This window comes from Intestinimonas sp. HCP28S3_D6, from assembly GCF_052065695.1.
In the GTDB taxonomy this organism is placed as follows: domain Bacteria; phylum Bacillota; class Clostridia; order Oscillospirales; family Oscillospiraceae; genus Intestinimonas.
Genome location: NZ_JBQHTM010000005.1, coordinates 1 through 56163 on the forward strand (window position 1 = coordinate 1; position 56163 = coordinate 56163).

The window sequence follows — 56163 nt, forward strand, 5'->3', positions numbered from 1 at the left end:
AAGCAGATAAATAATGGCTATTTTGCACTGAAATCACCTTAACCAAGCGCAAATGGCGGCTAATACATTGAGTAGAAACAGGATAAAGGCTTTTATTCAGAGGTTCCCTAGGAAACGGCGGCTGAGAGAGCGCCGTGAGCACGGAGCACCACGGAAAGGGGACAGGCACAATGGACGAGTCTGTGTTTCTGGGCCGGAATATTTCCATCGCCTATCGGATGGCCAATCGCTTTTATGACCGGGTCCTGGCGCCCTGGGGAATTGGCTACGGACAGCAGTTTTTCCTTCTGCGCATCCATGAGCATCAGGGGATCAGTATGTACGACCTGGCGCGGATGGGCCTCTACGACAAGGGGACGGTGACCCGGGCGGTACAGAAGCTGGAGGAGCTGGGCTATGTCCGCTCTGAGGCGGATGGACACGACCGGCGTGTCCGGAGGCTGTATGCTACGGAGGCGGCCGAGCCTGTGGTCCGGGAAGCCTCTGCCGCCCGCGTCCGTTGGAACGAGATGCTCACCCGGGGGATGACACCGGAAGAGGCGGAGACGGCTAAGGACCTGGTGTCCCGCATCGCCGACAACGCCCTTCTGGCACTGGAACAGGAGGAGAAAGAGAACAATGGCATCTGAACAGTTGGAACAGGAGAGACGACCGGGGGAAAACCCTCTGGGCTATGAGCCCGTCGGCAAACTGCTGTTGGCATTTTCCGTGCCTTCGGTGATCTCCATGCTGGTCAACTCGGTCTATAACATCGTAGACCAGATTTTTATCGGACAGGGCGTGGGTGTGCTGGGCAATGCTGCCACTACCATCGCCTTCCCGGTGGTCACCATCATGCTGGCCGTATCCACCATGATCGGCTCCGGCGGCTGCGCCTACGCCTCCATCAAGATGGGCGAGGGCGACGAGGAGGCCGCGGGGCGCACCCTCAACAACCTGTTTATCCTGTCTATTCTGGCTGGCATCGCCATGATGGCCCTTGGGCTGGTTTTCCTGGAGCCCATGCTCCGGGCCTTCGGCGCCAAGGATACCGTGATGCCCTACGCCAAGGATTATACCTCTATCATTCTGATCGGCGCGCCATTCAGCGTATTGTCGGTGACCCTCTCCAACATGGTCCGGGCCGACGGCAGCCCTAAAATGTCCATGTACGGCGTCATCATCGGCGCCGTCCTCAACACCATCCTGGACCCCATCTACATTTTTATCTTCCACTGGGGCGTCCGGGGCGCCGCCATCGCCACCATCACCTCCCAGCTCATCTCCGCAGTGGTCCTGGCCCTCTACTTTTGGAAAAAAGGTATCCACATGCGCTTTGACCGGCGTCTCATGGGGCTGCGGGGGGAACTGTGCAGCCGCATCTGCGCCCTGGGCATCTCCTCCGGTATCACCCAGGGGGTGGCCTGCATCATGCAGATCGTCATGAACAACTCCCTAAAATACTACGGCGACCTGAACCCCGTGGGCGGTGAGACCGCCCAGGCGGCCATGGGCATCGTCATAAAGATCGCCATGATCCTGGGCTCTATCTGCGTGGGCATCGGTATGGGCGCTCAGGCTATCCTGGGCTTCAACCGGGGCGCCCGGAAGTTCCACCGTGTGAAAAAGACCTATCTTATCGCCGTCATCACCGCCACCGTGGCCATCACCGCCGGCTGGGTGGTCTGCCAGACGGTGCCCGAGCTCATCCTCTCCCTCTTTGGTAGCGGCGACCAGAATTTTGCCGATTTTGGTGTCCGGTGCATGCGGACCTACATGTTTGGGATCTTCTGCGCCGGTTTCCAGATTATTTCCACCAGCTACTTCCAGGCTACCGGCCAGCCGCTGAAGGCGTCACTGCTCTCCATGCTGCGTCAGCTGCTGCTGCTCATCCCCCTGCTGCTCATCCTGCCCATCTTCTTCGGCCTGGACGGCATCCTCTACGCCGGCCCCATCGCCGATATCTCCTCGGGAGTAATCGTGGCCCTCTTCATCGTCCCCGAGATGCTGAAGCTGGGCCGTCTGATGGCCCAGGAGGACGCCGAACGGCTCCCCGTCCGATAATGGAAAAGGTCCCGGTACATCCGTGATGTACCGGGACCTTTTTGCGTGCTCAGTGGTGCTCGCCGGAGCAGTGGCAGCTGCCGCCGCAGCTCCCTCCACAGCCGGAGCAGCCGCCCTCCTTGTGGCCTTTGATCACGCTGCGGGCGGCCAGGCCCAGAATGGCCAGAACGATGGCGCCGACGATGATGGTTTCCATAGAGAAAAGCCTCCTTTCAGAGATGGGATGGTTCAGGTCCGGACGGCGTCCACAGCCCGGAGACGGACGGTGTCGCCCTGGTAGCCCTTGCGGAAGAGCAGGTAGATCAGGGCGGCCAGGCAGAGGATGGCGGCCATGGTGCCCGCACCGAAGCTCACCTGACCGGTGATAAGACCGCCAAACTGATAGACCATCAGGGAGATAACATAGGCAAAGCCGCACATATAGCCGATGGCGCCCAGGGTCCACTTGGGGCTGTTCATCTCCCGTTTGATGGCGCCCATGGCGGCGAAGCAGGGGGCGCACAGCAGGTTGAAGATCATGAAGCTGTACGCAGTAATACCGGTGAAGTCACGGGCGATGTTGCCCCAGATCTCGTCGCCGTTGTCGGAGAGCTCACCGGCGAACTGGTAGAGGACGCCGAAGGTGCCCACCACGTTCTCTTTGGCCACGAGGCCGGTGAAGACGGCCACGGTGGCCTTCCAGGAGCCGAAGCCCAGGGGGGCGAAGAGGAAGGCGATGCCCGAGCCGATGGTGGCCAGCAGGGAGGTGTTGTTGTCCTCCACGGCCTGGAGGGCGCCGTCCACCACGCCGTAGCCCTGGAGGAACCACAGCAGCACGGAAGAGAGGAGGATCACGGTGCCAGCCCGCTTGATGAAGGACCATCCCCGCTCCCAGGTGCCCCGGAGGATGTTGACGGGCTTGGGGATGTGGTAGGCGGGCAGTTCCATGACGAAGGGGGCGGGGTCGCCGGCAAAGATGCGGGTCTTCTTCAGGATGATGCCGGAGATGACCACGGCGGCCACGCCGATGAAGTAGGCGGAGGTAGCCACCCAGGCCGAGCCGCCGAAGAGGGCGCCGGCGAAGAGCGCGATGATGGGCATCTTGGCGCTGCAGGGGATGAAGCCGGTGGTCATGACGGTGAGCTTGCGGTCACGGTCCTGTTCGATGGTGCGGGAGGACATGATGCCGGGGACGCCGCAGCCGGTGGCCACCAGCATGGGGATGAAGCTCTTGCCGGAGAGACCGAAGCGGCGGAAGATCCGGTCCATGATGAAGGCGATGCGGGCCATGTAGCCGATGTCCTCCAGGATGCACAGCAGGAGGAAGAGGACCAGCATCTGGGGCACGAAGCCCAGCACCGCGCCCACGCCGGCCACGATGCCGTCCATGATGAGACCATAGAGCCACTGGGCGATGACGGGGGTGCCGTCGGGACTGAGGAGGAAACCGTTGAGGAAGCTGGGCACGATCTCGGCAAAGAGGACGTCGTTGGCCCAGTCGGTGGCCCGCTTGCCGATGGAGATGTCCCAGTTGCCCATGGAGACGGCGTAGACGCAGAACATGATGACGGCGAAGATGGGCAGAGCCAGGATTCGGTGCGTGACGATCCGGTCGATCTTGTCCGAGGTGGAGAGGCCGGTGCGCACCTTCTTCACGCAGTGGTCCATGACCTTGGAAATATAGGTATATCGCTCGTTGGTGATGATGGACTCGCTGTCGTCGTCCATAGCGTCCTCGCAGTCCTTGATGAGGCCCTCCAGGCGGGCCGAGACGTCGGCAGAGAGGGTGAAGCCGGCCATGACCTTTTCGTCCCGCTCGAAAAGCTTGATGGCGTACCAGCGCAGGGAGGGGGCGGGCACCACGTCCTTCACCAGGTCGGAGATGGCGGAGAGGGCCTCCTCCACCGGTCGGGCGAAGGCATGTCGGGAGAGGAGGGGCTCCTTGACCAAGGCCAGAGCGGCGGCCTTCTGGGCGGCAGCCATGCAGCCCTCTCCTCTGACGGCGGCGGTTTCTACCACCGGACAACCCAGGGTGGCCGAGAGCTTGGCGGTGTCGATCTTGTCTCCCCGCCTCTTGACCACGTCCATCATGTTGAGGGCCACCACCACCGGAATGCCCAGCTCCAGCAGCTGGGTGGTGAGGTAGAGGTTGCGCTCAATGTTGGAGGCGTCTACCAGGTTGAGGATGACGTCGGGGCGCTCCCGGGTCAGGTAGTTCCGGGCCACTACCTCCTCCAGGGTGTAGGGGGACAGGGAGTAGATACCGGGCAGGTCCATGATGGTAACATCCTTGCGGCCCTTGAGCCGGCCCTCTTTCTTCTCCACGGTGACGCCCGGCCAGTTGCCCACGAACTGGGCGGCGCCGGTGAGAGCGTTGAACATGGTGGTCTTGCCGCAGTTGGGATTGCCGGCAAGGGCGATGGTGATAGACATGTTGATCGATTCCTCCTCTGCGGGGACATCCCGCTGACAAATTCAGTCTTTGAAGGCTGGTTATCTTTTGCTAACTCATACACAAAATGGATGGGCGGTCTCCCGCCCGTTCTGTGCGTTCACTGCACCTCAATACACTCGGCGTCGCCCTTGCGGATGGACAGCTCGTATCCACGGACGGTGATCTCCACGGGGTCGCCCAGGGGGGCGACCTTGCGGACATAGACGGTGGCGCCCTTGGTGATGCCCATGTCCATGATGCGCCGGCGCAGGGCGCCCTCGCCGTTGAGCCGGGTCACCTGCACGGTCTGTCCCACTTTGACGTTTCTCAGAGTCACAATGGTTTCCTCCTCTCCTTGCTCTTACACCAGGATGCGCCCCGCCATGCTCTTGCTCAGGGCGATGCGGGTGTCCTTGACATTGACGATGAGGTTCCCGCCCATTTCGGAGATTACGGTTACCTCACCGCCCTCCACAAAGCCAAGGCTCCCCAGAAAACGGCGTGTGTCGTCTCGTCCATTGATCTTTTTTACCCGGTTAGCAGAACCGGAAGGGGCCATAGTCAGGGGCATGATAACAATCACCTCTTCTTATGATACTGCTGTGCGCAGAGGCACACAACAACTGGTTAGCTATTACTAACTATCTGACGACGGTTAGTTTACCATTGCTAACCGCTCCTGTCAATACCCCGGCAGGAAAAATTCTCCGTGGGGGGACCAAAGGACTGCCCCTCTTGTGCCCAGGACGGGAATGTGCTAAAATATAACAATACCATCTGCCTGCGGTCCTGCCGCGGGGACAGTCTGACCGGGAGGGAAACCCATTGAAGATCCAAGAATCGGCGGAGGACTATCTGGAGGCCATTTTGGCCATCCGGGAGGCGAAGGGGACGGCACGCTCCATCGATGTGGCCCACCGCTTGAACTATTCCAAGCCCAGTGTGAGCCGGGCCATGAGTCTGCTGCGGGAAAACGGCTATGTGACTATGGACAAGGATGGCCTGCTGGACCTTACCGATGCGGGGATGGCCATCGCCTCCCGAATCTACGAGCGGCACCGATTCCTCACCGAATGGCTTACCGCCCTGGGCGTGAGCCCGGAGGTGGCGGCGGAGGACGCCTGCCGCATCGAGCACGACATCAGCGAGGAGACTTTTTCCCGCCTGAAGGCCCATATTGCCCCCAAGGAATCACAGTAATTTTCTGCCCGCCGGAATCCGGCGGGCAGAATTTTTTTGTCTGAACCCCTTGACAGGGACGAGAGGGGTGTGGTATTCTCCAGATGGTTAGCAAAAGCTAACTGGAGAGAAACAGAGGGGACATTCCCCCCCTTTCTTTTTCAAAAGAGGTTAGCTAAAACTAACTACAAGAAAAGGAGAAGACCGATTATGGAACGGACCCTGGATCAGATCCTGGCCTATCACTGCGCGCCTGCGCTGGCGGGCCTGAAGCCCTCCAACCTCGTCTCCCTCTCCCGGGAGGAGTTTCCCGACCTGGAGGAACGGCTGGAGGAGTACCGGCGGCTCTTTGCCCCCAGAGGGGTGGCCTTCCGCACCATGTGCGGCTGCGGCCGGAACGTGCTGCTGCTGGTCTACCGTCCGGCGGAGCTGGAGCGGACCCTGAGGGCGCCCCTGTCGGCGGCCCTGCTGAAGAAGGACGGCTACGGCGCCGGGGACGACCTGGGGGCCATGCTGGACCGGCTGGGCCGGAGGCTCCGGGCAGAGGGGGATTTTCCCCATGAGATCGGCCTTTTCCTGGGCTACCCGCCGGAGGATGTGGCGGGCTTCCAGCGCCACCGGGGCCGCAACTGCAAGCTGTGCGGCCACTGGAAGGTCTATTCCGACGTGGAGCGGGCCAAGGCCCTGTTCCGGCGGTACGACCGGTGCCGGGAGCACCTGTGCGCCCGGCTGGCCATGGGCATGACCCTGGGCCAGGTCTTCCGGGCGGCATAAGTTTTTTCCGAGTACGACAACCTTTTTCAATAACACAGGAGGGAAATTACCATGAGCAAGATGACTGTGATCTACTGGTCCCAGACCGGCAATACCGAGGCCATGGCCAAGGCCATCACCCAGGGGGCGGAGGCCGCCGGCGCCGAGGTGAAGCTGCTGACGGTGTCCGAAGCCTCCGAGGCCGACGTCACCGGCAGCGACCTGGTGGCCTTCGGCTGCCCTGCCATGGGTGCCGAGGTGCTGGAGGAGGACGAGTTCGAGCCCTTCTTCACCTCCGTCGAGGGCAAGCTCTCCGGCAAGAAGGTGGCCCTCTTCGGCTCCTACGGCTGGGGCGACGGCCAGTGGATGCGGGACTGGTGGGACCGCGCGGAGCGGGACGGCGCCGTTCTCTACGGCGGCGAAGGCCTGATGATCAATGAGACGCCGGATGACGAGGGCCTGGAGCGCTGCCGGGCCTTCGGCGACGGCTTCGCCGGCGCGTAAGGAAAGGAGGCGGCAGGAATGGGCATGTCTGCGGCGGCCACACGGTATCTGCTCACCATCTATCAGCTCAGCGGCGAGGGCGCACCTGTGCGCTCGGTGGATATCTCCCGGGCACTGGGGGTCTCTCCCGCCAGTGTGGTCCACATGATGGGCGTGCTGAGTCAGGAGGGACTGGTCAGCAAACGGCACTACGGCCGGGTGCAGCTCACCGGGGAGGGCATCTGGGCGGCCAATCAGCTCTATACCAAGTGTATGCTCCTGGAGTCCTTTCTGGCTGAGGAGCTGGAGGTGGACGAGCGGGTGGCCCGCCGGGACGCCATCGCCTGCCTGTGCAGCCTTTCGGAGGAGAGTATCGAACGGATCGTCCGACGGGTTCTGCCGGGCGACGCCGTCATCCTGAGGGCCGTGGGAGAATAACGGCCCATTTTACAAAAGCAGCGCGCCGGTGAACAGAGGTTTTCTGTTCGCCGGCGCGCTTGTTGATTTCAGAAAAAAGGAGAATAGATATTATGTCACCGATCTTATGGGCGGCGGGGGGCACAGGCTTTACCTTCCTGATGACCACCCTGGGCGCCGCCCTGGTATTTTTCTTCCGTAAAAGCGCCACGCCGGCGCTCCAGCGGATCTTTCTGGGCTTTGCCGCCGGCGTTATGACGGCGGCCGCCGTATGGTCCCTGCTCATCCCCGCCATCCGGGAGGCCGAGGCGGCGGGAGGACCGGGCTGGGTGCCGGCGGCGGGGGGCTTTCTCCTGGGCGTGGGTTTCCTGCTGGGGCTGGACGTGCTCCTGCCCCATCTCCACCCCGGCAGCCGGGACCCGGAGGGCATGCCCACCGGGCTGAGACGCACCACTCTCATGGTGCTGGCGGTCACCCTTCACAACATCCCGGAGGGGATGGCGGTGGGCCTCAGCTTTGCCCTGGCGGCCCAGCACGGCGGGGATGAGGGCCTCTACGCCGCGGCCATGGCCCTGGCCCTGGGTATCGGCGTCCAGAACTTCCCCGAGGGGGCGGCGGTGGCGCTGCCCCTGCGGCAGGAGGGGATGGGCCGTTGGAAGGCCTTCCTGTACGGGAGCGCCTCCGGAGTAGTGGAGCCCATCTTCGGCGTCCTCACGGTGCTGGCCGCGGGGAGTATCGGCCCCCTCATGCCCTGGCTGCTCTCCTTTGCAGCCGGCGCCATGCTGTACGTGGTGGTGGAAGAGCTCATCCCGGAGGCCCATCTGGGGGAGCACTCCAACGCGGGGACCCTGGCGGTGATGGCCGGCTTCCTCCTCATGATGGTCCTGGACGTGGCCCTGGGATGAGGCCGGTCAGTCCCGGTGGTCCTCCAGCACCTCGCCCATCCTGTAGGCCCGGAGCAGGGCCTTCAGGTCGTCCACCTGCTGCTGGAGCTCGCTGCCGATGTCGGTGCCGGAGATCTTGACCCGGGTCTCCATGCGCTCAAAGACCTCGGAGGTGGAGGCGATGTCCCGGTTTTCCCGGATGGCCTCCTGTTTGCCGGAGAAGGGCTTGTGGGAGACGATGCGGTAGCAGTTGGAGTTGTAGATGAGAGTGTAGCCGGCGATGCCGGTGGTGGGCTGGTAGGCCCGGCAGAAGCCGCCGTCAATAACGATGAGCTTGCCACCGCCCTTGAAGGGGCTCTCACCCTTTTTGGACTTCACCGGCACGTGGCCGTTGATGATGTGGCAGTGGGGGCCGCTGAGGCCGAACTCGGCCAGGAGCATGTCGCACACGGCGGGGTCATTATAATAGGTATAGTAGGCGTTCTTGGGCTCGGCCCAGGAGGACTCGTCCTTGATGAGCCGGCGCTCGAAGGTGGTCATCTGGTGCCGGCCGAAGAGGGGGGAGTTGCGGCCGCACCAGAGGAACCAGAGGAAATCCTGACCGGCGATGCGCTCCGGGGTGCCGGGTTTGGCGTAGTAGCCCTGGCGGGCCACCGCCTCGGCGTGGTCCAGGAAGGCCCGGCCGCCCAGGTCCTTGCAGCCCACCATGCTGAACTTCAGGATCTGGCCGTCCTCGGTGAGGGGGACGCAGCCGTGGAGGAGGAGGTTGCCGTTGAAGACCTTATAGAGCCCGCCCTTGGAGTAGAGGAAGCGGACGTGCTTCTGGAGCTTCTCGCTGCGCTGGAAGGAGTCGGTGAGCTGGTCGATGAGGTCACTCTCCTCGGGGGAGAGGTCGTAGGGGTGCTCACGGTCCACGGTGGGGAAGTCGGTGTCGGCCAGGTCGTACTTGACGCCGTTGATGGTGATGCACTTGTGCTCGTAGTCGATCTTGTCCAGCAACAGCCGGTCCTCCATGCCGAAGCCGGGGTTGCGCATGATCTTCTGCCCCTCCAGCTTGAAGAGGATGATGGTGATGGCCTTGTGCATCCGGGCGGCCAGGGTCTTGTCCTTTTCGGTGTAGTGGTCGGCGTCGTCCCCGGCGAACTTGGCCTCGAAGCAGGAGCAGTCGCAGTCCCGGTAGACTTCGTTGGCGAAGAGGGCCAGCGGGCGCAGGGAGATGCCGTAGCCGGTCTCGATGACCTCCAGGTTGTTGTAATGGATGGAGTTGGAGAGCACCGTGGCCACCAGGGTGCGGCTACCGGTGGCGGCGCCCATCCACAGCACATCGTGGTTGCCCCACTGGATGTCCACATTGTGGTGGGCCATGAGGGCGTCCATGATGATGTCTGCCCGGGGACCCCGGTCGAACATGTCGCCCACCATGTGGAGCCGGTCCACCACCATGCGTTTGATAAGGTTGCACACGGCGATGATGAAGCCCTCGGCTCGGTCGATGTCGATGATGGTGGAGATGATGTTCTCATAATAGTCCCGCTTGTTGTGGAACTCGTAATTGGTGTTGAGCAGCTCGTCGATGATGTAGGCGTACTCCTTGGGCAGAGCCTTCCGGACCTTGGAGCGGGTGTACTTGGAGGTGACCAGGCGGCAGATGTCGATGAGCCGGTGGAGGGTGATGCGGTACCACTCCTCCAGCTCTTCCTGGCTCTCGGTCTGGGCGGCGATCACGCTGAGCTTCTCCTCGGGGTAGTAGATGAGGGTGGCCAGTTGGTCCCGCTCCGCCTTGGAGACGCTGGTGGCAAAGAGGGCGTCCACCTTCTCCCGGACCACACCCGATGCCGAGTTGAGGATGTGGAGGAAGGCCTCGTATTCGCCGTGGACGTCGGAGATGAAGTGTTCGGTCCCCTTGGGCAGGTTCAGAATGGTTTGGAGATTGATGATCTCGCTGCTGGCCGCCTGGACGGTGGGATACTGGCGGGAGAGCATCTGCAAATAGCGCAGGTCTGGGGTCGTTTTTTTCATCCGGCTCACTCCTTCTGTATGACTGTGTTGTCACCCCTGATTGTACCACCGCGGCAGCAGAAAAGGTACTACTTTTTACACTAAAATTATAGTAAAAAACGAGGGAAAATCGGAAAAATTGAAACGAAAGAAGGAACTTTCCTATGAAAAAACGTAACGGCACGATGGGACCCTAAGATTCTTTTGAACGACCAGATATTTCCTTTCAATAGAAAAAGCGCGTACGGCTATGGACGTTTTTCACGGGAAACATGCAAAAATGTATAAACCGGCAGGCGGGGTGGTGGTTTTTCCTGTCAAAATATCGCTTGACTTCCCTTGCGGCCCATGGTATAATCCCAAATTGCGCAGGTGTATTCTGCGCTCGGTGGAAAAGTGGGTGGAAAACCCCGCTTTCCATTGGGACATCTGAACTCAAGGGGGATGACGGTTTGCTCACCGAGCTCAAGACCGGACCCCGGGTGGTGGGCGCCAAGCAGACCCGCCGCGCTCTCAGCGATGGAAAGGCCGTTCGGGTCTATCTGGCAGAGGACGCCGACCCGGGTGTGACCGGACCCATCGAGATCCTGTGCGCCGAGCAGGGCACAGAGGTCATCCGCGTTCCCGCCATGCGGGAACTGGGCCAGGCCTGCGGCATCGCCGTGGGAGCCGCCGTGGCAGCACTGGTCCGCTGAAAGCGATTTTAACGGAATAATTTTCTGTTGTTCCGTTAAAATATATTTTTGATTGAAAATGCGAGAAAGGAGGAAACATCCATGCCTACGTTCAACCAGCTCGTCCGCAAGGGCCGCGAGAAGGTGACCTACAAGTCCACTTCCCCCGCCATGCAGCACGGCCTGAACACCCTGAAGAACCGCGAGACCGACCTGCCTTCTCCCCAGAAGCGCGGCGTGTGCACCGCTGTTCGTACCTCTACCCCCAAGAAGCCTAACTCCGCGCTCCGTAAGATCGCCCGTGTGAAGCTCACCAACGGTTACGAGGTCACCGCCTATATCCCCGGTGTCGGCCACAACCTGCAGGAGCACTCCGTGGTCATGATCCGCGGCGGCCGTGTCAAGGACCTCCCCGGCGTGCGTTACCACATCATCCGTGGTACCCTCGATACCCAGGGCGTCAACGGCCGTATGCAGGCCCGTTCTAAGTACGGCGCCAAGCGGCCCAAGGCCGGCAAGAAGTAAGAGATTACTTCTCCATGGAACGCCAACGGTGTTCCGCACAACCATGAATGACTTTCGCGCTCGTAGCGCAAGGCAGTTGTCCTTGCAGAAGCGCTTACCTATATAATAGGGGCGTTTTCCTGTGAGGCACTGGACAAGCAGGCACTTGTCTTACACGGGGGCTTTTTGAAAGCCTTCGAGTACCTATGAAATCATACTGTGAAGGAGGGAAGCAAAGTGCCCAGAAGAGGAAACGTACCCAAGCGGGAGGTTCTGCCCGATCCCCTGTATAACTCCGTCCTGGTGACCAAGCTGGTCAACAGCATCATGCTGGACGGCAAGAAGGGTGTCTCCCAGAAAGTGGTCTACGGTGCTTTCGACATTATCAAGGAAAAGACCGGTAAGGAGCCCCTGGAGGTCTTCACCACCGCTCTGGAGAACATCATGCCGTCCCTGGAGGTCAAGGCCCGCCGTGTGGGCGGCGCCACCTACCAGGTGCCCATCGAGGTCCGCCCCGAGCGTCGTCAGACCCTCGGTCTGCGCTGGCTCACCACTTACGCCCGCAACCGCAGCGAGAAGACCATGAAGGAGCGTCTCGCCGGCGAGATCATGGATGCCGCCAATAACCTCGGTTCCGCGGTCAAGAAGCGCGAGGATACTCACAAGATGGCCGAGTCCAACAAGGCCTTCGCGCATTACCGCTGGTAATAAGGAGTTATTAGAGTATGCCTAGAAAAGTCAGCCTAGAGAATACGCGTAATATCGGCATCATGGCTCATATCGATGCTGGTAAGACCACGACGACCGAGCGCATCCTGTTCTACACCGGCGTCAACTACAAGATCGGCGAGACCCACGACGGTACCGCCACCATGGACTGGATGGCTCAGGAGCAGGAGCGCGGCATCACCATTACCTCCGCCGCCACTACCTGCTACTGGAAGGGCTCCAAGAACCAGTTCCCCCAGACCCGTATCAACATCATCGACACCCCGGGCCACGTGGACTTCACCGTTGAGGTGGAGCGCTCCCTGCGCGTGCTGGACGGTTCCGTGACCGTCATGTGTGCCAAGGGCGGCGTGGAGCCCCAGTCCGAGACTGTGTGGCGCCAGGCCGACCACTATAAGGTCCCCCGTATGATCTACGTCAACAAGATGGACATCATGGGTGCCGATTTCTACAACGTGCTGCGGATGATCCACGACCGCCTCAAGTGCAACGCCGTGCCCATCCAGCTCCCCATCGGTAAGGAAGAGACCTTCAAGGGCATCATCGACCTCATCGAGATGGACGCTGACATCTACTATGATGAGATGGGTAAGGACATGCGCGTGGAGGAGATCCCCGCCGACATGATGGAGATGGCTCAGGAGTACCGGACCAAGCTCATCGACGCCTGCGCCGATCTCTCCGATGAGATCATGGAGCTGGCCCTGGAGGAGAAGCCCATTCCCCAGGACCTGATCCGGAAGGTCATCCGTCAGGGCACCATCGACAACAAGTTTGTCCCCGTGACCTGCGGCACTTCCTACAAGAACAAGGGCGTGCAGAAGTTGCTGGACGCCATCGTGGACTTCATGCCCTCCCCTGTGGACATCCCCGACATCGACGGTGTGAACCCAGAGACCGACGAAGAGGACCATCGTCCCGCCGACGACAACGCCCCCTTCTCCGCTCTGGCCTTCAAGATCATGACCGATCCCTATGTGGGCCGTCTGTCCTTCATCCGCGTGTACTCCGGCGTGCTCAACACCGGTACCTCCGTGCTCAACTCCACCAAGAACCAGAAGGAGCGCATCGGTCGTATTCTGCAGATGCACGCCAATCACCGTGAGGACATCGAGACCGTCTACTCCGGCGACATTGCCGCCGTGGTGGGCCTGAAGAACACCACCACTGGCGACACCCTGTGTGATGAGAAGCATCCCATCATCCTGGAGTCCATGGAGTTCCCCGAGCCCGTTATCCGCGTGGCCATCGAGCCCAAGACCAAGGCCGGTCAGGAGAAGATGGGCCTGGCTCTGGTGAAGCTGGCCGAAGAGGACCCCACCTTCAAGACCTACACCGACGAGGAGACTGGTCAGACCATCATCGCCGGCATGGGCGAGCTCCACCTGGAGATCATCGTGGACCGTCTGCTCCGCGAGTTCAAGGTGGAGGCCAATGTGGGTGCTCCCCAGGTCGCCTACAAGGAGACCATCAAGAAGAGCGTGGAGCAGGACACCAAGTATGCACGTCAGTCCGGCGGTAAGGGTCAGTACGGCCACGTCCGCATCACCGTTGAGCCCAACGAGCCCGGCAAGGGTTACGAGTTCCTCAACGAGATCACCGGCGGCGTCATCCCCAAGGAGTATATCCCTGCTGTCGACGCCGGTATCCAGGGCGCCATGCAGGCCGGTGTTCTGGCCGGCTATCCCGTGGTCGATGTGAAGGTCCACCTGACCTTCGGCTCCTACCACGAGGTGGACTCCTCCGAGATGGCCTTTAAGATCGCCGGCTCCATGGCCTTTAAGGAGGCCTGCCGGAAGGCCAATCCCATCCTGCTGGAGCCTGTGATGAAGGTCTCTGTCATCGTTCCCGACGAGTACCTGGGCAACGTCATCGGCGACCTGAACGGCCGCCGCGGCATGATCCAGGGTCAGGAGAGCCGCCCTGGCGCCACCCAGATCGACGCTCTGGTGCCTCTGGCCAACATGTTTGGCTACGCCACCGATCTGCGTTCCAGCACTCAGGGCCGCGGCCAGTACTCCATGGAGCCCCACAGCTATGTGGAGATTCCCAAGAGCATTGCCGACAAGATCATCGCCGAGCGCGGCCGCAACAACGCGGAATAAATTCTACGCTTTCCCTGGGGCCATTGCCCCAGGGCAGGGCGAGAAAGGGTATTGCAATTCTGGCGGCTATGCGTTAGAATGTTACCCGTAATTATACAGTCGTAAAACCTGTAATATAAGGAGGACAACTTAAAATGGCTAAGGCTAAATTTGAGCGTACCAAGCCCCATGTCAACATCGGCACCATTGGCCACGTTGACCACGGCAAGACCACTCTGACCGCCGCTATCACCAAGTATCTGGCTCTGAAGGGCCAGGCTCAGTACGAGGACTACTCCAGCATTGATAAGGCTCCCGAGGAGCGTGAGCGTGGTATCACCATCAACACCGCCCACGTGGAGTACGAGACCGACGCTCGTCACTATGCCCACGTTGACTGCCCGGGCCACGCCGACTATATCAAGAACATGATCACCGGTGCTGCTCAGATGGACGGCGCTATCCTGGTCATCGCCGCCACCGACGGCCCCATGGCTCAGACCAAGGAGCACATCCTGCTGGCCCGTCAGGTGGGCGTGCCCGCCATCGTGGTCTTCCTGAACAAGTGCGATCAGGTCGACGACGAGGAGCTGCTGGAGCTGGTCGAGATGGAGGTCCGTGAGACCCTCGACAAGTACGAGTTCCCTGGCGATGACACCCCCATCATCAAGGGTTCCGCTCTGAACGCTCTGACCTGCGAGTCCGGCGACCCCAACGATCCCGCTTTCGCCTGCATCAAGGAGCTGATGGACGCTGTCGACTCCTATATCCCCACTCCCGCCCGTAACGATGACCTGCCCTTCCTGATGCCCGTCGAGGACGTGTTCACCATCTCCGGCCGTGGCACCGTGGCCACCGGCCGTGTGGAGCGTGGCGTGCTGAAGGCTGGCGAGACCGTCGACATCGTGGGCCTGAGCGACGAGAAGAAGTCCACCGTCGTCACCTCCATGGAGATGTTCCGCAAGACCCTCGACTATATCGAGGCTGGTGATAACGCTGGCTGCCTGCTGCGTGGTATTGCCAAGACCGACATCGAGCGTGGCCAGGTGCTGTGCAAGCCCGGCTCCATTCACCCCCACACTAAGTTCGTGGGTCAGGTGTACGTCCTGAGCAAGGACGAGGGCGGCCGTCACACCCCCTTCTTCAACAACTATCGTCCTCAGTTCTACTTCCGTACCACCGACGTTACCGGCGTCATCACCCTGCCCGAGGGCACCGAGATGTGCATGCCTGGCGATAACGTCGACATGAAGGTCGAGCTGATCACCCCCATCGCCATTGAGAAGGGCCTGCGTTTCGCTATCCGTGAGGGTGGCCGTACCGTGGGTTCCGGCGTGGTTATCGAGATCGAGGAGTAATTTTACGCCTGAAACACCCCACCGCAGATGCGGTGGGGTGTTTTTTTGTTTCATCCATGCTAAAATAGCAATGAAATCGGTAGATATTACATAGGAAGGATAGACCTTTTTTAGATGGGCGGGTTCTCTTTTCACAGATACCATGGTATACTGATACCACCATACAGATGGTGAAAAGGGGAGAGGAGGAGAATAGAATGTCGACAGAGCTACCCACTGCCACCACGACGCCGGAGGAGACGGTGGAGGTGTTCGAACAGGTCGCGCGGGGGATGACCCTGACAAAGGCGTTGTACTGCATACTTCTGTTTCTGGCCTGTATGGCGGTGATGAAGGTGGTCCTAACCCTGATCGACCGCACCATGACCCGCCTGAATGTGGAGCCTACCGTACACAAATTCACTCACTCCTGTCTCAAAGTCCTGTTGTGGATCATTACGGGCCTGATCGTAGCTGCCTATCTGGACTTCCCAGTCAACTCTCTGGTGACAGTACTGGGCGTTATCGGTGTGGCGCTGTCCCTCTCTCTTCAGGGGAGCCTGTCCAATCTGGCTGGGGGTATTACGGTGATGGCCTCCCGTCCCTTTGCGGTGGGCGATTACGTGGAGGCTGGGGGCGTGTCCGGTACAGTCAACGAGATTGGCCTGGTCTACACGAAGCTGAAGACCATTGACAACAAAATCATCTTCATCCCCAACGGGGAGATTTCCGGGGAGAAGATCATCAATTATAACAAGCAGGAGCAGCGCCGGGTGGATCTCACCTTTACCGTCTCCTACGACGCCGACCCAGAGCAGGTCAAGGAGATCATGCGCCAGGTCATCGGCGCCCATCCGAAGGCGCTCTTCACGCCGGAGCCCTTTGTCCGCACCACCGCTCTGGGGGAGAGCAGCGTCAGTTATACGCTGCGGGCGTGGTGTGCCACGGAGGACTACTGGGACCTCTATTACGATCTGCTGGAGCAGGTTCGGGCTGCCTTTGACCGGGAGGGCGTGGAGCTCACCTACAACCACCTCAACGTACACATTATGAAAGAGTGAGGGGGGAACTGCGCATGTACGACGACAACCTGCTGGCCGGCAGAGGCCTGAGGCTCATGTTCGTCTCCCAGTTACTCGCCCTAATCGGGGGACTGATGAGGGAGGGTATCCTGGTCGGGATTCTGAATCTGGTGGCCATTATCATGGGCATTGGGGCGCTGAATGTGGCTGCGCCCAGCCACCCCTATTTCAGCCGGGCGTTTTGGCTCAATGTTGTCCGGCTGCTACTTACCGGCTTGACAATTTTTAGCGGAGCATACGAGCTGACGGGACGGGTGATCGTGTTCTATATAGCCAGTCTGGCCCTGGATGCATATATTATCTATCTCGTCTGTACGGCGGCGGGACAGATCCTCATCATCAACGGTTATGCTACCCTAGCTGACAAGGGGGCCACCGTGTGGAAGGTCAATCTGTTCTGCACCATTGCCCTTGCCTGCTTTATGGTGATGGCCCTGGCTCCCATTTTGCTGATATTGGCCGGCGTGCTGGTGATCGGCACAGCAGTAGCCGCGCTGATAGGCAGTATCTTGTATCTGAAGTTCCTTAGCAATGCCTACCATATTCTACTGGGCGCGGAGAATTTCTGAATCATAAAAGTGTGAGGGGGAGAAAAAAGTATGTACGAGGACAATCTGGTAGTAGGAAAGAGCCTAAAACTACTCTTCATTGGTGAGATCCTGGCAGCGGTTTCAGCGGTGCTGGGAGATAGCGGGCTGGCTGGCCTGGCAAGTCTTGCCTCTCTCATCCTGAACCTGATCGCTTTGAGTATGGCTGCGCCTACGCATCCCTATTTCCGCACGGCCTTTCAGGTCAACATTGCCCTCATTGTTTTAGGAGTCGCACAGGTGATCCTGACACTGACAGGGATGGTGGCCCTGGCAATTCTGGCGGTCGTTGCAGAAGCGGTGCTGGGGGTGCTGAACGTCTACCTGATCTGCACCGCGGCGGGACAGTTCCTCACAGTGAACGGATACGCTGCCTTGGCCGCGAAAGGTGTCGTCGTGTGGAAACTCTATCTGATCTGCTCGGTGGCCATGGTGGTATTCATGATACTGCTCCTGGTCCCCTTTGTGCAGATCATCGCAGTGTTCCTGGTGATCGGCACGGCGGTGGCTATGCTGGTGGGCGCCATTTTGTACATGGTATTCCTCTACAACGCCTATCATGCCCTGCTGTACGGGCAGTAAACGGACAAAGGCTGCCGGAAAAGCCGCAGGGACTTTTTCGGCAGCCTGTCTTTGTTGTGCGATGGAGGGCTCAGCTGGGCATGGCCAGGCCCTGGATAAAGCCGCCCAGCTTGGTGGAGAGGACCTCGCCGGCCACTACGGTATTTTTGTAGATGAGGAGGCCGGCCTCCACGCCCTGCTCCCCAGAGGGGTAGTTGGTCACCTCATAGGTGTACCGCTTCACCCGCTTGCCTTTGTACTGGGTGAGGTCAAAGCCCTGCTGGGCCTGGAGGGCCAGGTACTGATCGTAGGTTTCGTCGAACTCCTCGGGGATGAGGAGCTCCTCCACTGACACCGCCTCGGGGGAGACGGTCCAGCCGTAGCTCTCCAGATAGGCCACCCGGTCCTCATTGGTCTTGATGCCCTTGGGGCTGGCAGGGGCGGGGGAGACGGCATCCACCTCACCGGGGGAGAGGCCGCCGGCAAGGACGGCCGCTCCGCACAGCGCCAACAACAGCGCCGCCGCACCGGCAGCCAGCCTCCCCCGGCGCAGTTTGGCAGTCCAGATAAACACAGCGCAACGCTCCTTCCATGCTGGTCTCAAGGGATTGATATGCAGGAAGGAGCGCTGCTATGACCACGGAAAAGGAGCGAAAGCGATATGGCATTGGAACGGCTGGATAAGATCCTCTCCGGCACCGGGCGCTGGTCCCGGCGGGAGGTGAAGGACCTGGTGAAGGCCGGGCGGGTGACAGCGGACGGCGCCGTGGTCCGGCGGCCGGAGGAGAAGTTTGACCGGGCGGCCACGGTGCTGGCGGTGGATGGGGAGGCGGTGGACGGTGAGAAGTATGTCTATCTCATGCTCCACAAGCCTGGCGGCGTGCTGTCGGCCACCGAGGACCCGAAGCAGCCCACGGTGTTGGATCTGCTGCCGCCCTACCTGCGGCGGATTGGCCTCTTTCCAGTGGGCCGATTGGATAAGGACACCGAGGGTCTCCTGCTCCTCACCAACGACGGCCCTCTGGGGCACCGCCTCCTGGCGCCCAAAAAGCACGTGGACAAGGTCTACTTCGTCCGGGTGGATGGCGAACTGGACAAAGTGGACAGCGCCGCCTTCCGGGCGGGGATGACGCTGGGGGATGGGCTCCAGTGCCTACCGGCGGAGCTGGAGGTGCTGGAGCCGTCGGATACCGGTCTGGTCACCCTTCGGGAGGGGAAGTACCACCAGGTCAAGCGGATGCTGGCCGCACGGGGCAAGCCGGTGGTCTATCTCAAGCGGTTGTCCATGGGTCCCATCACTCTGGATCCGGACCTGGTGCCCGGTGCCTGGCGGCCGCTGACGGAGGCGGAGCGAGAAGCTTTGGAAGGGCTGAGATGACCCGCCAGACCCCCATGAAAGACCTCACTTGAGGTTCTTCGGCATTTTTCACAAAAAAATGCGGATTCCCTATTGAAAAGGGAGAAAAAAACCAGTATAATAGAAAGGCCGGATTTGACGTTGTTCAGTGAACCGGCTGTTTGAGATTTTTGCGCAATGATGCGCTGAGAAGGGGGCAACGCACGATGTCCAGCCGGATTTTCCAAAGCGTGGTTTTGCAGATGAAGGACAGCACCGACCGCGCCATCGGCGTCATCGATTCCGAAGGAACGGTGGTAGCCTGCAATGAGCTTACCTGCATTGGAGAAAAGTGGGGCGGTGCGGTGGAAGCGGTGAACGCCGCGGAGACCGAGCTGGTAGCCTTTGGAGGAAACACTTTCAAGCCACTGGCGGGGTGGAGCTCCCAGTTTGACTATGCCGCCTTTGCCCGGGGCGAGGATGAGACCGCCCGCACGGTGTGCGCCATGGCTGTGGTGGCGCTGAATGGGGCCAAGGCCTATTATGAGGAGAAGCACGACAAGGCCACCTTTGTCAAGAGCATCATCTCCGACAACATCCTTCTGGGGGACATCTATGTCCGGGCCAAGGAGCTCCATTTTGTCTCCGAGGTGCCCCGTGCCGTCTTTCTGATCCGTCAGGTGGGCACCACCGACATGGCCGCCATCGACGTGGTTCAGTCCCTCTTCCCGGACAAGCAGTCGGACTTTGTCCTCTCCATCAATGAGACCGATCTCACGCTCATCAAGCAGCTGGGGGACGGGGTGGAGGCCAAGGACCTCTACCGCATCGCTGAGCAGGTGGAGAACGCCCTGAAGAACGAACTGGGGCTGAAGGTGGTCATCGGCGTGGGTACTGTGGTGGGTCACATCCGGGAGCTGGCCCGGGCCTATAAGGAGGCACAGGTGGCCATCGATGTGGGCAAGGTCTTCGATACCGAGAAGTCCATCATCAACTATGAGAATCTGGGCATCGGTCGTCTCATCTACCAGCTGCCCACCACCCTCTGTGAGATGTTCCTCCAGGAGGTCTTCAAGAAAAACCCCATCGACTCCCTGGACCAGGAGACGCTGTTCACCATCAACAAGTTCTTTGAGAACAACTTGAACGTCTCCGAGACCGCCCGGAAGCTCTTTGTCCACCGGAATACCCTGGTATACCGTCTGGAGAAAATCAAGAAGCTCACCGGCCTGGACCTGCGGGAGTTTGACGACGCCATCACCTTCAAGGTGGCACTGATGGTCAAGAAGTATCTGGTGTCCAGAGGTATCGAATCTTAATTACACATGATCTGCGGCGGGGGCGGTGCCCCCGTCCTACCGAGTCTCAGTCTTGCGTTTTTTGGTAGGGCGGGGGGATCTGCCCCCGCCGCCGTCGCTGTGCCTTAATTGTGAGGATTGCATATGATACGTCTTATCGATGTACAAAAGACCTATGACAACGGTACCCGGGCGCTCAAGGGCATCTCCATGAAGATTGAGGATGGGGAATTTGTCTTTTTGGTGGGGCCTTCCGGATCTGGAAAGTCCACCATTCTAAAGATCATTACCGGCGAGGTGACCTGCTCCGGGGGACGCATCATGGTCAACGGGTATAACATGAACAACATCCGCCCCCGGCAGATCCCATATATGCGCCGGACCCTGGGGGTCATCTTCCAGGACTTCCGTCTCATCGAGAAAAAGACGGTAGAGGAGAATCTGACCTTCGTCATGCGGGTGGTGGGGGCCTCCCCCCGGGAGATCCGGAAGCGGGTGCCCTACGTCCTGCAGCTGGTGGGCCTGGACCACAAAGGGGATAGGCTCCCCACCGAGCTTTCCGGCGGTGAACAGCAGCGTGTGGCCATCGCCCGGGCTCTGGTGAACAACCCACAGGTCATTGTGGCCGATGAGCCCACCGGCAATCTGGACCCCCAGCGCTCCCTGGAGATCATGATGCTGTTGGAGAAGATCAATGAGCTGGGCACCACAGTCATGGTGGTGACCCACGAGAAGGAACTGGTCAACCGCTTCTCCAAACGAGTGGTGGCCATTGAGAGCGGCCGGATCATCAGCGACGGAATGGGTGGGTATTACAACAATGAGTCAGTATAATATGGGTTATCACATGAAAGAGGGCTTCCACAGCATTTTTACCCACGGCCTGATGTCCTTTGCCGCTGTGTGTATGATCGTGGCTTGCCTCATCATCATGGGCTCCTTTTCCCTTGTGGCAGTCAACCTGGATAACACCCTGGGAGATCTGGAGGCCCAGAACGAATTTACCGCCTATGTGGACGACAGCCTAACCGAGGCCCAGGCCCGGGCCCTCCAGTCTAAACTGGAGGCGGTCCCCAATGTGGACTCTGTGACCTTTGTAACAGCGCAGCAGGCGCTGGAGAATTACAAGCAGCGCTACGTGGACAGCGAGTACGCCGAGCTCTTCGACCTGCCGTCGGAGGTCCTGCGCCACCGCTATCAGATCCATGTGGTGGACATCGAAAAGCTGGCCCAGACGGTCAAGGAAGTGGAGCAGGTGGACGGCATCGCCAAGACCCAGGCCGCCCTGGATGTGGCCCAAGGCTTCGTCACCGTCCGGAATGTGGCGGGCGCGGTGGCGTGGATTCTGATCCTGATGCTGCTTATCATTTCCCTCTTTATCATCGCCAATACCATCAAGCTGGCTACCTTCCACCGCCGGGAGGAGATCGCCATCATGAAGATGTGCGGCGCCACCAACTGGTTCGTCCGATGGCCGTTCATCTTTGAAGGTATGATCCTGGGCCTCATCGGCGCGTTGCTGGCCTTCCTCCTCCAGTGGGGAATTTACAGCCTGATTGTCACCGCCATCATGGAGTACGGCGGGCTGCAGCTTATTGCCATCGTACCCTTTAAGACCCTAGCCCTTCGGGTGCTGGGGGCCTTTGCGGCGGCTGGCCTGGCCATCGGTGCCGGCGGCAGTCTGTTGGCCATCCGCAAGTTCCTGCAGGTGTGACCTGCACCGTCCCGGGAAAGGAGAAACGAACGTGTCTGAAGCAAAGCGTGTCCCCAAGAAAGCGGCGGCCAAACGCCCCAAGCGGGACTGGCATAAAACTGTGGTGGCGCTGCTGGCCCTGCTGATGGCGCTGCTGATGATCCTGCCCATGGTGACCATGGTGTTCCAGACGGCGGGTGCCGCTACCCAGGAGGAGCTCCAGGCCCAGATCGACGCGGGAAAGTCCCAGGTGGCCGACCTGAATGACCAGATCGACGCCCTGGGGGAACAGCTGGACAGCATCCAGGATGACAAGAATCAGGCGCTGCAGCAAAAGAGCCTGCTGGAGCAGCAGATCAACGCCCTCACCGAGAGCATCAACGGCGTCAGTGCCACCATCGCCCAGTATGACCAGCTCATCGCCGAGAAGGAGACCCAGGTGGCCGAGACCCAGGCCAAGGAGGAGGAGCAGTATACCCTCTTTTGTAAGCGGGTGCGGGTGATGGAGGAGATGGGCACTGTCTCCTACTGGGATATCCTGTTCGGAGCCTCCAGCTTCTCCGATCTGTTGGACCGGGCTACTATGGTCAGCGAGATCATGGACTATGACAATCAGATCATGGATGAGCTGGCGGCTACTCGTCAGGAGCTCCAGACCCAGCAGGAGAGCCTGGAGGCCTCCCGGGCCGACCAGCAGGCCCAGAAGGACGAGCTGGAGGGCCAGAAGAGCGAGCTGAACGCCAAGAAGACAGAGGTGGACCAGCTCATTGAGAGCATCAAGGCGGACGAGTCCAAGCTGGAGCAGGCGGAGGCTGAGCTGAAGGCAGAGGCCGACCGGATCGATGCCCAGATCGTCCAGAAGCAGAAGGAACTTCAGTCCCTCATTGCCGCTGGACAGATCAGCTTCGATCCCGGTTCCGGCTGGCAGTGGCCGGTCCCCGGGTATTACACTATTACCTCCACGTTCGGCCCCCGAATCCACCCCATCACCGGACGGCCAGGTAACCATACTGGTACCGATATCGCCGCCCCCGGCGGCACCAAGATCCTGTCGGCCCGGGGTGGTGTGGTGACTATCTCTACTTATAACAGTTCCTATGGCAACTACGTGGTGGTCCAGCACGACAACGGCATCTCCACACTCTACGCCCATATGAATTCCCGGGCGGTCTCCGAGGGTGATGTGGTGACCCAGGGCCAGGTGCTGGGCTATGTGGGCACCACCGGTTCCTCTACAGGCAATCATCTGCACCTGGAATTTCGGGTCAATGGTACCCGGACCGACGCTCTGAACTATTACCCGTCGCTGGCCGGTCAGTTCCGTTACAGCTGATCTGAGCGACCCACAGATTTTCTTGTAATTACAATATGGCAGGAAGGGAGGAGACGGGGCAAGAGCCCCGTCTCTGCTCTTTTGTAAGGAGGCCTCTGCGTTGACAAAGAAGCGTTTTTCCCCGCTGGCGCTGGTGGTCACCGCCCTGCTGGCGGCGGCGGTGACAGCAGCCGTCCTGGCCGGGGCGGCCTGGGTGCTGTTGGGGCGGGCCGGACTGGGCATGGCACAGGCCATGGTCCTCATCAACACACAGTTTGTGGGGGAGCACGACATCGATAAGGCGGTGGACCAGGCTATGGATGCCCTCATCAAGGGCCTTGGGGATCGCTGGTCCTACTACATGGATGCCGACAGCTACGCCGCCCAGCAGGAGAGCCGCAGCAACTCCTACGTGGGCATCGGCGTCACCGTCACCTATCCAGAGGGGGGCGGCATGCTCATCCAGTCGGTGACCGAGGGGGGACCGGCAGCGGAGGCCGGCCTGACCGCCGGGGAGCGGATCGTGGCGGTGGACGGCACCGAGCTGACAGGGGAAAACCAGAAGGAGGGTGCCACCCTCATCAAGGGGGAGGAGGGGACCCAGGTGGTGCTCACCGTGGAGTCCTCCGATGGAGCCTGCCGGGAGGTGACGGTGACCCGGAACCGAGTGGTGGTGCACCCGGCCGAAGGAAAGCTCCTGAGCGACGGCACGGGACTGGTGACCATCAAGAACTTCAACAGCTACTGCGCCGAGGAGACCATCGCCGCCGTGGAGGACCTGGTGGACCAGGGAGCAGAGCGCCTGGTTTTTGACGTGCGCAACAACGGCGGCGGCTATGTGGATGAGCTCACCCGGTTGCTGGACTACCTGCTGCCCGAAGGGGACATCTTCCGCAGCGAGACCAAGGCGGGGGCCAAGCAGGTGGTCACCTCGGACGCCAGTTGTGTGGATCTCCCCATGGCGGTGCTGGTCAACGGCAACACCTATTCGGCGGCGGAGCTCTTTGCCGCCGAGCTCCAGGAGATGGACTGGGGGGTGATCGTGGGGGAGCCCACCTTCGGCAAGGGCTTTTCCCAGCAGACCTTCCCCCTGCTGAACGGCGGCGCCATCAACATCTCCACCGCCCGGTACTACACCGGCAAGGGCGTCTGCCTCATCGGCACCGGCCTCACCCTGGACCGGGAGGTCACCCTGACCCAGGAGCAGAGCGAGGCCCTGGCCGCCGGCACCCTGGCGCCGGAGGACGACCCCCAGCTCCAGGCCGCCCTGGCCCTGCTGGCGGAAAACTGAAACGACGGCCCCGGAAGACCTGTGCTTCCGGGGCTGTTTTGTCCCTTGGATAAAGGAGGGGAGCGGCGCATATCCTTTCCCGAGGTGAGTGAGATGACAGGCCATATCGTGCCGGGGGCGGGGAATCGCTTCCTGGTCCGCCTCTCCCGGGAGCGAATTTTGGGACTGCCCCTGCTGCGGGGGGAGGTGCCGGGGAGGGAACTGACGCCCCGGGGAGTTCGCCGGACCGCCAGAGCTCTCCGGAAGGCGGGGATCGTCCGGGTGCTGGCCCCGGAAGGATTTCCTCTCTGGGAGGTGGTGTTGGCCCAGGGGCTCCGACCGGTGGAGACGGGGGAACTGTGCCGGACCCTGGCCGTCCCCATTGCCCTGGCGGCGCTGGCAGGAGACGGGGTGCCCCGCCGACAGGCCAGTGTGGCCCTGCAAGGGGACCGGGTCACCCGTGCCCTGCGGGTGGCGGCCATAGAACTGTGTCCCCAGGTGCGTCAGTTACTGGTGGAGGTCCCCGCCGGCGGCGAGGAGCTTCAGCGGGAGCTGAACCGGGAGTTCGGGCTGCCGGTGGTGGAGGGCGGGCCGGAGAGATGGACCCACCTGACCCTATGTTTTTCCCCGCCTGGGGAGGAGAGAAGAGGGCGGATTGTGGATCTCTCAGGGGAGACGCCCGGGCTGGCGGAGTACCGCTTCAACCTGCGGGAGGGTGCTCTTCCGGGTGATGCCGCCGCCCTGCCGTTGCTCGCCGCCCTGTGGGCCTCCGGCCGGCTGGAACGGGGCGATATTACCGTGCAGGCCCATTTTCACACTTGACAGACTGGAGGAAAGTACATATAATACAGAATAATGTAAAGGTATCACTATTTGCATAGCAGATTATGACCGATAACGGTCTTTCCAGGGGAATTTACCCCCATTTCCGCCGGAAAAGGCGCAGAAAGGAAGCAGAAACAGCATGGCGAAAGAGTATAAACTGAGCCCTGAGCGGTTCAAGGCGCTCCAGGATGAGCTGGTCTATCTGAAGACCGTCCGTGAGAAGGAAGTGGCCGACCAGATCAAGGAGGCCCGGTCCTTTGGCGATCTGAGCGAGAACAGCGAATACGACGAGGCCAAGAACGAGCAGGGCAAGCTCTACTCCCGGATCGCGGAGGTGGAGGGCATCCTCCAGAACTGCGTGGTCATCGAGGAGGCCCACGACGCCAACCACAACGCAGTGCGTCTGGGCAGCAAGATCACGGTTCTGGACAAGGAGTTCAACGAGCAGGAGGTCTACCAGGTGGTGGGCTCCCAGGAGGCTGACCCCATGAACGGCCTCATTTCTGAGGAATCTCCCTTCGGCAAGGCCCTGCTGGGCAAGGTCGTCGGAGATGACGTGGTGGTGGAGGCGCCCGCTGGCGTCCTGCGCTACCAGGTCTTAGATATTCAAAAGGCCTGAGAAAGGCAAGACAGGAGGAACCCGAAATGACAGAAGAGAAGAACACAGGCGCTCCCGAGGAGCTGGACCTGTCCGAGCAGAGACGCATCCGCCGCGCCAAGCTCAAAGAGCTCCAGGACGCGGGTCAGGACCCCTTCCAGATCACCAAATACATCGTCACTGCTCACAGCGCCGATGTGAAGGAGAAATTTGATGAGATGGAGGGCAAACAGGTCTCCGTGGCGGGCCGGATCATGTCCAAACGTGGCATGGGCAAGGCCGTGTTCTGCGATCTTCAGGACGGGAAGGGCCGCATCCAGCTCTATGTTCGCATCGACGAGTTGGGCGAGGAGCCCTTTGCCAAGTTCAAGAAGACCGACATCGGCGACATTGTGGGCGTCGAGGGCGAGGTCTTCAAGACCAAGCGGGGCGAGATCTCCATCAAGGCCCATAAGGTCACCCTCCTGTCCAAGTCCCTCATCCCCCTGCCTGAGAAGTTCCACGGTCTGAAGGACACCGAAACTCGGTTCCGTCAGCGCTACGTGGACCTCATCATGAACGAGGATGTGCGCCGGACCTTCGAGATCCGCACCAAGTTCATCAAGCACGTCCGCGCCTACCTGGATGCCCGGGACTATATGGAGGTGGAGACCCCCGTCCTCAATACCATCTCCGGCGGCGCCACCGCCCGACCCTTCATCACCCATCACAACACCCTGGACATCGATATGTATATGCGTATCGCCACCGAGCTCCATCTGAAGCGCCTCATCGTGGGCGGCTTCGAGCGGGTGTACGAGATCGGCCGCATCTTCCGCAACGAGGGCATGGACCCCAAGCACAACCCCGAGTTCACCTCCATTGAGCTCTATGAGTCCTATGCCGACTTCCACGACATGATGGACATCACCGAGGGCATCCTGTCCTCCGCCGCCAAGGAGATCCTGGGCGATTACCACGTCCAGTGGCTGGGCACCGACATCGACCTGACCCCCGGCTGGCAGCGGCTGACCATGATCGACGCCGTGAAGCAGTATGTGGGTGTGGACTTCGACGCCATCAGCGACGACGAGACCGCCTGCAAGGCTGCTGAGGCTGTGGGTATTGACCTGGAGGGCTGCGAGCGCACCTGGGGCACCGCCCTCTACGAGTGCTTCGACCAGCGGGTGGAGGAGAAGCTGATCCAGCCCACCTTCATCACCATGTACCCGGTGGAGGTCTCCCCCCTCACCAAGCGCTCTCCCAAGGACCCCCGCCTCACCGAGCGGTTCGAGCTCTTCATCAACCACGCCGAGTTTGCCAACGCTTTCTCCGAGCTCAATGACCCCATCGACCAGCGGGGCCGCTTCGAGCATGAGATCGCCCTCCGTGAGGCCGGCGACGACGAGGCCGGCATGATGGATGAGGACTTCATCAACGCTCTGGAGTACGGCATGCCCCCCACGGGCGGCCTGGGCATTGGCATCGACCGCTGTGTCATGCTGCTGACCAACTCCGATACCATCCGTGAGGTCATCCTGTTCCCCACCATGAAACCTCTTGGAGAGTAATTCCTAAAAAATGTTCTGAAATGCGCTGATTAGCTGAAAATACAGGTAATTTTCAGGAAAAAAGTTTAGATGTTTGAACGGGACTTTATGTTTTACCCCAGCTTTACCCCATTTGCCGAAAATGCCCCAGCTCAAGCATGACATAATCATGTTGACTGAGAGGCTGAAATAAGGCGAGCGGGAGATATCTCTAAATAAAAACAGGGTACAGATTTCTTTGATAGATTTCTGTACCCTATTTTTTTGCCCACAGGAGCACTGGATGGCGCAGGAGCGACGATTGAGTTTTTCAAGGGTAAGTTTGCCCCTGAAATTAAGAGCGCTTAGAAAGGCTGTTAGCGGCTTTACAACGGCTTGTTAAATCTGGTGCATTTACAGTGCCCATAAGGATCGCTGTGCCTGAGCCAATAGCTGCTAACTTCAACTGTGCGTCCGCAATTCTGACAGAGGCACTTCCATCTGGTTTCATTGCTTCTGATTCTTGTGTTCTTTACCGGCTCAATCACTTTGAGAAAACCAAAGGTCTGGCCTGTAAGGTCATGCTTGATTTGGAACTGGGAGCAACCGCAAGATTTAGTTTTGCCGCTGCGGAGGCTGTCAGAAAGCACAGATACGATATTTCCGCACTCGCATTCGCAGATCCACTTCGCTTTGCCTGGTTCTGCTTCTGGGTCTTTCTGTATCACTGTCAACTTTCCGAATGACCTGCCTTTCAGATCAATGAGGGTAGGTGATTGCTGGTGCCGAAGACATCCACATGATTTTGTTCCGTTTTTCTTCAACAAATTGGATGAAGAGATAATGGCGGTATTGCCACACTCACATTGGCATAGCCACATAGGACGACCTGGCTTCCTATCGTCTACCCTTTTTACAACGGTCAACATATCAAATGTTCGCCCGGTGAGGTCGATTAACTTTCCCATTTGAAGCCCTCCATCAAGAGATTTTTATTTTCCCTTCGAGATTGGAGAACGACTCTTGCTTTTTCTCCTTGGTAGCTTCCGCGTAAATGTTCATCGTGGTTTCAATGTCAGCGTGCCCCATGATTTCTTGGATGACCTTGATATTCCTTTCGTTCTCGCAGAAGCGAGTGCAGAAAGTATGGCGTAGGTTATGTGCGGAAAAATGCCGGATCAATACAGGATCTCGCCCTTCCTGATCGGCCCGCACTGTTTCGTCTTCGATATAGGCGGCGCAAATACGGTCTATGGCTCGGTTGACGCTATGAGGGGACAGAGGATCACCATATCGGTTCTGGAAAATAAAGCCAGTATATCCATCAATGACACATTCGTTGAACCCGATTATCTCTTGCGTTTGCCACTCTGTTTCAAGAGCAGCTTTGACCTCTGACAACATAGGAACAATGCGGGTGCCGGCACTCGTTTTTGGTGTCACGATATGGAAGCGTGCTTTTTCGTCGTCTTCATATTTCCGATAGACCATGTTATGATTGATACTGATAATTCCTTCGTCGAAGTCACAGTCTTCCCAGCGCAGGCCAATAGCTTCACCGATGCGGCACCCTGTACCGAGGAGAACCGTAAAAAGAGGGAGCCAATGATTATAGACTTTGTGGTTTTTCATATAGTCAATAAACGCTGCTTGCTCTGCAATAGTCAAGGCGTGTCGTTTAGGCTTTTCCCAGTTGTGGCTCTTTTTGATTTCGGCCATTGCCCCGGTAGCGGGATTGATACGAATATAGTTGTCTCGGACAGCCAGGGTAAATACGGGGTGGATGATGGTGTGAATGATCTCCATAGAGTTGGGTTTGAACCCTTTTTCTCTGATGAGCTTATTATAGAAAGCCTTGACATCTGAGTATTTGATACTGGCGATTTTCTTTTTGCCAATATCGTCTTTTACATATTTGTTGTACATATAGAGGTAGTTGCTGCGGGTGGTGTCCTTCAGCTCAGGCTTGTTTGCCATATACAGCTTAAACAGGTCATTGAGTGTGGCTTTGTTCTCGACGGCGGCTTTAATTCCGTCTTCCAGATCACGGTTGATTTTGCGCTCCTTTTCTCTTAGACTAAGATCATCTTTACAGCCCGGAGGAAGACGATCGGTGGGAACGAGTCGCTTGCTGTACACATCACGCCGAACCCCATCTGCATCTGTATAGCGGTATCGGTACGATCCATCCTTGCGCTGGGATTCACCGTCTTTCAGGATACGGCCTTTGTTGTCTGTTCGTTTTAATCCAGCCATACTATTTCCTCCTTGTCTCGGTATGGATGGTAAGTTATCAGTTACATAATACCTTAGATAATTACTTACGTCAAGAAAAAATTCACTATTTAGTTACTCTTGAAATTTATTGTTGATTTTCGTAGCCATTCAATTTATAATGAAAATCAAAGTGGGGGAGGTGTTGGTATGTCAATGGCTGAGAAAATCAAAATTGCACTCATCAAGCGCAATATGACTTTGAAGGAATTGGCGACACGGGTTGGATGTACCTCCCAGAATCTCAGCGGAAAATTCAAACGGGACAATTTTAGCGAAAAGGAGTTGCAGGAGATAGCGTCGGCGCTGGATTGTTCGTTTGAAGGACGGTTTATCAGCAATGATACCGGAAAAGAAATCTAAAGCGGTAAGAGCGTAGGATTTTCACCTACGCTCTTTTTTTGCGTGTGTATTGGCCTCAGCGGGGGATTAGGTTGATGTAGTTTTCGACTCTTTCAACTCTTTTAGGAGTCTGCGCTTTTCTTCATCCAATACGGGTGCTCCGCTCATCTCCCGCATACTTTGTGGATTGCGGTACTGGTATCGTATCCCCTCTATCGACTTTACAATTCTGCTTACAAAAAGTTGGTCAAGTAGAATGTCTGCATACTCAAAATCAGTAGTGTCGGTGCCCGAATCCGTCAGATCAAAGTCTGTTGCGGTTTTTACTCCTTCGGCGGTGAAGTGTAGTGTTTCTTTAGGGATAGGCTCTGAAAACAAGTAGCGTGATAGATTGAGCAGGAGTTGGTTGCCCCACTCTTTTAGAGAATCGTCTTTAAGCAGTAAATTGATTGCCTGCTTTTTCTTCTCGTCAATAGAATTTCCTGACTTTGTGTATTCGACAAGGGTTGTCGTCGCCTGTTCAGATAGGCCGACATCCTCAACGGAAAGGCTTGCTGTTTTAGGATTGGTAAACTCTGACAGTCCCAAAAGCCAATCAGCCGAGACATTAAAGTATCGTGCAAGGTGGGCAATCGTCTCCCAGTCGGGGCTTGATGTCCCATTTGCGTAGAAACCGACTGCTTGTCTGCTTTTTCCAATGGCATCTGCTACATCCTGTTGAGTAACGTGCAGCTCGTCCATTATAGCGCGTAGTCGCGTTGGAAAAATGGTATTGTAACGTTCATAAAGTGGTATTTCTTTCTGGCGTCGCACAGTGTTCACCTCCATATTAGCTAATATTATAAGCAAATAATTAGATGTGCTTGTTTTATTAGCGTAATTATGATACAATACCATTAGAAAGAAGTCAAGAACAAATTCCAAGTTCATATCGCAGAACCCAGAAGCGTGACCGTAGCGAAATCCAGGCGGGGCGCATACAGCAAAGGAAAAGGAAATGTTAGTTTTATCCAGAAAATAGGGCGTGATTGTGATACCTTCGACCGTGCATTTATGCTAAAAAGTTCAAAAGTTCAGAACCGCAAAATCGAATTATCACTTTTGAGGTGATAAATTCGGAATTTCGATGCCCGAACGACCGTCAGTTAATGGAGCGTTCTAAAGTTGTCCCTTAGAGGGGAAAGGGGTATATGAGCTGCGCTCAAAGTAGGCTAAAAAGTTGCAAAAATAGCTATTTTTCAAAATTTCGTTTTTGCAGTTAGGCCGCTCGCTTCGCTCGCGGGATATACGGAGAGTTGGTAGCGGCCTAACCCAAAAGGTAGGTGCGGGGTAGAGACTGTCAGCGTGCTAAAACCGTACGCACAAAGCAAAACTCAAGTCTTCTGCTATATGGCAGCGCGGGCATACATAAAAATATCCTTATGATAACTTAGACATTAACATTTAATTTTTGCTCGGGGTACCAGATCGACGTATTCGGCACGGGGAAAAGGAGGCTTTCGGTGTTTAAGGCATTATTCGACAAAACAGACATAACGGAAGTGCGGCGTCATGAGGACAGACTGAGAAAGCGGCTTGAAAGGCTCGGATTCCACGTATCAAAAGGGGAAACGGTAAAGCGATCATCCCACTTAAAGAAGTTAAAACGTGAGCCGAGAAGTGCAGGATTTAAGATTACCAATGTTTCTACCGGCGATGTTGAGTGCGGTGGAAAATATGATTTAACCTTAGAAGAGGTTGAAGAGTTTTGGTTGCGGGAATACAACAAATGGAACATTGCGAAGTGGCAGGAGAAGAGGAAGCGGAGAGAGGGACAGGCAAGAAAAGACGGGAAAAGCATTTTTTTGTGGTAATAATTACTGAAAAACAGTGTTTTTGTCTAAATTACACGCTTTTTTCGTAAACTTCTGCCTCGAACCAATTTTGTAACCATTTTGTAACTATTTAAGACGAATAACAAACGTCCATAAACGCTAATTTTCATTAAAAAGTTCCATATAACAATGAAAATAAATGAAATTTCAAACTTTTTGCCGAGCAAAACTCCGAACCTGCTTTTTGAACTTAAATTAGACGTTTTAAGGCATGAAAATGGGCGAAAATGCGTCAGTAGACGCATTTATATCGAGATTTAGGGAGGATACCGTGAAAACCTTAGATAAAGTTGATTTGTCCGACGCAAAAAGCAGACAAAGATATGAAGATTTGCTACGGAAAAGGTTCCATAGAATCGGATATCGCCTATCAAAGGGTAAATCTTTTAACCAGTCCAGCGGCTTTCAGATCATCAATGCTGCTTCTGACGCTGTTATAGCTGGCGATGACTACGGCCTGTCTGTTCGGGAAGTTGAAGAGTTTTGGCTTGCTGAGTACAACCGCCGAAATGCTGAAAAGCAAAAGAGACTACATGAGCGGGCGGAAACGGTATCCAATAAAATGCGGCCTAAGACGGTCAAAATTGATAATCGGTGGACTATCACCAATGATAACCGTGCTATTCGCGTATTGAATGACCATATTGCGCGGTATGGCAACTTTGACGCCGATGGTCATGGGGCGGGCGGAGATATTACAACCGTAATGTATCGAGCATACCGTCCGTATGCCTGCCCGAAGTTTAGTCGGGTGTGGCCGATTGACGGAAACTGGAGCAATCTGACAGACTGTAACTTGCGTTCAGACGCTGACGAAGCAACGCTTCCTGATGGTGTAGTCCCCATTACAACGCAACGGCGGATATGGCACGATGGTTTTCGTATTTGTGTGAAATTGCCTATTAACGATCAAGTTTTCTTCACAGAGTGGAACCGCGAGTTATTTAACATCCTATCCACACGCAAAATCCTGAGCGGGTGGTACCTCCAGACGCAGTGTCGCAAGACAAAGACGGCACTGAGGCTGTATTCCCGTATTAACGGAAGTATTATTATTTCCTTCGCTGGCATTGTAGCCCTTTTTGATGCGGAAAAGGTTGATCTGAATAACATTCCGGGTTCCTTGCTTGCCGGAAAGAAATGGATGCAGGATAACCAAATGCAAGTCGATCATCTCCGCGACAATGCAGCAAACAACACCACCCACAATCTTGCAATCATGCCAAAGCATCAGAATGGAGGTAAATCGGATATGGTTACGGAGATTACAGCGCCATTCGCTTTTATCCCCGTGCGTATCGGAGAGAGCTTCCGTATATTGCTTGGCAAATATACCGGGGAAGACTGGTATAGCCGCTATATCATCTGCAACGGTGTGGGGCAATTCTTGGAGTGTTTAAGCCGATTCTACAAAATTGCAAAAGACAGTGGGGAAATGCTTCCTATGCCGGAGGATCATGCTAAGACCAGCTGCATATCCCAAATGCTCTGTGATGACGGACAGGAGTATCACGGGGAGCAGTACAATCCCATTGAGGGATTGTTACGAGCTGAGGAGAGCGTTTTTACACCGTGGAATGGGGATGTGTCATTATTGCATCTCGATACAGAAAGATGTTGAATTGAACAAGGCGATTGATGACAGCATTAAGGAGGCAGAGGAATTTGTGTAGCGCAGAATATGAAATCGAGCCGGGGCTTGACTATGAAGCTGTAGCGGTGGCAATGAAAGCGTTGGAAGCGCTGGAAGTGGTGAGCTAAGGGAGGGCGACAGCATGGATAAGGTGGTATTCAATCAGCTTATCATAGAAGTAACCAGGCGTTGCAATATGAGCTGCGCCCATTGTCTGAGAGGGGACGCACAAAATGTCGATATATTAGGAATAGACATCGACAATGTACTCAATCAGACTGAAGCCATAGGAAACCTTGCAATCACGGGCGGCGAGCCGACTTTGAACCTGAAAGCCCTTCAACATATCGCTAACGGGATAGCAAAGAGGGGCATTCCAGTTTCCAGAGTAGAGATAGTGACTAATGGGCTGATTTATGATGATCGATTTATTGCCATTGTCAAGCGGTTTTCTGATATTACGCACCTGACACAGCAATTCGGCTATGGGAATATGGAGCGGGAGACGTGGCGCGTTCAGATCGGCGTATCACTTGACCGATACCATGAAGCCCAAGACATATGCAAAAAGAACTATATCAAGTACAAGAGCGCCCTGAAGGGCTACGCGGAAGTATTGAGGGTATCGCACGGAAACGCCCCCAGAAATGAGGGAAGGGCGGTAGCGCTAACCGAAACGGTTAATTTTTCTTCTATCATAAATTCCTTTATGCTGCAACAGGTAGAGATATTGAGCGCACAGCACAAGCCAATGTGCAAATTTTACAAAAGCTACCATCTTGACCGCCCAGATCAGAAGGTAGTCTGTTGCGGGGTATACCTTAATGTCTGGGGTGAAGTATTGCCAGGTATGGCTTGCGACACTGACTATGATTGCAGAGGGGTAAGAATCTGTGATTCTTACGAACCGATATGGGAAAAGATCATAGAGTACAACAGAGCACATGAACGGCAACACTGTACCTATTGCGATGATTTGCGGATAAAGAGCAACCTGGTAAGAGACCAGAAAGAAGCCGACAGAGAGACGGCTCTTTTCACGGCACCGGAGGCCATGGACGAACCCAGCTCCGAACCGATGTATATTAACGGCTTTCATAAGCGATATGGTAAAGAGTTTCCCAAATGGTTTTTGCCGGACAACTATCAGGATTTGGAGCGAGCGGCAAGCGAAAAGGAGTACATCAAGGCACAGTAGGCCGGAGAGGGGATGAGCGTATAGGAGCGCTCTCCCCTCTTTTCTTACACATGAAATTCAATCCTGCATCCATGCTTGTACGTATTAAATCTGACGTACATCAATAAAGTATCAAAACTTATTGACTTCAGCCGCCGAATGTGGTATATTATAAGTATCAAATCTAACGAACGACAGAATAGATATAATTCGGAGAGGGTGGCGACTATGGCAATGTATGGATACGTCCGTATTAGCACGCGGAAGCAGAGCATTGAGCGACAAATCCGAAATATCAGGGCGACATATCCAGAGGCGACGATTGTTGAAGAAGTGTACACCGGTACCAGCTTGAACCGTAAGGAATGGAACAAGCTCCAGAACAAGCTGAAAGAGGGAGACACCGTAGTATTTGACAGCGTTTCTCGTATGAGCAGGACAGCCGACGAAGGAGTTGAAGCCTATTTTGAACTTTACGGCAGGGGCATCAACCTCGTTTTCCTCAAGGAGCCGACGATCAGCACGGCGGTATATGCGGCGGCGCTGAAAAATCGAACTTTGACCATCTCCCAGGACGGCAGTACAAGCGAGGGAAGATTGATACAATCCATAATAAGCGCACTCAATGACTACCAGAGGGAACTTGCAGCCGCCCAGATACGGATTGCATTTGACCAAGCCGAAAAAGAGGTGGAGGACTTGCACCAGCGCACCCGTGAAGGGATACAGACGGCCAGAGCACACGGTAAGCAGATAGGAGCGGTGCCAGGAAAAAAGCTGACCACCAAAAAGAGCGTGGAAGCCAAAGCGGTTATTATAAAGCACTCTCGGGACTTTGGAGGAGGGCTTGACGACGGTGAGCTAATGAAGCTAACAGGGCTTGCGCGGAATACTTATTACAAATATAAAAAGGAACTGAAATCAGAAAGCGCGGAGGAATAACCCCCGCGCTTTTTTTGGCCGCTGAGTTTGCACGAATATACACCAAAAAATAATGTATAATATGCACAAAAAAATAGTGTATATCTTGGCTGCTTTGCCAATAGACATACACTAATATTTAATGTATAATGATAATCAGAAAGAGGGAGGGAACGAAACCGGTCAAGGTGGACGCTGAGGCGAGAGCCGACCAAGAACACCAGACAAGAGCGGGACGGGATACGGAATGGGAAGCAGATGAGGCCACAGCCGCAACGCCCACCGCCACCGGGGACACTCCCCCAAAAATGAAAGGGGCCACTTACCATGAAGGAAACCACAAAGACAAGTAGGCTTGCCGGACAGCTTGAAAAACTGTATAACAAGCTCAATGCTGATTTCTTCAACGGGGAGCTGGAACCGCCAATCATCACAATTCAGAGTAGCCCCCGAACCTATGGACATTATACCCTTTATTCGGCGTGGAGCGTTAAAGGACAGGAGCGGCGGGAAATCAACATTGCAGCCGGGACGCTGGACAGACCGATTGAGAACGTGACAGCCACCCTCCTGCATGAGATGTGCCACCAGTACAACGCCGAAGTGCTCCATGCCCAAGACTGCAGCGGAAGCTCCAAGGCGTACCACAATAAGGCTTTTAAGGCGGCAGCAGAGGCCCACGGATTGATCGTTTCCCGCTCCGATAAATACGGATGGAGCCACACCGAACCGGGCGACAAGCTCATTGAATGGTTCATTAGGAACGATGTACAGGAGATCATGATGAGCCGCAACGACGTGACTGGGCCGAGAATTGGCGGGAGCGGGAATGCGGCCAACGGTGGAGCAAAGACCCCAGGAGCGACAAAAGGGCACTACCGCCGATATGTTTGCCCCGTGTGCGGTATGATCGCCAGAACTACCAAGGATGCTCGCTTGATCTGTGGGGATTGCCTCGCCCCCATGACCGAAAACTAAATGTTAACATCTAATAGGAGGGATCAGCCGATTGGCTGGCCCTTCTTTTTTTTGCCCTTACTCGGGATTTGAAGCGCTTTCGGCGGAATCATCTTCATATTCGAGGATGTCCCCAGGCTGACAGTTTAGCAGATGGCAAAGCCGCCCCATGTTAGGCCAAGATACAAGTGCCTCGTCTCTAAGCTGCTGGATGACGCTTTCACCTAAGAGCTTTTCGCGGCGGAGTTTATATGTGGAGTATCCGGCAGTTTTAAGAGCGGCCAACACATCAATTTTATACTTTACAGGCATAATAACACCTTCTTTTTTGAGTTGGAGCGGGAGCAGTATATAAATGTGCACCTTTTCCATTGTCCTTATTATAATACGGACATACACTGAAAATCAATGCACAATATACACAATAATTTAATGTACATTCTGGCGACTTTGCCAATAGACATACACTAATATTTAATGTATAATGATAATCAGAAAGAGGGAAATAAAACGTCAAACTTAAAGGAGGACTAAAAAATGTCTACTATCGAAATCATCAGCAAGATTGAAGCCCTGAAGGAATGGGAAGCCTTGGCAGAGGAAGCCGCTGCAGAGATTGAATCCCTGCGGGATGCCATCAAGAAGGAGATGGACGGTCGAGGCGTCGAGGTCATCGAGGCAGGACAGTACATCGCACGGTTTACCACGGTGCAGAGCAGCCGGTTCGACACTAAGCGGTTCAAAAATGAGCTGGGCGAGGACGTTTACAAGCGGTTCTGCAAGGAAACGATCAGCCGCCGCTTTACCATTAGCGGCTAAAGAAAGGGCGCATACCTGACGGCCTGGACAGCAAGACAGGTAGCACCCCGGTACCAACACCCACAGGGGGCGGGCAACCACAGTATAACATAAGCCCGCCCCCAGTTGCAAGCGCTTAAAGGAGGAAAGAACATAATGGAGCGGGACAGCATTATAACAGAATGGGAGAGTATGACCGGCAAAGAGCAACATGATATGATAGCCGCTTGCGTCTACCAGGTAGCACAGCGTGAGCACGGCGTACAGGCACTTTACCAGCACGGGCACAGCATAGATGAGTATATCAGCGAGGCGTGGTTGAAGCTCGCAGAGACGATGACAGCGGGCGAGGTGGAGCAGATCAACGCCCAGCGCCAGCAGGACGGCAAGAAGCCTATTACCCTTATTAGCATGGTATATAGGGCGGTAAGGGCAAGTATGAGCGCAGTGGTGAGGGCTGACAGGATACAGGACAGCAGGGACGGCGGGGAGCTTGCCCCCGAGCGAGAGGCCGGGAAGGACAGCACAGAGGCCGTTATTATAGCGGTTGACCTTCAGCGGTTTATGGAACAGAGAGACAGCAGGGACAAGAGCATAGCGGCACTTATTGGCGAGGGATTGACGGAAAGGCAAATAGGAGAGGCCATAGGTATCAGCGGGCCAGCAGTGCATAAACGGATAGCGCGGATGAGAAAAGAATTGATTAAGGCCACGGCATAAGCTGAAGCCCAGCGGCGAGGGCTTAAAAATATCGCCGTACAATATACACAAATATTTAATGTATATTTAGAGATTGTGCCGATAGACATACATTAAAATATAGTGTATAATAATGATCAGAGCAGAAGAAAGGAGTATAAGGATGGCAGTAATAATTATCTATCTTGCCGTATTCGCTGGGGGATTTGGTGTGGTGCTACTGGAAGAGTGTCTGAAAGAGTATCGCCGACAGACGCGCGGACTGACTTTGGATGAGCAATTCCAACGGACTATGGCTGATCTTGACCGGGATGTTCGCGAGAACATCAATACGGGTGTTGTGAGACTGCGGCAGGAGTGCAAGAGGATGGAAGGACAAAAACAGCGCAACGCTGAGCTGCGACAGAAGTACCCGGAGTTGTACCAATAAATTATTAGGAGGTTTATGAAATGTACATCAAGAACAATATGACCGATACCGAGGGTTTTGCCTTGGATACTGCCCGCATCGGCAACACCAGCACCAGCAAAAAAAAGATCGTACTACCCTACAATGGCTCGTTGCCTGTTGACCTCAGCGGTACCACCAGTGCAGCCATTGTCATCACGCTCCAGGTGGGGTTGACCGTCAACATCCTTTTGAGCGTCGAGCGGGACAGGAGAAAATACCGCTATCCCGTCAAAGCCACGCCGGAAGAGATTGACCACATCTTGCAGTCCTTCTTTTTCGATGCGGACGGCCAAACCAGACGCAGCACCGGCCTGGATCGCTACAGTCTGGGACTTTGGCAGGGAAGCTACATTAACTGGCGGCGGCTTGTGCTGGAGGAACACGGTCTTGACAATCTTCTTTTCCAACTCTCCCCCGCCGCCGTCGAAAGAGTGTTGCAGCATATCAGACACAGCGAAACAGCATGACGCCTCAAAAGGCAAGCGCCCCCGGTTCACACCGGGGGTTTTGCTTTGCCGAGGGAGCGAGGAGAGGCCCGCCACACCGGGGGAGCCATCACATTTTCAAAACCACATTTTATCTGATATATACTCCCAGTACCTTCCTTCTATTGCGTACCCTTAAAAATGTTCAAAAGTTAGGACTTCGAGCGGACGCCTCCTTTTCCCAAGGGGGATACCTTACATTTTTAGAAAAAAGGGACTCCTACCCACCCGCTCGATCTACTCTTGGTTACAATTTCGGCCTATCTGTATTGCTTTAGCACCATGTTAATAAGCTCAACCGCCTCTTCACGGGTTATCACATCGTCGGGGACAATCTCGGCACTGTCCTCAATCCATCCGAGAGCAACAGCCGTTTTAAAGGCCGGCTTTGCCCACCCATCATATCGGATATGCTGTAAAGCGCACTCCTGCGGCTCCACAAAGCGCCCCAGGACAGTCAAAAGCTGCGCCCACGTTGTCGGGCTGTCAGGTGCAAAATATCCGTTTCCAGTACCGCCGACAACGCCAGCATCGGCCAGCGCCAGCACAAAGGGAGCATACCAAGCACTGGCATCCACATCGGTAAAGGAGCGGGACGGCGCACTTAACGCAGCCACGCTCTCATTATCCAACAGCCGATATACTATGGTTGCCATTTGCGCACGGGAAAGTGGATCATCCTCATGGAGTAAGCCATCCCCATACCCTTGTAGTTTAGCCGAGCGGGAGCAGTCTATGACGGCCATACCACAGGACAATGGTGCTGCTGGCTTTGAGGGTTCTTCTGGGACTGTCTCTGTAGGCACCGTGGGCTTGGTTGTAGGCTTGTGATATCTGGGAGGGGTAAAGTCATCATCGTCGTTGTTGCTGTCCTCTGAGGGGCTTGTGTGCGGTTCCTGGGGTAGGTCAACATTCTCAGTATTATTGTTCTCTTCCTCCTGTGGTGGCTCCAATTCCCCGTTATCATCTTCGTTTGGTGTCTCCTGTTCGTGTCCGTTGTCTGGTTCTTCTGGCTCTGTATCAGGCTCTTCCGGTTGTGGTTCTTGCTCTTCGTGATCTGGTTCTTCCGGCTCAAATTTAGTTGCAAAATATTCGGCGGCATCTTGTGTTGACAAGTAGATTAGCCGTATAGCCCCATTGTTGTTATATGGGAGTTCGACTTTGTTGCCGGTAGTTTCATCATAAAAACCCGCTTCATCTTTTGCCTCATCGGTAATAATTAGCGTACTGTTAATATAGATATCCGTCCCAGTACCATGCTCCGGATCAGCTAAGATGTTACCATAAATTTGACAATTATTTATTGTGGTAAGACCTCCATAAGCAACTATGCCTCCGCTCCAATTCTCGGTTATGATACAGTCGGTAAGTTCCAGGTTGCCACAATTATATATCGCCGCTAAATCATTCTTTGCAAAAACGCATGATTCGCAGATTGCGGCTGCATTGTATCCAAGGTTAAGAGAGTAAGATGCGTTGTTTGTAAACGAGCAGTTGTAAATGGTTCCCACGTCAAATTCTGCTGTCTTAGCCTTGACGTTTATAAAATTCCCGCTATGGACATTTTTCCCGTCAAAATGGCAGTTTAGCACGTTTGATGATCCCGAAATATCTATCGTCTGCTTATATTCAGCTGTATCTATGATGTCAAATCCGCTAAGTGTACCACCGGCCCAAATGTCAAACATCGCATAATATAGGTAACTGCTCGAAGTAAAATCATCTGCTCTCTTTAGCGTTATGTGCTTTTCTGTCTCCAGCACGCTACTTCCGGCGATACTAATTTGCTTCGTGAGTTCAATAGTGTCCCCATCTTCAGCGGCAGAAACAGCGGCTTGTAGCTCTTCATATGTGGATACCTTCACGTGGCCTTCCTCTGTTGTGTCTGGTGATAGTTGATCCTCAGACTGTTTCTCGTTGGTTCCCGGCATAGGCTGTTCCCATGCTATTCCGTCTACATCCTGGCCGTCCTCTGCATAGGCCAGCGGTATAGTGCTTACGATTAGAAGTAGCGTAAGCAGTACAGACAATAACCTCTTCATTGCAGTTCCTCCAATTTCTGATTTTTTACTGTCATGGAGGCTACAAGATCACTGATTGCCGCCGCCTCTGCGGTAGTAAGGCCAGATATATCCAGCATTCTTACATCTTGCCGCCCTAAAAGATAGTCAGTGCTCACACGGTAGAGATTTGCCAGCCGGATCAGTACATCATAAGAGGGTTGCCGTATGTCCGTCTCATATGCCGAGATTGCCCCCTTGGAAACACCCACCAATCGCGCCACTTGGTCTTGCCGCAGCCGCTTGTCCAGTCTCAGTTGCCTTAAACGTACAGAAAGATCAATAATCATGTGCATTACCTCCATGCACATGGTACAGGATAGCATATTATGAACAACTCACCGAAAACTACCGTCTACGATTGGAAAACACTGAAATATGGAGAAAAAAGCCACCTCTTTCGAGATGGCTTTTGATAATAAGATTTTTCAATTAAAATGCCTTTTCATTTACATCATTACAGAGAAGCAACTGGATGTGACCGATGGTACCGTTTGTATCATTTATAGTCCAACTTAACTTGATGTATATACCCTCTACCAGGCTCCAGCAACATTCATAATCGTGGAAGAAGGTCTCTGTCGTTTCGATTATTTTGCCGTGGGGGATATTTAGAGCGTTATCTATTTGTTCTTTTAATTCGTCCACGTCGTTAAGTGTAGCAATATACTCAGTCCCGAGAGTATAAGCATTTGTACCATCATAATAGGATTGCCCATCAGACCAAAAGAAATTGATTTGCCAGATTTTTTCATTCTCCGGGTAGAACAAAAAAGTCGCTGTACCTTCTAAGTCTCCCGCGTTCGCAACACAGGATACTTCTTTTGCGCCGCTTTTGTATGTGAAAGTGGAATAATCGCCACATTCTTTCCTTATTATCGTCAATAGTTGAGAATAATGCTCATCTGAGCAGATGAGTTGCAACGGAATACCGTCAACAATAGAACATAATCCGTCACCAAACTGTGCTTTTATCCGCCGATTATAGTAGGATGCTTCGTCAAGCTCGGTAACAACGCCATCCACTTTTGATATTTCTACATAGCTTTTTGTAGTATTCCGATTGTATCCACCGAAGCCGTTTTGCGCAGAATAGTCAACAACAATCGTACCAAAATAGGCAGTATCATTTTCAAAACTTTCCCCGTCGAGATTCGCACTGTGTACTTGCAAGGACTCGGGATTTTTCAAGCGGTCTTTTAATGCTGTTTCCACTGCGGCAACGGCTATTTCTGTATAGCTGATGTCTTCTTGATTGGCTCCCGAATTAACATTACTTTCTGCGCACGCTGAACATAAGAGAAGTAACACGGAGAGGGCGCAACAGAACCAGGCGAACCGTTTCGGGTTTATCATGGGCGTCTCCTTTCACCGTTTGATAGCGGTTTGGATTTATACCATAATTATAGCTTCTTTCTACCTAAAGTCAACTTATGGTTGGCCTAAAGTCTCCTATAAGTGGTTGTCCCGCTGGTACACTATTGGCGGGAGGGGGAATAGCTTATGGTTGACTGCTCTGAAAAACTGCGGGCACTCCGTGAAGCAAGAAAACTGACACAACTGCAGGTAGCAAACAGGGTCGGCGTCTCAAAAACCATGATCTCTGCATATGAGACGGCAAGCAAAGCTCCCTCCATTGAAGTTTTGATTCGCCTTTCACGGTTATATGGTGTTAGCGTTGATTATTTGGTTTGCGTGGATGCTCCAAAGGTTGTTGACGTATCAACTCTGGACGATAATACGGTTGCCTTGGTATCGGCACTCGTGGAAAAACTAAAGGGCAGAACTGAGTGAGCAGCGATTATAAAGGGATGCTTTTGGCATCCCTCTTTTTTCGTCATAGCCTCTATTTGACACGGGGAAACAGGGCGTGTATAATATATAATGTACTGCCATCTGATGTGTATTCGAAACGGAACGGGAGTTACCCCAGATTTTACCCCATTTGCCTATCCTATGACGGGGTAAGATAAAACATGATGGAAAGTAAAATCCAGTGTTATTAGGGGATCGAGGGGAAGATGAGGCGTGATGAAACATGACAAAGTTGTGCTCTTCAAAATCCCCACCATGAAGCCCCTGGACTAAGGTTGGGACGGTACGCCAGCACACAGACCGTATTGCACAGAGCCGCTGACATTGTCAGCGGCTCTGTTTTTCTGCGCTATATCTCTGTTTGAAAGAAGCTGGCCGTGGGACATTCATGTTGAGATTTTTAAAGTGATATGGTAAAATAATATATTCGTGAGAGAAGCGCCGAAAATAGAGTGCCTTTTCCGGCGCATACGCATATCCTGTCAGTGAGGAACCATTCCGAGAGGAGTTTTGTCTGCATGAAGATCGTGGTCTTGGCCGGCGGCCTGAGTCCCGAGCGCAACGTATCCCTGTCCTCGGGCGTCATGGTTGCGGAGGCGCTGCGGAGCCGCGGCCACCGGGTGGCCCTGGTGGATCTGTATTTTGGCTTGGAGAACTGGGAGGGAACGCCGGAGGAGGTCTACGATGCCCCGGCGCCCGAGAAGTGGCGGAGGGTAGATCATACTGCTCCCTACCTGGAGGAGATCCGTGCCCGGCGGAAGTGGAAGAGTGAGAGCCAGTTCGGTCCGGGGGTGCTGGAGCTGTGTGCCGGCGCTGATGCTGTCTTTCTGGCCCTCCACGGCGCCTGCGGTGAGGATGGCCGGGTACAGGCCGCCCTGGACCTCATGGGTATCCCCTATACCGGCTCCGGCTACCTGGGCAGCGCCATCGCCATGGATAAGGACCTGACCAAGCGCCTGTGTGCCCAGGCTGGCGTAGCCACGCCCCAGTGGAAGCTGCTGGAGTACACCGAGGGGGAGATTCCCACTCTGAGCCAGAGCCTGGAGCTGCCTCTGGTGGTGAAGCCCATGGACTCCGGCTCCTCCATCGGTGTGTCCATTGCCCACACCCGCCCCGAGCTCACGGCGGCCCTCACCGCCGGGCTGGACTTCGGCGGCCGTGTCATCGTGGAGCAGTATGTCTCCGGCCGGGAGATCCAGGTGGGCGTGCTGGAGGAGAAGGCCCTGCCCTCCATCGAGATCATCCCCAAGCAGGGCTTTTACGACTACGAGAACAAGTACCAGCCCGGGGCGGCAGTGGAGGTCTGCCCGGCGCCGGTGGACACCGGCCTGGAGACCCTGCTGGAGGAGACGGCCCAGAAGGTCCATACCCTGGTTGGCCTGGCGGTCTATTCCCGCAGCGACTTCATCGTGGACGATCAGGGGAAGCCCTGGTTTCTGGAGATCAATACCCTGCCCGGCATGACCCCCACCAGCCTCCTGCCCCAGGAGGCGGCGGCGGTGGGCATCGATTATCCCACCCTGTGTGAGCGCATCCTCACAGCCTCCCTGGAAGCCCGGAAGGCCGGACGCTGAGGGACGGAGAGAAGAAAAGGAGAAGGTCATACTATGGAGCCCATTACCATACGAGAGATCATTGCGGCCGTGGACGGCAAGCTGCTGGGGGAATTCACCGATCTGGACCAGACGGTGACCCACGTTTTCACCGACAGTCGGAAGCCCGATCCCGGTGCCCTTTTCATCCCCCTGGTGGGGGAGCGCTTTGACGGCCACGCCTTCATCAACGACGCCCTGGAGGGCGGCGCGGCCGGCTGCTTCACCCAGCGGGAGCGGGAGAGCTACCTGCCGGGCAAGTTCTATATCAAGGTGAACAGCACCCAGAAGGCTCTCCGGGACCTGGCCCGCTGGTATAAGCGGAAGTTCCCCATCCCCTTCGTGGCCATCACCGGAAGCGTAGGAAAAACCACCACCAAGGACATGGTGGCGGCGGTGCTGGGGGAGCGGTTCAAGGTCCTCAAGACGGAAGGCAACTTCAACAACGAGGTGGGGTTGCCCCTCACCCTGCTGCGCCTGAACAGCACCCACGAGATCTGTGTGCTGGAGATGGGCATGAACCACTTTGGGGAGATCGAGTACCTCAGCGCCATCGTGGAGCCCGATGTGGCCGTCATCACCAACATTGGCGACTCCCATATCGAGAATTTGGGTTCCCGGGAGAACATCCTTAAGGCCAAGTGCGAGATCTTTTCCCACATGGACCCGAAGAAGGGCTTTGTGATCCTCAACGGGGACGATCCCCTCTTGGCCGGCCTGCGGCCCACTCTGACCTTTGAGACGGTGTCGGTGGGCACGGCGGAGGGCCTGGAGTACCGGGCCACCGACGTGTCGGCGGACGGGGAGAAGAGCGTCTGCTGCCATGTGACCACCCCCAGCACCGATTTTGACGTCCAGATCCCCGCTCTGGGCAGCCACATGCTCTATCCCACCCTCACCGCCGCGGCGGTGGCGGAGCACTTCGGCATGACCAGCGAGGAGATCGCCCGGGGTATCCTGCGCTTCGCCCCCACCAAGATGCGCATGAATATCCTCAAGCGGGGGAACGGCATCACCATCCTCAACGACACCTACAACGCCAACCCCCAGTCCATGCGGGCGGCGGTGGAGGTGCTGGCCAAGACCGGCTCGGGCTACAAGATCGCCGTGCTGGGCGATATGTTCGAGCTGGGGCCCTTCGCCCCAAACCTCCACGCCGGGGTGGGCGCCTATCTGGCTAAGGCGGGCATCGACTGCCTGCTGGCGGTGGGCGAACTGGCCCAGCACATCTACAAGGCCGCCCAGGAGGCCAATGTGGCCGAGTCCTTCTGGTGCCTGACCAAGGAGGAGGCCAAGCCTATTCTGGAACAGCTGGTGCGGCCCAATTCCACCATCCTGGTGAAGGCCTCCCGGGGCATGGCCTTTGAAGAGCTGGTGGACTACCTTAAGTCCATCACGGAGGAGCCGTAAGGAAAACGAAAAGCCGTGCCGCAACAGCGGCACGGCTTTTGGGGGATACTTCAGCCGAAGAGCTCGGCCAGGCGTTCGTCAAAGGGTGGGTGGATGACCCCTTTTTCGGTGACGATGCCAGTGAGGAGCTTGTGGGGGGTCACATCGAAGGCGGGATTGTAGACCCCCACGCCCTCCGGCGCCGTCTGCACCCCGGCGAAGTGGGTGACCTCGTTGGGGTCCCGCTGCTCGATGACGATGTGCTTCCCGTCGGGGATGGACATGTCGATGGTGGAGGAGGGCAGCACGGTGTAGAAGGGAATGCCGTGGTAGGCGGCCAGCACCGCCACCCCGTAGGTGCCGATCTTGTTGGCGAAGTCACCGTTGCGGGCCATGCGGTCGCAGCCCAGAAAGACCATGTCGATCTTGCCCTGGGCCATGAGAGAGGCCGCCATGTTGTCGGTGATGAGGGTGGCGGGGATGCCGTCCTTCACCAGCTCCCAGGCGGTGAGCCGGGCGCCCTGGAGGAGGGGGCGGGTCTCGTCGCAGTAGACCATCTCCACATTCCCCTTGGCGTGGGCGGCACGCACGACGCCTAGGGCGGTGCCGTAGCCGCCGGTAGCGATGGCGCCGGCGTTACAGTGGGTGAGGATCCGAGCGCCGGGGGGTACCAGCTCAGCACCGTACCGGCCGATCTTCCGGTTCATGGCGATGTCCTCTCGGTGGATGGCCTCGGCCTCCCGGGTGAGGACGGGGATGGCCTCAGCGCCGCTGCCGGCGGCGGAGAGGGTGAGCTTCATCCGGTCCAGGGACCAGAAGAGGTTGACCGCCGTGGGCCGGCTGGCTGCCAGGTCCTTCACAGCCTGGTCCATGCTGGCCTGAAAGTCCTCGGGGGTCTGGTCCCGGAACTCCATGGCGGCCAGACATACGGCGTAGGCTGCGGCGATACCGATGGCCGGGGCGCCCCGGACCACCAGGCGCCGGATGGCGTCCACCACTTTCCGGTAGTCGGTGTAGTCGTCCCAGACTTCCTCCGTGGGGAGCCGGGTCTGATCGAGAAGGGCGAGGGAATCCCCCTGCCAGCGAATGGCGTCCATGGAGCATGGCCTCCTTATTTCAGCAAATTTTTACGTGTTCATCATACCACATCGGGGAGCGGGAGTAAACGAATGATAGACATATCCGTGTCAAACGTCAGTAAAGAATTTGAAGTGGGCCGGAAGATCCTAGACGGGGTCACCTTCCAGGTGGACACCGGGGAGCGGGTAGGCCTGCTGGGCAAGAACGGGGCGGGCAAGACCACCCTGTTCCGCATCCTCACCGGAGAGCTGGAGCCTGACGAGGGCCAGGTGTCGGTGGCCTCGGGCAAGCGGGTGGGCCTCATCTCCCAGATCCCGGTATACCCCGACGGCTATACGGTGGAGATGGTGCTGCGGGCGGCCTTCCAGCGGCTGAAGGACATGGAGGGGGAGATGGAGACCCTCACCGCCCGGATGGCGGCGGGGGAGAGCGACCCCGCACTCCTGCGCCGGTATGACGTCCTGACCGCCGCCTTCGAGTCCGGCGGCGGCTACGATGTGGAGACTCCCCTCAACAAGGTGTGCAACGGCCTGGATATCTCCGCCGATATGCGTGAGCGGCCCTTTGCCGACCTCTCCGGCGGCGAGAAGACCCGGGTGAATCTGGGCCGCCTCATTCTGGAGGACACCGACGTGCTGCTGCTGGACGAGCCCACCAACCACCTGGACCTGCGCTGTACCGAGTGGCTGGAGGACTATCTCTCCCGATTCAAGGGCACTGTCCTCACCATCTCCCACGACCGCTGGTTCCTGGACAAGGTGGTGAGCCGGGTCATCGAACTGGAGAACGGCAGGGCTGAGTTCTACGCCGGCAATTACAGCTACTATGTGGAGGAGAAGGAGCGCCGCTATCAGGAGAAGCTCAAGCAATACGAGAAGGAGCAGGCCAAGATTGAGCAGCTCCAGGCGGCGGCGGACAAGATGCACCTGTGGGCCTTCATGGGCAATGACAAGCTCCACAAGCGGGCCTTCTCCATGGAGAAGCGCATCGCCCGCCTGCGTAAGACAGACAAGCCCCGAAAGGACCGGAAGCTGGAGATCAAGTTCGGCGAGCGGGAGTTCCGGGGGGACGAGGTCATGGTCATCAAAGACCTGAAGAAGTCCTTTGGTGACCGGACCCTCTTCGAGCATGTGGACCTGGAGGTGGTGGGAGGCGAGCGCATTGCCCTGCTGGGGGACAACGGCACCGGCAAGTCCACCCTCATCAAGATGATTATGGGGGAGGAGGTCCCCGACGAGGGCAAGATCCGGCTGGGCCCCACGGTGAAGATCGGCTATCTGCCCCAGATCATCCACTTTGACCGGCCCGACCGGAACCTGGTGGACACCATGCTCTACGCCCAGAACTGCTCCACCCAGGAGGCCCGGGACCGGCTGGCGGCCTTCGACTTCCGGGGGGAGGACGTCTTCAAGAGTGTTTCCACCCTCTCTGGCGGCGAACAGTCCCGGCTGCGGCTGTGCATGCTCATGGACAACAAGATCAACCTCCTCATCCTGGACGAGCCCACCAATCACCTGGACCTTAACTCCCGGGAGTGGATCGAGGAGGCGGTGGCCGACTATACGGGAAACCTCCTCTTTGTCTCCCACGACCGGTATTTCATCAACCAGTTTGCCACCCGAATCTGGATGCTGGAGGACGGCAAGATCACCGACTTTGAAGGGACCTTTGCCGAGTACCGGGCCTGGAAGGAGAAGAAGCTGCCGGCGCCGCCCCCGAAAAAGGAAGAGGCTCCGGTGAAGAAGGAGAAGCCCAAGCGTACCGGCGGCACCAAGATGCTGGAGAAGGAGGTGGCCGCTGCCGAGCGGGAGGTCACCAAGGCCGAGGAGCGGATGTACGACCTCACCCAGGAGATCGAGGCCTCCAGCAGCGACTATCTGAAGCTCACGGAGCTCTACGAGCAGCGGGAGGCTCTGGAGGAGGAGATCGCCCATCTCTACGCGGTCTGGGAGCGGCTGAGCGCCGAGCTGGAGGAGGCGAAGGCGGAGTGAATACAAAGCCATACCGGCCCTATCAGGGGGGCGGGCTCTGGGGCCGGACGGTAACCGCTCTGGGAATTCTGCTGCTGGTGTGCGCCCTGGGAATGTTCCTGCTTGCCCCTTTCAGCCTGCAAAAATTCGCCGCCTTCCCAGCGGCGGGGGGCGTCTACCTGATCCTCTACGGCCTCACCGCCCGGTGTGAGATCTCTACGGGCCGGATGCTGCGCCGCATCCTGCTGGCGCTGCTGGCCCTGGCCGTAGTTGCCTTCGCCGCTCTGGAGGCAGTGGTGCTCACCGGCGCCCAGACGGAGATCGCCCAGGGCGAGGAGGAGCCGGAGGTCATGGTCATCTTCGGCTGCCAGGTGAAGCCCTGGGGGCCCTCGGAGCTCCTACAGAACCGGCTGGACACAGCCCTTACTTATCTGGATGACCACCCAGACATGACGGTGGTGGTCTCTGGTGGTCAGGGCCCTGACGAGCCCATGAGCGAGGCCCAGTGCATGTACGACTATCTGGTGGAGCACGGCGTAAACGGGGAGAACATCGTGCTGGAGGACAACTCCAGTAACACCTGGGAGAACATTCAATATACATTAGAGCTGTTTCAGAATGGTACGGTAGAGCCCACGGGGAAGATCCTGGCTGTGTCCAACGGTTTCCACCTGGCCCGCATCCGGCTGCTTTGGAGCCGGGAGTGGGAGGGGACCTACACCCTCTCCACCCTGGCTGCCCCCTCCAGCCATCTGCCCTCCCGACTGTCCATGTACCTCCGGGAGCCCTTTGCCCTGGTCAAGTCCTGGCTGCTGGACCGGTAGCATAAAACCCACATTGAGGAGCACGCTATGCTGGAAGAGAAACTCAAGGCATTGGAAAATCAATACGCCGAGCTGGAGGCCCGGCTGGCGGCGCCGGAGACCTACGACGACCCGGCCCGGGTGGCCCGGCTCAACAAGGAGCAGCGGGAGCTGGAGCCGGTGGTCACCACCTACCGGGCCTGCGTGAAGCGCCGGCAGGACCTCCAGGAGGCTGAGGGCCTCCTGTCCGACCCGGACATGAAGGAGCTGGCCCAGGAGGAGTACGCCGCGGCTAAGGCCGACATCGAGGCGTTGGAGGAAAAGCTGAAGATCCTGCTGCTGCCCCGGGACCCCAACGACGACAAGAACGTCATCGTGGAGATCCGGGCCGGGGTGGGGGGCGAGGAGGCGGCCCTCTTTGCCCACTCCCTCTATCGCATGTACTCCATGTATGCCGAGTCCCGGCACTGGCATGTGGAGGTGGACTCGGCCAGCGAGACCGAGCTGGGCGGCGTGAAGGAGATCTGCTTCACCATCGACGGAGACGGAGCGTACAGCCGCCTGAAGTTTGAAAGCGGCGTCCACCGGGTCCAGCGGGTTCCTGAGACAGAGAGCGGAGGGCGTATCCACACCTCCACCGCCACCGTGGCGGTGTTGCCCGCGGTGGACGAGGTGGACTTCGAGCTCAACCCCGCCGACATCGAGATGCAGGTCTTCCGGTCCTCCGGCGCCGGCGGCCAGCACGTGAACAAGACCTCCTCCGCCGTGCGGCTCATCCACAAGCCCACCGGCACAGTGGTGGAGTGCCAGCAGGAGCGCAGCCAGTTCCAGAACCGGGATAAGGCCATGCAGCTGCTGCGGTCCCGGCTCTACGAGGAGAAGGTCCGGGAGCAGGAGGCGTCGGTGACGGCGGAGCGCCGCAGCCAGGTGGGCACCGGGATGCGCAACGAGCGCATCCGCACCTATAACTTCCCCCAGGGCCGGGTCACCGACCATCGCATCGGCCTGACGCTATACCAGATCGACGCCATCATGGACGGAAACCTGGACGAGATCATCGACGGCCTCGTCACCGCCGACCAGGCCGAGCGTATGAAGGCCAGTCAAGAGGAATAAAAGGAGATCGAAGACCATGGAAATGCTGATTCATTTCAATACCCTGCCCCAGGACCTGACCCTGGACGCCGTGAAGTCCGATCTGGCCCTCCTGTTGGAGGACGATGGCTGGCTCATCGGCTCCGGTGAGCATCACATCGAGCTGGAGCTGGAGGATGAGAAGGCCAATCCCAAGTATGGCATCCTTACAGTAAAGGGCTATCTGCAAAAGGCCAAATTTACCCCGGACACCACCATCGAGCTGGCGGGGGTGCCGGTGGGCATCTACGAATGACGGAGGGACCTCATTTATGAAGATGGCCATTTCCATTGTGAACATCGTGTTCGGCGCGGTCCTCATTGCCGCTGGTGTGGTGAGCCTGGTGCTCAACTGCCGGGAGAGGGGCCGAGAGCGCTGGCGCTGAACGGAAGAGATCGAGGCGAAGAAGCATGAAGACAGAGAAACTGACCGCCGTTGACGTGGAGCAGGCCGCGGCTATTCTGCGGCGGGGCGGCCTGCTGGGCATCCCCACCGAGACGGTGTACGGGCTGGGGGCCAACGGGCTGGATACCGAGGCAGTGGCCCATATCTTTGAGGCAAAGGGGCGGCCCCAGGACAACCCCCTCATCCTCCACGTCCCATCGGCGGAATGGCTGGAGCGGTATTGCCGGCACATCCCCGACGCCGCCTATACCCTGGCGGCGCGGTTCTGGCCGGGCCCCCTCACCATGATCCTGGAGCGAAAGCCGGTGGTGCCCGACGTGGTCACTGCCGGGCTGGACACCGTGGGTATGCGCTGCCCCGCCCACCCGGTGTGCCGGGCCATCATCGCCGCTGCCGGCGTGCCGGTGGCGGCCCCGTCGGGAAACACCTCCGGCCGCCCCAGCCCCACCAACATGGCCGACATGCTGGAGGATATGGATGGGAAGATCGACGGCATCGTGGACGGTGGCCCCTGCTCCGTGGGGGTGGAGTCCACCATCATCGACCTCACCGAGCAGCCGCCCCGGCTGCTGCGGCCCGGCGGCGTCACCCTGGAGGAGCTCCGGGACGCCCTGGGGGAGGTGGCAGTGGACCCGGCAGTCACCCGTCTCATGGGGGCGGGGGAGCATCCCCGGGCCCCCGGCATGAAGTACCGCCACTACGCCCCCAAGGCCCCCGTCACCGTGGTGAAGGGAGACGCGGCGGCCACCGCCGCCTACATCCAGGCCCACTTGGGCGAGGGCGAGGGCGTGGTCTGCTTCAACGAGTACGCCGGCCTATATGCCGGTCATATCGTGGAGAAGCTGGGGCCGGCGGCGGACAAGGCCGCCCAGGCCCGCAACGTCTTCGATGCCCTCCGGGCCTTTGACGAGACCGACGTCACGGCCATCTGGTCCCAGTGCCCCGACGAGGGAGGCATTGGCCTGGCCATCTCCAACCGGCTCAACAAGGCGGCGGGCTTCCACATCATCGATCTGACCTGAAGCCGTAGACGAAGCGGCGAAAATGGTGTATGATACCGGAGGGAGGAGGGAGCGTGATGCAGGTGCTCTTGGTGCTTTTAATCCTAATCGTTCTGGTTATTCTGGTCGTTCTGGATATCCGGCAGAAACTAGACCTGGGCCACCCGGTGTTTGTGCTGCTGACGGCCGTGGGGTATTTCTGCTCCGTGGTGTGGACGGTGGCCTTGGCGCTGATGGCCCTGATCGAGACCCTGGACGGCGGCTCCCTGCTGGTATGGGGAAAGGTGGCCATGTCCACCCTGCCCGGAACCCTGTTCGGGCTCTACGTCCTCCTGCGAGCCAACCTCACTCCCATGCACCGAAAGAGCGCCTCTCCGTCCCGACGGACAGTCCGCCTGCTGGATGACGGCCTGGTCATTGGCCTGCCCCTCCAGGTGGCGGTGGTGGTGGGCTATGTGCTGGTCGCCATTGGTCTCCACAGCATGTTCCAGGGCCCCCTGTGGATGTTGCCCTTTTACCCTCTGGTGCTGGCAGTCCTGTGGCCCATGATGCACCTGGTGTTCCATGTGGCTATCGTGGCCATTGCTTTGGACCCGCTCATCCTGCTGGTTGCCTTTCTCATCGGCCTGCTGTGGACCGTCCAGGTGATTTTCCTGGCCCACGGCTCGGTCCGGGGCTCCCTGATTGCGAAAAAGAGCGCCGGATCTCTGGTGGCCCATATTTTGTTGAGCTTCGTTCCGGTGGTCAACCTGGTGCTGGCCATCCGTCTGCGCTGCACCATGAGAAAAATGGAAGTTCCCGTGTGGGAGGAGGTCCAGGTATGAAGATCATCGGTATCACCGGCCCCACCGGGGCGGGTAAGACCACGGCGCTGAACGCCCTCACATCTCTGGGTGCCTGTATTATCGATGCCGACGCGGTGTACCACCGCCTGTTGGAGGAGAGCGCCCCCCTGCGGGAGGCTCTCACTGCCCGCTTTGGGGACATCTGCGACGGGGTGGGTAAGATTGACCGCAAGAAGCTGGGCAATGTGGTTTTTACAGACTCCGCCGCCCTGTCCGAGCTCAATGTCATCACCCACCGATTTGTGGGAGAGGCCATCGACCAGCTCTTGACGGGAGCGGAGGAGTCCGGCTGCCCCGCCGCCGCCATCGACGCCATTGCCCTCATCGAGAGCGGACTGGGAGAGCGGTGTGACGCCGTGGTGGGAGTCATCGCCCCGGCGGAGGTGCGCATCCGGCGCATTATGGCCCGTGAGGGTATTTCCGAGGAGTATGCCCGCAAGCGGGTGAGTGCCCAGAAGGGGGAGGACTTCTTCCGGGCAAACTGCGATTATGTGCTGGAAAATACGGAGGACGACACGCCCGAGATCTTTGGTGAGCGGGCCCTGGTTCTCTTTACCGAAATCTTAGATCATTGAATAGGAGGTTATTCCCATGGAAGAGAAAAAGAACGCCGGCGATCAGCGCCGGGATGCCATCCTTTACCGGCCCAAGAACGGTTGGGATCGGATCAGCGCCGCTCAGGAGGCGGAGCTGAAGAGCTACTGTGAGGACTATAAGAAGTTCCTGGACAACAGCATGACCGAGCGGGAGGCGGTGGAGAGCGCCATCGCCCTGGCCGAGGCCAAGGGGTTCAAGCCCTTTGTCCGGGGCATGACCCTGAAGGCCGGTGACAAGGTCTACCGCTCCAATCGGGGCAAGGCCATCATGCTGGCCGTGGTGGGCAGCGAGTCCCTGGATCAGGGCGCCAACATCTGTGCCGCCCATATCGACTCCCCCCGTCTGGATCTGAAGCCCAACCCCCTCTATGAGGACGCAGAGCTGGCCTTCTTCAAGACTCACTACTACGGTGGCATCCGCAAGTACCAGTGGGTGACCATTCCCCTGGAGCTCCACGGCGTGGTGGCTCTGAAGGACGGCTCTACCGTGAAGGTGGTTGTGGGTCCCGCCGCTGGCGACCCTATCTTCACCATCGACGACCTGCTGCCCCACCTGGGTGCCGAGCAGGCCAAGAAGCCCCTCAGCGAGGCCATCCCCGGCGAGAGCCTCAACGTTCTCATCGGCAGCCGCCCCTTCGCCGGCGACGAGGGGTCTGACCGGGTGAAGCTGGCTATCATGGACATCCTCAACCAGAAGTACGGCATTGTGGAGGAGGACTTCATCTCTGCCGAGCTGGAGGTGGTCCCTGCCTTCCGGGCCTCCGACGTGGGCTTTGATCGCTCCCTCATCGGCGCTTACGGCCACGACGACCGGGTGTGCGGCTACGCCGCCCTGGCCGGCCTGCTGGACCTGGAGGAGGCCCCCGCCAAGACTGCCGTTTGCATGCTGGCTGACAAGGAGGAGATCGGCTCCGAGGGCGTCAGCGGCATGCAGTCTGCCGCCTTTGATACCTTTATGTCTGACCTGTGCGACGCCCAGGACGTGAAGCTGAAGGCCTGCTATGAGAAGTCCTTCTGCCTCTCCGCCGACGTCACCGCCGCCTTTGACCCCAACTTCCCCGAGGTCTATGAGAAGCGCAACAGCGCCAAGGCCAACTATGGCATTGGTCTGGCCAAGTACACCGGTGCCCGGGGCAAGTCTGGCTCCTCCGACGCCTCCGCCGAGGTGGTGGCCAAGATCCGGGCTGTGCTGGACGACGCCGATGTGGTGTGGCAGATGGCCGAGCTGGGCAAGGTGGACGCCGGCGGCGGTGGCACCGTGGCCTGCTATATGGCCAACCGGGACATCGACACCCTGGATGCCGGTGTGCCCGTGCTGAGTATGCACGCCCCCTTCGAGACTGTGTCCAAGCTGGACTGCTATATGACCTATGCGGCCATGAAGGCGGTCTATCTGTCCAAGTAAGATTTTGCACGAAAAACACCCTGTTTCCCGCTATAGCGGGAAACAGGGTGTTTTTTATTCAGCGGAGAAAGAGCGCGGCAAACCGCTCCAGGATCACGGCCAACTCCGCCCGAGTGGCGGTGCCTCCGGGAACCAGGGTGGTCTGAGTCCGGCCGGTGAGCAGGCCGTTGTCCACCGCCCAGGCCATGGCGGTCCGGGCGTAAGGGCTCACCTGGGCGGCATCCTTAAAGCCGGAGAGCTTGGCCCGGCCGGCGGTGTCGTAGCCCTGATATTGGGCGTAGCGGTAGAGCAGGGCGGCCAACTGTTCCCGGGTGACCGGGTCCTCCGGTCCAAAGCGGCCGTTTTCATAGCCCAGGACAATCCCTTCTTCCGCTGCCCAGGCTACTGCCTGGGTGTACCAGGTGTCGTCGGCCACATCGGGAAAGGAGGGGGTTTCCGCCTTGGGGCTGCCCGCCAGACGGTGGAGAATGGTGGCTGTCATACTCCGGCTGATGGACAGGTGGGGGGAGAATAGGTTAGCAGAGGTGCCGGTCATCCAGCCCTGCTCGTGGACGTAGGCCATGGCTGTGGCATACCAGGCGCCGGAGGAAACATCGGCAAAGGGACTGCCGTCCAACTGGGAGACGGCGCTTTCGATGAGAACGGCGCCCCCGTCCTGGGAGAGCTCCCAGAAGCCGATGCCCTGGAGGTCCAGATCCCGGGCCAGAGCGGCCTTTTCGGCCATGGACTGGGAGTCGTCATAGGAGAGGAAGCTGCCATTACCGTAGAGGTAGGGGACCCTGGCCTCGGCGTGCCGGAGCTGCCGGTAGGACGGGTCGGAGAGGTAGGTGGTCACCAGCGTGTCATAGGGAATGGAGCGGGCGGTAGTGAAGGTGCTATAAAGTCCGT

The 56163-nt window shown here is 57.4% G+C and carries 59 protein-coding genes and 1 pseudogene (1 of these 60 only partly in view); 45 read left to right on the top strand and 15 right to left on the bottom strand.

What is annotated here, in order from left to right; genetic code table 11:
- Window positions 1–170 precede the first annotated feature (170 nt).
- Window positions 171–629, top strand: coding sequence for a MarR family winged helix-turn-helix transcriptional regulator (locus ACTNBK_RS02690; protein WP_441143375.1), 459 nt, complete (start codon window positions 171–173; stop codon window positions 627–629).
- Entirely contained in the window at window positions 619–2043 is a 1425-nt protein-coding gene (locus ACTNBK_RS02695; protein WP_441143377.1) for an MATE family efflux transporter, read from the top strand. The genes ACTNBK_RS02690 and ACTNBK_RS02695 overlap by 11 nt, the downstream gene beginning before the upstream one ends.
- A gap of 49 nt (window positions 2044–2092) precedes the next feature.
- Here ACTNBK_RS02695 and ACTNBK_RS02700 read toward each other — a convergent pair whose 3' ends face one another.
- The 4 genes from ACTNBK_RS02700 to ACTNBK_RS02715 all read right to left on the bottom strand — a co-directional run bounded on the left by ACTNBK_RS02700 (window position 2093) and on the right by ACTNBK_RS02715 (window position 5027).
- Window positions 2093–2239 (bottom strand): FeoB-associated Cys-rich membrane protein, encoded by a 147-nt coding sequence (locus tag ACTNBK_RS02700; RefSeq protein WP_441143378.1) that lies wholly within the window; start codon window positions 2237–2239, stop codon window positions 2093–2095.
- 32 nt (window positions 2240–2271) lie between these two features.
- Window positions 2272–4455 (bottom strand): ferrous iron transport protein B, encoded by a 2184-nt coding sequence (feoB, locus tag ACTNBK_RS02705; protein WP_441143380.1) that lies wholly within the window; start codon window positions 4453–4455, stop codon window positions 2272–2274.
- 119 nt (window positions 4456–4574) lie between these two features.
- The gene (locus ACTNBK_RS02710; RefSeq protein ID WP_294510440.1) at window positions 4575–4796 is read right to left on the bottom strand and encodes a FeoA family protein; all 222 of its coding nucleotides are present in this window, start codon (window positions 4794–4796) and stop codon (window positions 4575–4577) included.
- A gap of 21 nt (window positions 4797–4817) precedes the next feature.
- Window positions 4818–5027 carry a FeoA family protein gene (locus ACTNBK_RS02715; protein WP_441143382.1) on the bottom strand — a complete coding sequence of 70 codons (210 nt, stop codon included), beginning with the start codon at window positions 5025–5027 and terminating at the stop codon, window positions 4818–4820.
- Window positions 5028–5281: 254 nt separating this feature from the next.
- On the opposite strand from ACTNBK_RS02715, the gene ACTNBK_RS02720 reads away from it, so the two are divergent.
- From ACTNBK_RS02720 to ACTNBK_RS02740, 5 genes are all read left to right on the top strand, one after another.
- Window positions 5282–5656 carry a metal-dependent transcriptional regulator gene (locus ACTNBK_RS02720; RefSeq protein ID WP_294510184.1) on the top strand — a complete coding sequence of 125 codons (375 nt, stop codon included), beginning with the start codon at window positions 5282–5284 and terminating at the stop codon, window positions 5654–5656.
- A 189-nt stretch (window positions 5657–5845) separates the two neighbouring features.
- Complete coding sequence (locus ACTNBK_RS02725; RefSeq protein ID WP_441143384.1) at window positions 5846–6409, top strand: DUF3793 family protein; 564 nt, start codon at window positions 5846–5848, stop codon at window positions 6407–6409.
- 51 nt (window positions 6410–6460) lie between these two features.
- Entirely contained in the window at window positions 6461–6892 is a 432-nt protein-coding gene (locus ACTNBK_RS02730; RefSeq protein ID WP_441143386.1) for a flavodoxin, read from the top strand.
- An 18-nt stretch (window positions 6893–6910) separates the two neighbouring features.
- On the top strand, window positions 6911–7309 hold the full coding sequence (locus ACTNBK_RS02735) for a metal-dependent transcriptional regulator (RefSeq protein WP_441143388.1): 399 nt from the start codon (window positions 6911–6913) through the stop codon (window positions 7307–7309).
- Window positions 7310–7401: 92 nt separating this feature from the next.
- On the top strand, window positions 7402–8193 hold the full coding sequence (locus ACTNBK_RS02740) for a ZIP family metal transporter (protein WP_441143390.1): 792 nt from the start codon (window positions 7402–7404) through the stop codon (window positions 8191–8193).
- A 6-nt stretch (window positions 8194–8199) separates the two neighbouring features.
- Here the strand turns inward: ACTNBK_RS02740 and ACTNBK_RS02745 are convergent, their stop codons facing one another.
- Entirely contained in the window at window positions 8200–10191 is a 1992-nt protein-coding gene (locus tag ACTNBK_RS02745; RefSeq protein ID WP_441143392.1) for a fructose-1,6-bisphosphatase, read from the bottom strand.
- Window positions 10192–10622: 431 nt separating this feature from the next.
- Between ACTNBK_RS02745 and ACTNBK_RS02750 the strand changes: the two genes are divergently transcribed.
- From ACTNBK_RS02750 to ACTNBK_RS02785, 8 genes are all read left to right on the top strand, one after another.
- The gene (locus ACTNBK_RS02750) at window positions 10623–10865 is read left to right on the top strand and encodes a ribosomal L7Ae/L30e/S12e/Gadd45 family protein (RefSeq protein WP_441143393.1); all 243 of its coding nucleotides are present in this window, start codon (window positions 10623–10625) and stop codon (window positions 10863–10865) included.
- A gap of 81 nt (window positions 10866–10946) precedes the next feature.
- A complete protein-coding gene (rpsL, locus tag ACTNBK_RS02755) occupies window positions 10947–11369 on the top strand; it encodes a 30S ribosomal protein S12 (protein ID WP_204739785.1) in 423 nt (140 codons plus the stop codon).
- 216 nt (window positions 11370–11585) lie between these two features.
- The gene (rpsG, locus tag ACTNBK_RS02760; protein ID WP_204739783.1) at window positions 11586–12056 is read left to right on the top strand and encodes a 30S ribosomal protein S7; all 471 of its coding nucleotides are present in this window, start codon (window positions 11586–11588) and stop codon (window positions 12054–12056) included.
- Window positions 12057–12073: 17 nt separating this feature from the next.
- Window positions 12074–14182 (top strand): elongation factor G, encoded by a 2109-nt coding sequence (gene fusA / locus ACTNBK_RS02765; RefSeq protein WP_441143396.1) that lies wholly within the window; start codon window positions 12074–12076, stop codon window positions 14180–14182.
- A 134-nt stretch (window positions 14183–14316) separates the two neighbouring features.
- Window positions 14317–15519, top strand: coding sequence for an elongation factor Tu (gene tuf / locus ACTNBK_RS02770; RefSeq protein ID WP_294510214.1), 1203 nt, complete (start codon window positions 14317–14319; stop codon window positions 15517–15519).
- Window positions 15520–15716: 197 nt separating this feature from the next.
- A complete protein-coding gene (locus ACTNBK_RS02775; protein WP_441143398.1) occupies window positions 15717–16559 on the top strand; it encodes a mechanosensitive ion channel family protein in 843 nt (280 codons plus the stop codon).
- A gap of 14 nt (window positions 16560–16573) precedes the next feature.
- On the top strand, window positions 16574–17149 hold the full coding sequence (locus ACTNBK_RS02780; protein WP_441143400.1) for a hypothetical protein: 576 nt from the start codon (window positions 16574–16576) through the stop codon (window positions 17147–17149).
- Between the two features lie 30 nt (window positions 17150–17179).
- Window positions 17180–17749, top strand: coding sequence for a hypothetical protein (locus ACTNBK_RS02785; RefSeq protein WP_441143402.1), 570 nt, complete (start codon window positions 17180–17182; stop codon window positions 17747–17749).
- A gap of 70 nt (window positions 17750–17819) precedes the next feature.
- Here the strand turns inward: ACTNBK_RS02785 and ACTNBK_RS02790 are convergent, their stop codons facing one another.
- Window positions 17820–18302, bottom strand: a complete 483-nt coding sequence (locus tag ACTNBK_RS02790; RefSeq protein ID WP_441143404.1) for a DUF4830 domain-containing protein — start codon at window positions 18300–18302, stop codon at window positions 17820–17822.
- 93 nt (window positions 18303–18395) lie between these two features.
- On the opposite strand from ACTNBK_RS02790, the gene ACTNBK_RS02795 reads away from it, so the two are divergent.
- The 9 genes from ACTNBK_RS02795 to lysS all read left to right on the top strand — a co-directional run bounded on the left by ACTNBK_RS02795 (window position 18396) and on the right by lysS (window position 27610).
- Window positions 18396–19106, top strand: coding sequence for a pseudouridine synthase (locus ACTNBK_RS02795; RefSeq protein WP_441143572.1), 711 nt, complete (start codon window positions 18396–18398; stop codon window positions 19104–19106).
- Window positions 19107–19291: 185 nt separating this feature from the next.
- Window positions 19292–20383, top strand: coding sequence for a PucR family transcriptional regulator (locus ACTNBK_RS02800; protein ID WP_294510230.1), 1092 nt, complete (start codon window positions 19292–19294; stop codon window positions 20381–20383).
- A 123-nt stretch (window positions 20384–20506) separates the two neighbouring features.
- A complete protein-coding gene (ftsE, locus tag ACTNBK_RS02805) occupies window positions 20507–21196 on the top strand; it encodes a cell division ATP-binding protein FtsE (protein WP_294510233.1) in 690 nt (229 codons plus the stop codon).
- Window positions 21183–22076 (top strand): permease-like cell division protein FtsX, encoded by an 894-nt coding sequence (ftsX, locus tag ACTNBK_RS02810; RefSeq protein ID WP_441143406.1) that lies wholly within the window; start codon window positions 21183–21185, stop codon window positions 22074–22076. The genes ftsE and ftsX overlap by 14 nt, the downstream gene beginning before the upstream one ends.
- Before the next feature lie 31 nt (window positions 22077–22107).
- Window positions 22108–23388 (top strand): murein hydrolase activator EnvC family protein, encoded by a 1281-nt coding sequence (locus ACTNBK_RS02815; RefSeq protein ID WP_441143408.1) that lies wholly within the window; start codon window positions 22108–22110, stop codon window positions 23386–23388.
- A 100-nt stretch (window positions 23389–23488) separates the two neighbouring features.
- A complete protein-coding gene (locus ACTNBK_RS02820) occupies window positions 23489–24658 on the top strand; it encodes a S41 family peptidase (protein ID WP_441143410.1) in 1170 nt (389 codons plus the stop codon).
- 93 nt (window positions 24659–24751) lie between these two features.
- A complete protein-coding gene (locus ACTNBK_RS02825) occupies window positions 24752–25459 on the top strand; it encodes a hypothetical protein (RefSeq protein ID WP_441143412.1) in 708 nt (235 codons plus the stop codon).
- Between the two features lie 142 nt (window positions 25460–25601).
- Window positions 25602–26081, top strand: a complete 480-nt coding sequence (gene greA, locus ACTNBK_RS02830) for a transcription elongation factor GreA (RefSeq protein ID WP_441143414.1) — start codon at window positions 25602–25604, stop codon at window positions 26079–26081.
- A 26-nt stretch (window positions 26082–26107) separates the two neighbouring features.
- Complete coding sequence (lysS, locus tag ACTNBK_RS02835) at window positions 26108–27610, top strand: lysine--tRNA ligase (RefSeq protein ID WP_441143416.1); 1503 nt, start codon at window positions 26108–26110, stop codon at window positions 27608–27610.
- A gap of 939 nt (window positions 27611–28549) precedes the next feature.
- Here lysS and ACTNBK_RS02840 read toward each other — a convergent pair.
- Window positions 28550–29824: a tyrosine-type recombinase/integrase gene (locus ACTNBK_RS02840; RefSeq protein WP_441143418.1), complete on the bottom strand. Its 1275-nt coding sequence runs from the start codon at window positions 29822–29824 to the stop codon at window positions 28550–28552.
- A gap of 168 nt (window positions 29825–29992) precedes the next feature.
- On the opposite strand from ACTNBK_RS02840, the gene ACTNBK_RS02845 reads away from it, so the two are divergent.
- Window positions 29993–30205, top strand: a complete 213-nt coding sequence (locus tag ACTNBK_RS02845; RefSeq protein ID WP_441143419.1) for a helix-turn-helix transcriptional regulator — start codon at window positions 29993–29995, stop codon at window positions 30203–30205.
- Between the two features lie 66 nt (window positions 30206–30271).
- Here the strand turns inward: ACTNBK_RS02845 and ACTNBK_RS02850 are convergent, their stop codons facing one another.
- Window positions 30272–30997, bottom strand: a complete 726-nt coding sequence (locus ACTNBK_RS02850; protein WP_441143421.1) for a helix-turn-helix domain-containing protein — start codon at window positions 30995–30997, stop codon at window positions 30272–30274.
- 689 nt (window positions 30998–31686) lie between these two features.
- Here ACTNBK_RS02850 and ACTNBK_RS02855 point away from each other — a divergent pair.
- From ACTNBK_RS02855 to ACTNBK_RS02875, 5 genes are all read left to right on the top strand, one after another.
- Window positions 31687–32037, top strand: a complete 351-nt coding sequence (locus ACTNBK_RS02855; RefSeq protein WP_441143423.1) for a hypothetical protein — start codon at window positions 31687–31689, stop codon at window positions 32035–32037.
- A 292-nt stretch (window positions 32038–32329) separates the two neighbouring features.
- Entirely contained in the window at window positions 32330–33679 is a 1350-nt protein-coding gene (locus ACTNBK_RS02860; RefSeq protein WP_441143425.1) for a hypothetical protein, read from the top strand.
- Window positions 33680–33833: 154 nt separating this feature from the next.
- Window positions 33834–34889, top strand: coding sequence for a radical SAM protein (locus ACTNBK_RS02865; RefSeq protein ID WP_441143427.1), 1056 nt, complete (start codon window positions 33834–33836; stop codon window positions 34887–34889).
- A gap of 207 nt (window positions 34890–35096) precedes the next feature.
- Window positions 35097–35810 carry a recombinase family protein gene (locus tag ACTNBK_RS02870; protein ID WP_441143429.1) on the top strand — a complete coding sequence of 238 codons (714 nt, stop codon included), beginning with the start codon at window positions 35097–35099 and terminating at the stop codon, window positions 35808–35810.
- Window positions 35811–36116: 306 nt separating this feature from the next.
- The gene (locus tag ACTNBK_RS02875) at window positions 36117–36767 is read left to right on the top strand and encodes a SprT-like domain-containing protein (protein WP_441143431.1); all 651 of its coding nucleotides are present in this window, start codon (window positions 36117–36119) and stop codon (window positions 36765–36767) included.
- A 57-nt stretch (window positions 36768–36824) separates the two neighbouring features.
- Here the strand turns inward: ACTNBK_RS02875 and ACTNBK_RS02880 are convergent, their stop codons facing one another.
- Window positions 36825–37058 carry a helix-turn-helix domain-containing protein gene (locus tag ACTNBK_RS02880; RefSeq protein ID WP_441143433.1) on the bottom strand — a complete coding sequence of 78 codons (234 nt, stop codon included), beginning with the start codon at window positions 37056–37058 and terminating at the stop codon, window positions 36825–36827.
- Between the two features lie 225 nt (window positions 37059–37283).
- On the opposite strand from ACTNBK_RS02880, the gene ACTNBK_RS02885 reads away from it, so the two are divergent.
- From ACTNBK_RS02885 to ACTNBK_RS02900, 4 genes are all read left to right on the top strand, one after another.
- On the top strand, window positions 37284–37565 hold the full coding sequence (locus ACTNBK_RS02885; RefSeq protein ID WP_441143435.1) for a hypothetical protein: 282 nt from the start codon (window positions 37284–37286) through the stop codon (window positions 37563–37565).
- Between the two features lie 135 nt (window positions 37566–37700).
- Entirely contained in the window at window positions 37701–38264 is a 564-nt protein-coding gene (locus ACTNBK_RS02890; protein ID WP_441143437.1) for a hypothetical protein, read from the top strand.
- 142 nt (window positions 38265–38406) lie between these two features.
- On the top strand, window positions 38407–38673 hold the full coding sequence (locus ACTNBK_RS02895) for a hypothetical protein (RefSeq protein ID WP_441143439.1): 267 nt from the start codon (window positions 38407–38409) through the stop codon (window positions 38671–38673).
- 20 nt (window positions 38674–38693) lie between these two features.
- Window positions 38694–39161 carry a hypothetical protein gene (locus ACTNBK_RS02900; protein ID WP_441143441.1) on the top strand — a complete coding sequence of 156 codons (468 nt, stop codon included), beginning with the start codon at window positions 38694–38696 and terminating at the stop codon, window positions 39159–39161.
- A gap of 278 nt (window positions 39162–39439) precedes the next feature.
- Here ACTNBK_RS02900 and ACTNBK_RS02905 read toward each other — a convergent pair whose 3' ends face one another.
- The 3 genes from ACTNBK_RS02905 to ACTNBK_RS02915 form a co-directional block, all read right to left on the bottom strand.
- Window positions 39440–41221 (bottom strand): S-layer homology domain-containing protein, encoded by a 1782-nt coding sequence (locus ACTNBK_RS02905; protein WP_441143443.1) that lies wholly within the window; start codon window positions 41219–41221, stop codon window positions 39440–39442.
- Window positions 41218–41529, bottom strand: a complete 312-nt coding sequence (locus tag ACTNBK_RS02910) for a helix-turn-helix domain-containing protein (RefSeq protein ID WP_441143445.1) — start codon at window positions 41527–41529, stop codon at window positions 41218–41220. Before ACTNBK_RS02910 ends, ACTNBK_RS02905 begins: the two co-directional genes overlap by 4 nt.
- Before the next feature lie 142 nt (window positions 41530–41671).
- The gene (locus ACTNBK_RS02915; protein ID WP_441143447.1) at window positions 41672–42595 is read right to left on the bottom strand and encodes a hypothetical protein; all 924 of its coding nucleotides are present in this window, start codon (window positions 42593–42595) and stop codon (window positions 41672–41674) included.
- A 147-nt stretch (window positions 42596–42742) separates the two neighbouring features.
- On the opposite strand from ACTNBK_RS02915, the gene ACTNBK_RS02920 reads away from it, so the two are divergent.
- The 3 genes from ACTNBK_RS02920 (at window position 42743) to ACTNBK_RS02930 (ending at window position 46056) form a co-directional block, all read left to right on the top strand.
- Entirely contained in the window at window positions 42743–43033 is a 291-nt protein-coding gene (locus tag ACTNBK_RS02920) for a helix-turn-helix domain-containing protein (protein ID WP_441143449.1), read from the top strand.
- A gap of 539 nt (window positions 43034–43572) precedes the next feature.
- Window positions 43573–44628, top strand: coding sequence for a D-alanine--D-alanine ligase family protein (locus ACTNBK_RS02925; protein ID WP_441143450.1), 1056 nt, complete (start codon window positions 43573–43575; stop codon window positions 44626–44628).
- Between the two features lie 33 nt (window positions 44629–44661).
- Entirely contained in the window at window positions 44662–46056 is a 1395-nt protein-coding gene (locus ACTNBK_RS02930; RefSeq protein WP_441143451.1) for a UDP-N-acetylmuramoyl-tripeptide--D-alanyl-D-alanine ligase, read from the top strand.
- A gap of 50 nt (window positions 46057–46106) precedes the next feature.
- On the opposite strand, the gene mtnA is transcribed toward ACTNBK_RS02930, so the two are convergent.
- A complete protein-coding gene (gene mtnA / locus ACTNBK_RS02935) occupies window positions 46107–47132 on the bottom strand; it encodes an S-methyl-5-thioribose-1-phosphate isomerase (protein WP_441143453.1) in 1026 nt (341 codons plus the stop codon).
- A gap of 72 nt (window positions 47133–47204) precedes the next feature.
- Here mtnA and ACTNBK_RS02940 point away from each other — a divergent pair, with 72 nt between their 5' ends.
- From ACTNBK_RS02940 to ACTNBK_RS02975, 8 genes are all read left to right on the top strand, one after another.
- The gene (locus ACTNBK_RS02940; RefSeq protein ID WP_441143455.1) at window positions 47205–49106 is read left to right on the top strand and encodes an ABC-F family ATP-binding cassette domain-containing protein; all 1902 of its coding nucleotides are present in this window, start codon (window positions 47205–47207) and stop codon (window positions 49104–49106) included.
- Window positions 49103–49909: a YdcF family protein gene (locus ACTNBK_RS02945; protein WP_441143457.1), complete on the top strand. Its 807-nt coding sequence runs from the start codon at window positions 49103–49105 to the stop codon at window positions 49907–49909. The genes ACTNBK_RS02940 and ACTNBK_RS02945 overlap by 4 nt, the downstream gene beginning before the upstream one ends.
- Window positions 49910–49939: 30 nt before the next feature.
- The gene (prfA, locus tag ACTNBK_RS02950) at window positions 49940–51004 is read left to right on the top strand and encodes a peptide chain release factor 1 (RefSeq protein ID WP_441143574.1); all 1065 of its coding nucleotides are present in this window, start codon (window positions 49940–49942) and stop codon (window positions 51002–51004) included.
- 16 nt (window positions 51005–51020) lie between these two features.
- A complete protein-coding gene (locus tag ACTNBK_RS02955) occupies window positions 51021–51278 on the top strand; it encodes a hypothetical protein (RefSeq protein WP_441143458.1) in 258 nt (85 codons plus the stop codon).
- Window positions 51279–51433: 155 nt separating this feature from the next.
- Window positions 51434–52450 carry an L-threonylcarbamoyladenylate synthase gene (locus ACTNBK_RS02960; protein WP_441143460.1) on the top strand — a complete coding sequence of 339 codons (1017 nt, stop codon included), beginning with the start codon at window positions 51434–51436 and terminating at the stop codon, window positions 52448–52450.
- 56 nt (window positions 52451–52506) lie between these two features.
- Entirely contained in the window at window positions 52507–53253 is a 747-nt protein-coding gene (locus ACTNBK_RS02965) for a hypothetical protein (protein WP_441143462.1), read from the top strand.
- Complete coding sequence (gene coaE / locus ACTNBK_RS02970; protein WP_441143464.1) at window positions 53250–53849, top strand: dephospho-CoA kinase; 600 nt, start codon at window positions 53250–53252, stop codon at window positions 53847–53849. The genes ACTNBK_RS02965 and coaE overlap by 4 nt, the downstream gene beginning before the upstream one ends.
- 16 nt (window positions 53850–53865) lie before the next feature.
- A complete protein-coding gene (locus tag ACTNBK_RS02975) occupies window positions 53866–55275 on the top strand; it encodes an aminopeptidase (protein ID WP_441143466.1) in 1410 nt (469 codons plus the stop codon).
- A 58-nt stretch (window positions 55276–55333) separates the two neighbouring features.
- Here ACTNBK_RS02975 and ACTNBK_RS02980 read toward each other — a convergent pair whose 3' ends face one another.
- Both ACTNBK_RS02980 and ACTNBK_RS02985 read right to left on the bottom strand, forming a co-directional pair.
- Complete coding sequence (locus ACTNBK_RS02980; RefSeq protein WP_441143576.1) at window positions 55334–55756, bottom strand: S-layer homology domain-containing protein; 423 nt, start codon at window positions 55754–55756, stop codon at window positions 55334–55336.
- Window positions 55757–55771: 15 nt separating this feature from the next.
- Window positions 55772–56163 (bottom strand): annotated as a pseudogene (locus ACTNBK_RS02985) (glycoside hydrolase family 18 protein) (its annotated part continues 901 nt past the right edge of the window); the annotation flags it as partial.

Coding starts and splice junctions, on each gene's coding strand:
- ACTNBK_RS02925 (WP_441143450.1), top strand. CDS start 43,573: ATGAAGATCGTGGTCTTGGCCGGCGGCCTGAGTCCCGAGCGCAACGTA.
- ACTNBK_RS02890 (WP_441143437.1), top strand. CDS start 37,701: ATGGAGCGGGACAGCATTATAACAGAATGGGAGAGTATGACCGGCAAA.
- ACTNBK_RS02940 (WP_441143455.1), top strand. CDS start 47,205: ATGATAGACATATCCGTGTCAAACGTCAGTAAAGAATTTGAAGTGGGC.
- ACTNBK_RS02980 (WP_441143576.1), bottom strand. CDS start 55,756: ATGACAGCCACCATTCTCCACCGTCTGGCGGGCAGCCCCAAGGCGGAA.
- ACTNBK_RS02825 (WP_441143412.1), top strand. CDS start 24,752: ATGACAGGCCATATCGTGCCGGGGGCGGGGAATCGCTTCCTGGTCCGC.
- ACTNBK_RS02845 (WP_441143419.1), top strand. CDS start 29,993: ATGTCAATGGCTGAGAAAATCAAAATTGCACTCATCAAGCGCAATATG.
- ftsX (WP_441143406.1), top strand. CDS start 21,183: ATGAGTCAGTATAATATGGGTTATCACATGAAAGAGGGCTTCCACAGC.
- lysS (WP_441143416.1), top strand. CDS start 26,108: ATGACAGAAGAGAAGAACACAGGCGCTCCCGAGGAGCTGGACCTGTCC.
- feoB (WP_441143380.1), bottom strand. CDS start 4,455: ATGTCTATCACCATCGCCCTTGCCGGCAATCCCAACTGCGGCAAGACC.
- ACTNBK_RS02875 (WP_441143431.1), top strand. CDS start 36,117: ATGAAGGAAACCACAAAGACAAGTAGGCTTGCCGGACAGCTTGAAAAA.
- ftsE (WP_294510233.1), top strand. CDS start 20,507: ATGATACGTCTTATCGATGTACAAAAGACCTATGACAACGGTACCCGG.
- ACTNBK_RS02965 (WP_441143462.1), top strand. CDS start 52,507: ATGCAGGTGCTCTTGGTGCTTTTAATCCTAATCGTTCTGGTTATTCTG.
- ACTNBK_RS02800 (WP_294510230.1), top strand. CDS start 19,292: ATGTCCAGCCGGATTTTCCAAAGCGTGGTTTTGCAGATGAAGGACAGC.
- rpsL (WP_204739785.1), top strand. CDS start 10,947: ATGCCTACGTTCAACCAGCTCGTCCGCAAGGGCCGCGAGAAGGTGACC.
- ACTNBK_RS02740 (WP_441143390.1), top strand. CDS start 7,402: ATGTCACCGATCTTATGGGCGGCGGGGGGCACAGGCTTTACCTTCCTG.
- ACTNBK_RS02885 (WP_441143435.1), top strand. CDS start 37,284: ATGTCTACTATCGAAATCATCAGCAAGATTGAAGCCCTGAAGGAATGG.
- ACTNBK_RS02775 (WP_441143398.1), top strand. CDS start 15,717: ATGTCGACAGAGCTACCCACTGCCACCACGACGCCGGAGGAGACGGTG.
- ACTNBK_RS02975 (WP_441143466.1), top strand. CDS start 53,866: ATGGAAGAGAAAAAGAACGCCGGCGATCAGCGCCGGGATGCCATCCTT.
- ACTNBK_RS02930 (WP_441143451.1), top strand. CDS start 44,662: ATGGAGCCCATTACCATACGAGAGATCATTGCGGCCGTGGACGGCAAG.
- ACTNBK_RS02725 (WP_441143384.1), top strand. CDS start 5,846: ATGGAACGGACCCTGGATCAGATCCTGGCCTATCACTGCGCGCCTGCG.
- ACTNBK_RS02910 (WP_441143445.1), bottom strand. CDS start 41,529: ATGATTATTGATCTTTCTGTACGTTTAAGGCAACTGAGACTGGACAAG.
- coaE (WP_441143464.1), top strand. CDS start 53,250: ATGAAGATCATCGGTATCACCGGCCCCACCGGGGCGGGTAAGACCACG.
- mtnA (WP_441143453.1), bottom strand. CDS start 47,132: ATGGACGCCATTCGCTGGCAGGGGGATTCCCTCGCCCTTCTCGATCAG.
- ACTNBK_RS02690 (WP_441143375.1), top strand. CDS start 171: ATGGACGAGTCTGTGTTTCTGGGCCGGAATATTTCCATCGCCTATCGG.
- ACTNBK_RS02785 (WP_441143402.1), top strand. CDS start 17,180: ATGTACGAGGACAATCTGGTAGTAGGAAAGAGCCTAAAACTACTCTTC.
- fusA (WP_441143396.1), top strand. CDS start 12,074: ATGCCTAGAAAAGTCAGCCTAGAGAATACGCGTAATATCGGCATCATG.
- ACTNBK_RS02870 (WP_441143429.1), top strand. CDS start 35,097: ATGGCAATGTATGGATACGTCCGTATTAGCACGCGGAAGCAGAGCATT.
- ACTNBK_RS02715 (WP_441143382.1), bottom strand. CDS start 5,027: ATGCCCCTGACTATGGCCCCTTCCGGTTCTGCTAACCGGGTAAAAAAG.
- ACTNBK_RS02730 (WP_441143386.1), top strand. CDS start 6,461: ATGAGCAAGATGACTGTGATCTACTGGTCCCAGACCGGCAATACCGAG.
- ACTNBK_RS02900 (WP_441143441.1), top strand. CDS start 38,694: ATGTACATCAAGAACAATATGACCGATACCGAGGGTTTTGCCTTGGAT.
- ACTNBK_RS02955 (WP_441143458.1), top strand. CDS start 51,021: ATGGAAATGCTGATTCATTTCAATACCCTGCCCCAGGACCTGACCCTG.
- ACTNBK_RS02700 (WP_441143378.1), bottom strand. CDS start 2,239: ATGGAAACCATCATCGTCGGCGCCATCGTTCTGGCCATTCTGGGCCTG.
- ACTNBK_RS02695 (WP_441143377.1), top strand. CDS start 619: ATGGCATCTGAACAGTTGGAACAGGAGAGACGACCGGGGGAAAACCCT.
- ACTNBK_RS02735 (WP_441143388.1), top strand. CDS start 6,911: ATGGGCATGTCTGCGGCGGCCACACGGTATCTGCTCACCATCTATCAG.
- ACTNBK_RS02880 (WP_441143433.1), bottom strand. CDS start 37,058: ATGCCTGTAAAGTATAAAATTGATGTGTTGGCCGCTCTTAAAACTGCC.
- ACTNBK_RS02780 (WP_441143400.1), top strand. CDS start 16,574: ATGTACGACGACAACCTGCTGGCCGGCAGAGGCCTGAGGCTCATGTTC.
- greA (WP_441143414.1), top strand. CDS start 25,602: ATGGCGAAAGAGTATAAACTGAGCCCTGAGCGGTTCAAGGCGCTCCAG.
- ACTNBK_RS02865 (WP_441143427.1), top strand. CDS start 33,834: ATGGATAAGGTGGTATTCAATCAGCTTATCATAGAAGTAACCAGGCGT.
- ACTNBK_RS02895 (WP_441143439.1), top strand. CDS start 38,407: ATGGCAGTAATAATTATCTATCTTGCCGTATTCGCTGGGGGATTTGGT.
- tuf (WP_294510214.1), top strand. CDS start 14,317: ATGGCTAAGGCTAAATTTGAGCGTACCAAGCCCCATGTCAACATCGGC.
- ACTNBK_RS02745 (WP_441143392.1), bottom strand. CDS start 10,191: ATGAAAAAAACGACCCCAGACCTGCGCTATTTGCAGATGCTCTCCCGC.
- ACTNBK_RS02840 (WP_441143418.1), bottom strand. CDS start 29,824: ATGGCTGGATTAAAACGAACAGACAACAAAGGCCGTATCCTGAAAGAC.
- ACTNBK_RS02915 (WP_441143447.1), bottom strand. CDS start 42,595: ATGATAAACCCGAAACGGTTCGCCTGGTTCTGTTGCGCCCTCTCCGTG.
- ACTNBK_RS02960 (WP_441143460.1), top strand. CDS start 51,434: ATGAAGACAGAGAAACTGACCGCCGTTGACGTGGAGCAGGCCGCGGCT.
- ACTNBK_RS02920 (WP_441143449.1), top strand. CDS start 42,743: ATGGTTGACTGCTCTGAAAAACTGCGGGCACTCCGTGAAGCAAGAAAA.
- ACTNBK_RS02905 (WP_441143443.1), bottom strand. CDS start 41,221: ATGAAGAGGTTATTGTCTGTACTGCTTACGCTACTTCTAATCGTAAGC.